At 65.6% G+C, this 55839-nt stretch carries 60 protein-coding genes and 1 pseudogene (1 of these 61 only partly in view); 22 read left to right on the forward strand and 39 right to left on the reverse strand.

Features of this window, described 5'->3' with window-relative positions:
* A pseudogene (locus A5745_RS24815) lies at positions 1-297 on the forward strand (resuscitation-promoting factor RpfA); the annotation flags it as partial.
* An 18-nt stretch (positions 298-315) separates the two neighbouring features.
* Here the strand turns inward: A5745_RS24815 and A5745_RS20340 are convergent.
* The 4 genes from A5745_RS20340 to A5745_RS20355 are packed head-to-tail and all read right to left on the reverse strand — an operon-like array spanning position 316 to position 1924.
* A complete protein-coding gene (locus A5745_RS20340) occupies positions 316-741 on the reverse strand; it encodes a molybdenum cofactor biosynthesis protein MoaE (protein WP_076118475.1) in 426 nt (141 codons plus the stop codon).
* A complete protein-coding gene (locus A5745_RS20345) occupies positions 738-1220 on the reverse strand; it encodes a molybdenum cofactor biosynthesis protein B (protein WP_076059123.1) in 483 nt (160 codons plus the stop codon). The genes A5745_RS20340 and A5745_RS20345 overlap by 4 nt, the downstream gene beginning before the upstream one ends.
* Positions 1220-1714 (reverse strand): cyclic pyranopterin monophosphate synthase MoaC, encoded by a 495-nt coding sequence (gene moaC / locus A5745_RS20350; RefSeq protein ID WP_076118477.1) that lies wholly within the window; start codon positions 1712-1714, stop codon positions 1220-1222. Before moaC ends, A5745_RS20345 begins: the two co-directional genes overlap by 1 nt.
* 9 nt (positions 1715-1723) lie before the next feature.
* Positions 1724-1924, reverse strand: coding sequence for a hypothetical protein (locus A5745_RS20355; protein ID WP_076122466.1), 201 nt, complete (start codon positions 1922-1924; stop codon positions 1724-1726).
* Positions 1925-2038: 114 nt separating this feature from the next.
* Between A5745_RS20355 and A5745_RS20360 the strand changes: the two genes are divergently transcribed.
* From A5745_RS20360 to A5745_RS20370, 3 genes are all read left to right on the forward strand, one after another.
* On the forward strand, positions 2039-4288 hold the full coding sequence (locus tag A5745_RS20360) for a helicase-associated domain-containing protein (RefSeq protein ID WP_076118480.1): 2250 nt from the start codon (positions 2039-2041) through the stop codon (positions 4286-4288).
* A gap of 12 nt (positions 4289-4300) precedes the next feature.
* The gene (locus A5745_RS20365) at positions 4301-5950 is read left to right on the forward strand and encodes a DNA repair helicase XPB (RefSeq protein ID WP_076059116.1); all 1650 of its coding nucleotides are present in this window, start codon (positions 4301-4303) and stop codon (positions 5948-5950) included.
* A 115-nt stretch (positions 5951-6065) separates the two neighbouring features.
* Entirely contained in the window at positions 6066-6809 is a 744-nt protein-coding gene (locus A5745_RS20370) for an SDR family NAD(P)-dependent oxidoreductase (RefSeq protein ID WP_076118482.1), read from the forward strand.
* 33 nt (positions 6810-6842) lie between these two features.
* Here A5745_RS20370 and A5745_RS20375 read toward each other — a convergent pair whose 3' ends face one another.
* Entirely contained in the window at positions 6843-7988 is a 1146-nt protein-coding gene (locus A5745_RS20375; protein ID WP_076059113.1) for a thiolase family protein, read from the reverse strand.
* 22 nt (positions 7989-8010) lie between these two features.
* Positions 8011-8424, reverse strand: coding sequence for a Zn-ribbon domain-containing OB-fold protein (locus A5745_RS20380; RefSeq protein WP_076118484.1), 414 nt, complete (start codon positions 8422-8424; stop codon positions 8011-8013).
* 314 nt (positions 8425-8738) lie between these two features.
* Between A5745_RS20380 and A5745_RS20385 the strand changes: the two genes are divergently transcribed.
* Complete coding sequence (locus A5745_RS20385) at positions 8739-9032, forward strand: putative quinol monooxygenase (RefSeq protein WP_076118487.1); 294 nt, start codon at positions 8739-8741, stop codon at positions 9030-9032.
* On the opposite strand, the gene A5745_RS20390 is transcribed toward A5745_RS20385, so the two are convergent.
* Positions 9029-10018, reverse strand: coding sequence for an LLM class F420-dependent oxidoreductase (locus tag A5745_RS20390; protein WP_076118489.1), 990 nt, complete (start codon positions 10016-10018; stop codon positions 9029-9031). The two genes, A5745_RS20385 and A5745_RS20390, sit on opposite strands and share 4 nt — an antisense overlap.
* Before the next feature lie 77 nt (positions 10019-10095).
* On the opposite strand from A5745_RS20390, the gene A5745_RS20395 reads away from it, so the two are divergent.
* The 4 genes from A5745_RS20395 to A5745_RS20410 all read left to right on the forward strand — a co-directional run bounded on the left by A5745_RS20395 (position 10096) and on the right by A5745_RS20410 (position 13521).
* Positions 10096-11349, forward strand: a complete 1254-nt coding sequence (locus A5745_RS20395) for an FAD-dependent monooxygenase (protein ID WP_076118491.1) — start codon at positions 10096-10098, stop codon at positions 11347-11349.
* Positions 11318-12184: an LLM class F420-dependent oxidoreductase gene (locus tag A5745_RS20400; RefSeq protein WP_076059105.1), complete on the forward strand. Its 867-nt coding sequence runs from the start codon at positions 11318-11320 to the stop codon at positions 12182-12184. Before A5745_RS20395 ends, A5745_RS20400 begins: the two co-directional genes overlap by 32 nt.
* Before the next feature lie 15 nt (positions 12185-12199).
* Positions 12200-12844, forward strand: a complete 645-nt coding sequence (locus tag A5745_RS20405; protein WP_076118493.1) for a class I SAM-dependent methyltransferase — start codon at positions 12200-12202, stop codon at positions 12842-12844.
* A gap of 77 nt (positions 12845-12921) precedes the next feature.
* Positions 12922-13521: a class I SAM-dependent methyltransferase gene (locus A5745_RS20410; RefSeq protein ID WP_076118495.1), complete on the forward strand. Its 600-nt coding sequence runs from the start codon at positions 12922-12924 to the stop codon at positions 13519-13521.
* A 78-nt stretch (positions 13522-13599) separates the two neighbouring features.
* Here the strand turns inward: A5745_RS20410 and A5745_RS20415 are convergent, their stop codons facing one another.
* The gene (locus A5745_RS20415) at positions 13600-15744 is read right to left on the reverse strand and encodes a 3-hydroxyacyl-CoA dehydrogenase NAD-binding domain-containing protein (RefSeq protein ID WP_076118497.1); all 2145 of its coding nucleotides are present in this window, start codon (positions 15742-15744) and stop codon (positions 13600-13602) included.
* Between the two features lie 4 nt (positions 15745-15748).
* On the reverse strand, positions 15749-16960 hold the full coding sequence (locus A5745_RS20420; protein WP_076118499.1) for an acetyl-CoA C-acetyltransferase: 1212 nt from the start codon (positions 16958-16960) through the stop codon (positions 15749-15751).
* Positions 16961-17139: 179 nt separating this feature from the next.
* Between A5745_RS20420 and A5745_RS20425 the strand changes: the two genes are divergently transcribed.
* Positions 17140-18312, forward strand: coding sequence for a pyridoxal phosphate-dependent aminotransferase (locus tag A5745_RS20425; protein ID WP_076118501.1), 1173 nt, complete (start codon positions 17140-17142; stop codon positions 18310-18312).
* Here the strand turns inward: A5745_RS20425 and A5745_RS20430 are convergent.
* Genes A5745_RS20430 through A5745_RS20445 form a run of 4 tightly spaced genes read right to left on the reverse strand, consistent with a single transcriptional unit; the run spans position 18299 to position 20772 of the window.
* The gene (locus A5745_RS20430) at positions 18299-18733 is read right to left on the reverse strand and encodes an SRPBCC family protein (protein WP_076059097.1); all 435 of its coding nucleotides are present in this window, start codon (positions 18731-18733) and stop codon (positions 18299-18301) included. The genes A5745_RS20425 and A5745_RS20430 overlap by 14 nt on opposite strands.
* A 2-nt stretch (positions 18734-18735) precedes the next feature.
* On the reverse strand, positions 18736-19185 hold the full coding sequence (locus tag A5745_RS20435; RefSeq protein WP_076118503.1) for an SRPBCC family protein: 450 nt from the start codon (positions 19183-19185) through the stop codon (positions 18736-18738).
* A gap of 58 nt (positions 19186-19243) precedes the next feature.
* Positions 19244-20323: a CaiB/BaiF CoA-transferase family protein gene (locus A5745_RS20440; RefSeq protein WP_076118505.1), complete on the reverse strand. Its 1080-nt coding sequence runs from the start codon at positions 20321-20323 to the stop codon at positions 19244-19246.
* 5 nt (positions 20324-20328) lie between these two features.
* Positions 20329-20772: an SRPBCC family protein gene (locus A5745_RS20445; RefSeq protein ID WP_076118507.1), complete on the reverse strand. Its 444-nt coding sequence runs from the start codon at positions 20770-20772 to the stop codon at positions 20329-20331.
* 65 nt (positions 20773-20837) lie between these two features.
* Here A5745_RS20445 and A5745_RS20450 point away from each other — a divergent pair, with 65 nt between their 5' ends.
* Positions 20838-22502, forward strand: coding sequence for an alpha-keto acid decarboxylase family protein (locus tag A5745_RS20450; protein WP_076118509.1), 1665 nt, complete (start codon positions 20838-20840; stop codon positions 22500-22502).
* 5 nt (positions 22503-22507) lie between these two features.
* Here the strand turns inward: A5745_RS20450 and A5745_RS20455 are convergent, their stop codons facing one another.
* The 5 genes from A5745_RS20455 to A5745_RS20475 form a co-directional block, all read right to left on the reverse strand.
* Positions 22508-22693 (reverse strand): bacterioferritin-associated ferredoxin, encoded by a 186-nt coding sequence (locus tag A5745_RS20455; protein WP_076059088.1) that lies wholly within the window; start codon positions 22691-22693, stop codon positions 22508-22510.
* A gap of 10 nt (positions 22694-22703) precedes the next feature.
* A complete protein-coding gene (locus tag A5745_RS20460; RefSeq protein WP_139329712.1) occupies positions 22704-23330 on the reverse strand; it encodes a fatty-acid--CoA ligase in 627 nt (208 codons plus the stop codon).
* A complete protein-coding gene (locus tag A5745_RS20465; protein WP_076118513.1) occupies positions 23327-24769 on the reverse strand; it encodes a FadD3 family acyl-CoA ligase in 1443 nt (480 codons plus the stop codon). The genes A5745_RS20460 and A5745_RS20465 overlap by 4 nt, the downstream gene beginning before the upstream one ends.
* Positions 24766-25956: an amidohydrolase family protein gene (locus A5745_RS20470; protein ID WP_076059083.1), complete on the reverse strand. Its 1191-nt coding sequence runs from the start codon at positions 25954-25956 to the stop codon at positions 24766-24768. Before A5745_RS20470 ends, A5745_RS20465 begins: the two co-directional genes overlap by 4 nt.
* A gap of 82 nt (positions 25957-26038) precedes the next feature.
* Positions 26039-26458: a lipoprotein LpqH gene (locus A5745_RS20475; RefSeq protein WP_076059081.1), complete on the reverse strand. Its 420-nt coding sequence runs from the start codon at positions 26456-26458 to the stop codon at positions 26039-26041.
* A 109-nt stretch (positions 26459-26567) separates the two neighbouring features.
* Here A5745_RS20475 and A5745_RS20480 point away from each other — a divergent pair, with 109 nt between their 5' ends.
* Entirely contained in the window at positions 26568-27314 is a 747-nt protein-coding gene (locus A5745_RS20480) for an enoyl-CoA hydratase/isomerase family protein (protein ID WP_076118515.1), read from the forward strand.
* Between the two features lie 14 nt (positions 27315-27328).
* Entirely contained in the window at positions 27329-27727 is a 399-nt protein-coding gene (locus A5745_RS20485; protein WP_083663003.1) for a hypothetical protein, read from the forward strand.
* On the opposite strand, the gene A5745_RS20490 is transcribed toward A5745_RS20485, so the two are convergent.
* Positions 27643-28344, reverse strand: coding sequence for a TetR/AcrR family transcriptional regulator (locus A5745_RS20490; protein WP_076118517.1), 702 nt, complete (start codon positions 28342-28344; stop codon positions 27643-27645). The two genes, A5745_RS20485 and A5745_RS20490, sit on opposite strands and share 85 nt — an antisense overlap.
* Positions 28345-28526: 182 nt before the next feature.
* Here A5745_RS20490 and A5745_RS20495 point away from each other — a divergent pair, with 182 nt between their 5' ends.
* A complete protein-coding gene (locus A5745_RS20495) occupies positions 28527-29819 on the forward strand; it encodes a cytochrome P450 (protein WP_076059073.1) in 1293 nt (430 codons plus the stop codon).
* Between the two features lie 3 nt (positions 29820-29822).
* On the opposite strand, the gene A5745_RS20500 is transcribed toward A5745_RS20495, so the two are convergent.
* Genes A5745_RS20500 through A5745_RS20515 form a run of 4 tightly spaced genes read right to left on the reverse strand, consistent with a single transcriptional unit; the run spans position 29823 to position 32274 of the window.
* Complete coding sequence (locus tag A5745_RS20500; protein WP_076059162.1) at positions 29823-30101, reverse strand: cytochrome C oxidase subunit IV family protein; 279 nt, start codon at positions 30099-30101, stop codon at positions 29823-29825.
* A gap of 6 nt (positions 30102-30107) precedes the next feature.
* Complete coding sequence (locus tag A5745_RS20505) at positions 30108-30686, reverse strand: cytochrome c oxidase subunit 3 family protein (protein ID WP_076118519.1); 579 nt, start codon at positions 30684-30686, stop codon at positions 30108-30110.
* On the reverse strand, positions 30683-31498 hold the full coding sequence (locus tag A5745_RS20510; protein ID WP_076059070.1) for a hypothetical protein: 816 nt from the start codon (positions 31496-31498) through the stop codon (positions 30683-30685). The genes A5745_RS20505 and A5745_RS20510 overlap by 4 nt, the downstream gene beginning before the upstream one ends.
* Entirely contained in the window at positions 31495-32274 is a 780-nt protein-coding gene (locus A5745_RS20515) for a hypothetical protein (protein ID WP_076118521.1), read from the reverse strand. Before A5745_RS20515 ends, A5745_RS20510 begins: the two co-directional genes overlap by 4 nt.
* Before the next feature lie 98 nt (positions 32275-32372).
* On the opposite strand from A5745_RS20515, the gene A5745_RS20520 reads away from it, so the two are divergent.
* On the forward strand, positions 32373-32951 hold the full coding sequence (locus A5745_RS20520; RefSeq protein ID WP_076059066.1) for a TetR/AcrR family transcriptional regulator: 579 nt from the start codon (positions 32373-32375) through the stop codon (positions 32949-32951).
* Between the two features lie 26 nt (positions 32952-32977).
* Here A5745_RS20520 and A5745_RS20525 read toward each other — a convergent pair whose 3' ends face one another.
* Positions 32978-33379: a hypothetical protein gene (locus tag A5745_RS20525; RefSeq protein WP_240562971.1), complete on the reverse strand. Its 402-nt coding sequence runs from the start codon at positions 33377-33379 to the stop codon at positions 32978-32980.
* Positions 33380-33612: 233 nt separating this feature from the next.
* Here A5745_RS20525 and A5745_RS20530 point away from each other — a divergent pair, with 233 nt between their 5' ends.
* The 3 genes from A5745_RS20530 (at position 33613) to A5745_RS20540 (ending at position 35625) form a co-directional block, all read left to right on the forward strand.
* Positions 33613-34362 carry a hypothetical protein gene (locus A5745_RS20530; protein ID WP_076118648.1) on the forward strand — a complete coding sequence of 250 codons (750 nt, stop codon included), beginning with the start codon at positions 33613-33615 and terminating at the stop codon, positions 34360-34362.
* On the forward strand, positions 34359-34979 hold the full coding sequence (locus A5745_RS20535; RefSeq protein ID WP_076059065.1) for a hypothetical protein: 621 nt from the start codon (positions 34359-34361) through the stop codon (positions 34977-34979). The genes A5745_RS20530 and A5745_RS20535 overlap by 4 nt, the downstream gene beginning before the upstream one ends.
* A 124-nt stretch (positions 34980-35103) precedes the next feature.
* Entirely contained in the window at positions 35104-35625 is a 522-nt protein-coding gene (locus A5745_RS20540) for a hypothetical protein (protein ID WP_076059156.1), read from the forward strand.
* A gap of 16 nt (positions 35626-35641) precedes the next feature.
* Here the strand turns inward: A5745_RS20540 and A5745_RS20545 are convergent, their stop codons facing one another.
* From A5745_RS20545 to A5745_RS20590, 10 genes are all read right to left on the reverse strand, one after another.
* Complete coding sequence (locus A5745_RS20545) at positions 35642-37387, reverse strand: MCE family protein (protein WP_076059063.1); 1746 nt, start codon at positions 37385-37387, stop codon at positions 35642-35644.
* Positions 37388-38584 (reverse strand): MCE family protein, encoded by a 1197-nt coding sequence (locus A5745_RS20550; protein ID WP_076118523.1) that lies wholly within the window; start codon positions 38582-38584, stop codon positions 37388-37390. It lies immediately after the preceding gene.
* A 77-nt stretch (positions 38585-38661) separates the two neighbouring features.
* Positions 38662-40089, reverse strand: coding sequence for an MCE family protein (locus A5745_RS20555; RefSeq protein WP_076059060.1), 1428 nt, complete (start codon positions 40087-40089; stop codon positions 38662-38664).
* Entirely contained in the window at positions 40086-41204 is a 1119-nt protein-coding gene (locus A5745_RS20560; RefSeq protein ID WP_076059155.1) for an MCE family protein, read from the reverse strand. The genes A5745_RS20555 and A5745_RS20560 overlap by 4 nt, the downstream gene beginning before the upstream one ends.
* Positions 41204-42226 carry an MCE family protein gene (locus tag A5745_RS20565; RefSeq protein WP_076059058.1) on the reverse strand — a complete coding sequence of 341 codons (1023 nt, stop codon included), beginning with the start codon at positions 42224-42226 and terminating at the stop codon, positions 41204-41206. Before A5745_RS20565 ends, A5745_RS20560 begins: the two co-directional genes overlap by 1 nt.
* Entirely contained in the window at positions 42223-43494 is a 1272-nt protein-coding gene (locus tag A5745_RS20570) for an MCE family protein (RefSeq protein ID WP_076118525.1), read from the reverse strand. Before A5745_RS20570 ends, A5745_RS20565 begins: the two co-directional genes overlap by 4 nt.
* A gap of 19 nt (positions 43495-43513) precedes the next feature.
* Positions 43514-44359: an ABC transporter permease gene (locus A5745_RS20575; RefSeq protein WP_076059055.1), complete on the reverse strand. Its 846-nt coding sequence runs from the start codon at positions 44357-44359 to the stop codon at positions 43514-43516.
* 10 nt (positions 44360-44369) lie between these two features.
* A complete protein-coding gene (locus tag A5745_RS20580) occupies positions 44370-45188 on the reverse strand; it encodes an ABC transporter permease (RefSeq protein ID WP_076059053.1) in 819 nt (272 codons plus the stop codon).
* 394 nt (positions 45189-45582) lie between these two features.
* The gene (locus tag A5745_RS20585; RefSeq protein WP_076059051.1) at positions 45583-46788 is read right to left on the reverse strand and encodes a CaiB/BaiF CoA-transferase family protein; all 1206 of its coding nucleotides are present in this window, start codon (positions 46786-46788) and stop codon (positions 45583-45585) included.
* On the reverse strand, positions 46785-48287 hold the full coding sequence (locus A5745_RS20590; protein WP_076118527.1) for an aldehyde dehydrogenase family protein: 1503 nt from the start codon (positions 48285-48287) through the stop codon (positions 46785-46787). The genes A5745_RS20585 and A5745_RS20590 overlap by 4 nt, the downstream gene beginning before the upstream one ends.
* Before the next feature lie 266 nt (positions 48288-48553).
* Between A5745_RS20590 and A5745_RS20595 the strand changes: the two genes are divergently transcribed.
* The 4 genes from A5745_RS20595 to A5745_RS20610 are packed head-to-tail and all read left to right on the forward strand — an operon-like array spanning position 48554 to position 51360.
* Positions 48554-49255: an SDR family NAD(P)-dependent oxidoreductase gene (locus A5745_RS20595; protein WP_076059048.1), complete on the forward strand. Its 702-nt coding sequence runs from the start codon at positions 48554-48556 to the stop codon at positions 49253-49255.
* 30 nt (positions 49256-49285) lie between these two features.
* Complete coding sequence (locus A5745_RS20600; RefSeq protein ID WP_076059046.1) at positions 49286-49483, forward strand: ferredoxin; 198 nt, start codon at positions 49286-49288, stop codon at positions 49481-49483.
* A gap of 12 nt (positions 49484-49495) precedes the next feature.
* A complete protein-coding gene (locus A5745_RS20605; RefSeq protein ID WP_076059044.1) occupies positions 49496-50860 on the forward strand; it encodes a cytochrome P450 in 1365 nt (454 codons plus the stop codon).
* 56 nt (positions 50861-50916) lie between these two features.
* The gene (locus A5745_RS20610; RefSeq protein ID WP_076059043.1) at positions 50917-51360 is read left to right on the forward strand and encodes a hypothetical protein; all 444 of its coding nucleotides are present in this window, start codon (positions 50917-50919) and stop codon (positions 51358-51360) included.
* A 19-nt stretch (positions 51361-51379) separates the two neighbouring features.
* Here the strand turns inward: A5745_RS20610 and A5745_RS20615 are convergent, their stop codons facing one another.
* The 5 genes from A5745_RS20615 to A5745_RS20635 all read right to left on the reverse strand — a co-directional run.
* Positions 51380-52555, reverse strand: coding sequence for an acyl-CoA dehydrogenase family protein (locus tag A5745_RS20615; protein WP_076118529.1), 1176 nt, complete (start codon positions 52553-52555; stop codon positions 51380-51382).
* The gene (locus A5745_RS20620; RefSeq protein WP_076118531.1) at positions 52539-53537 is read right to left on the reverse strand and encodes an acyl-CoA dehydrogenase family protein; all 999 of its coding nucleotides are present in this window, start codon (positions 53535-53537) and stop codon (positions 52539-52541) included. The genes A5745_RS20615 and A5745_RS20620 overlap by 17 nt, the downstream gene beginning before the upstream one ends.
* Positions 53538-53706: 169 nt before the next feature.
* Positions 53707-54360: a nitroreductase family protein gene (locus tag A5745_RS20625; RefSeq protein WP_076059040.1), complete on the reverse strand. Its 654-nt coding sequence runs from the start codon at positions 54358-54360 to the stop codon at positions 53707-53709.
* A gap of 10 nt (positions 54361-54370) precedes the next feature.
* On the reverse strand, positions 54371-55753 hold the full coding sequence (locus tag A5745_RS20630) for an acyl-CoA reductase (protein ID WP_076118533.1): 1383 nt from the start codon (positions 55751-55753) through the stop codon (positions 54371-54373).
* Positions 55750-55839: the end of a hypothetical protein gene (locus A5745_RS20635; protein ID WP_076059036.1), read on the reverse strand. The gene runs 1257 nt beyond the window's last position; the window shows 90 of its 1347 coding nt (coding positions 1258-1347); the start codon falls outside the window, past its right edge — the gene reads right to left on this strand; the stop codon is at positions 55750-55752. The genes A5745_RS20630 and A5745_RS20635 overlap by 4 nt, the downstream gene beginning before the upstream one ends.

Below are 55839 nucleotides of genomic sequence, written 5' to 3' on the forward strand. Positions count from 1 at the left end.
CCGGCGCCTCCCGCGGACCTGGCGCCGCCCGCGCCTCCCGCCGACGCGCTACCGCCGGCACCCCCGGCCGACGCGCTACCGCCGGCACCCCCGGCCGACGCGCTACCGCCCGCGCCTCCGGCCGATGCGGTGCCACCCGCGCCGCCGGCGCCAGGTGACCTCAACACCGCTTCCGTTGACCCGCAACACGTCTCGCAAGTCGGCTACACCAGGCAGCTGTGGCAAGCGATCCAGGGCCACGACATCCACGGCAACGACGCGCTGGACGCGATCGCGCAGCCGCCCGGGACTCGCTGAGGGTCTAGGCCCTTCGATCTAGGCGGAGCCGACCCATTCGTCGGTTCCGTCGTCGAAGAACTGGTGCTTCCACACCGGTAGCCGCGCCTTGATGGTGTCCACCAGTTGGGCGCAGGTCGCAAACGCCGCCTGCCGGTGGTCGGCGGCGACCGCGGCCACCAACGCCGCCTCGCCGATGTGCAGCGCGCCGATCCGGTGGCTGGCCGCGACGGCGCGCACACCGCTGGACTGCTCGGCGACCTCCGCCACCACCTCGGCGATGACCTCCGCGGCCGACGGGTGCGCGGAATACTCCAGCCGCACCACCCTGCGTCCACCGTCGTGGTCGCGAATCATCCCGACGAACCCGACGATGGCCCCCGCCGACTGGTGGCCCACCAGCTCTTCATGCTCGACCAGACAGATGGGTTGCTCGGTCATGGCGGCGCGCACGACGAGCGTCATCGCTCGTGATCTTTGCCTGCGAGCTGGTCGAGGGCGTGGTCGAGAACATCGGCGAGCACGCCGAGGCCGTCTTTCACCCCGCCGGGCGAGCCGGGCAGGTTGACGATCAGCGTGCGGCCCGCCACGCCGCACACTCCGCGCGACAGCATCGACGTCGGCACTTTCGGCAGCCCGGAGCGGCGGATGGCGTCAGCCAATCCGGGGATCATGTAGTCCAGCACGGCCACGGTCTGGTCCGGGGTGGAATCGCTGGGTGAGATGCCGGTGCCACCCGAGGTGATGATGACGTCGACGCCATCATCCACCGCGGCGCGCAGCGCATCACCGACCGGGTTGCCGTCGGCGACGACCTCCGGTTCCGCAGACGAAAACCCGTGTTCCCCAAGCCATTCGGCAATGATCGGCCCGCACCGATCGTCGTACGCACCGGCCGAGGCTCGGGTCGAAGCAATGATCACTCGTGCGGATCGCGCGCCCATCATCGTGTCCAATTTCCGCTTTTGCCGCCCTCTTTGCGGAGGACCCGAATGTCGTCGATGCGAGCGGACGGGTCAACCGCTTTGATCATGTCGTAGAGCGTAAGCCCGGCCACACTCACCGCGGTCAGCGCCTCCATCTCGACACCGGTACGGTCGGTGCTGCGCACCGTCGCCGTGATCTCGATGTCGGACTCACCGACGGTGAAATCCACGTCGACGCCCGTTAGCGCGAGCTGGTGGCACAGCGGAATCAGGTCGCTGGTTCGCTTTGCTGCCAGAATGCCCGCCACCCGCGCGGTGGCCAGCGCATCACCCTTGGGAAGGCCGCCGGTCGAGATCAGCGACACGACTTGCGCCGAGGTCCGCAACACACCCGCGGCCACGGCGGTGCGCTTGGTCGCGCCCTTCTCGGTGACATCGACCATGTGCGCCGCCCCCCGCTCATCCAGGTGCGAGAGCGAGCCCGGTCGGGATGCCCCGGATGCCGCAGCCATGCTGGCGGGCTACCGGTTGACGACGGTGACCGGGTGAACGTACGGCAGGTCGTCGGAGGGCAGCGGGAACGTCAGGTCACCGAAAGGGGACAACGCGCCCGTCCGATCGGTTGCCAGTTCGCTCACCGCGTGGTCATCCGGGTCCGTCGTCGGCCAGCCGTTGTCGACGTACCGGGTCTTGCCCGCGTTGTCCTCAGCAATGTCAGCCACGCGGTCCATTCTGACAGGTCGCACCGGCGGGCGTGACGCAAGCCCGCGGGCACCCGATTCCGGCGTCCTCGCCGTCGCCGCGGGGGTCCGGCCGCTGCTTTACGCTGGTCAGCAATGACCGACAACACCCCGGACATCCCGCTGGGGTCCTGGCTGGCCGACTTGTCCGACGAGCGGCTCATCCGACTGCTGGAACTACGGCCGGACCTCGCCCAGCCGCCACCCGGCAGCATCGCCGCGCTGGCGGCGCGCGCCGTGGCCCGGCAGTCGGTCAAGGCTGCCACCGACGAGCTCGACTTCCTGCGGCTGGCCGTGCTCGACGCCCTGCTGGTGCTGCAGGCCGAGACGGCACCCGTGCCGATTGCAAAGCTGCTGGCGCTGATCGGCGACCGCGCTCCGGAAGCCGACGTGATGGGCGCACTCGACGATCTCCGGCAGCGCGCCCTGGTGTGGGGCGACGCCGCCGTCCGGGTGGCCCCCGACGCGGGCACGGCATTGCCGTGGCACGCGGGCCAGGTGACGCTCGAGGACACCGCGCGCACCGGCGACGAGATTGCCGGCCTCATCGCCGGGCTCGACAAAGCACAGCTGGAGGTGCTGGAGAAACTGCTGCAGGGGTCTCCGATGGGGCGCACCCGCGACGCCGCGCCCGGCGCTCCAGCGGATCGCCCGGTGCCGCAGCTGTTGGCGAAGGGACTGCTGCGCCGAATCGATGCCGAGACGGTGATCCTGCCCCGCCACGTCGGACAGGTGCTCCGCGGCGAGCAGCCCGGCCCGATGCATCTGACCGCCCCGGACCCGGTGGTGTCGACGACCACGCCCGAGGACGCCGATGCGGCGGCGGCCGGGGCCCTCATCGACCTGCTGCGCGAGCTCGACGTGCTGCTCGAAAACCTCGGTAGCACACCGGTTCCCGAGCTGCGCAGCGGCGGAATGGGAGTCCGCGACGTCAAACGCCTGGCCAAGACGACCGGCATCGACGAGACGCGATTGGGCCTGATCTTGGAAGTCGCGGCCGCGGCCGGATTGATCGCGAGCGGAATGCCCGATCCGGAGCCCGCCCAGGGCGACGGCCCCTATTGGGCGCCGACGGTGGCCACCAACCGGTTCAGCGCGATGTCCACCGCTGAGCGCTGGCACCTGCTGGCCAGCACATGGCTCGACCTGCCGGGGCGGCCGGCGTTGATCGGCACCCGCGGCCCGGACGCGAAACCGTATGGCGCCCTGACGGATTCGCTGTACTCGACGGCTGCCCCATTGGATCGCCGGCTGTTGCTGGGAATGCTCTCCGAGCTGCCCCACGGTGCCGGCGTCGACGCCGCGGCGGCGTCGGGGGCGCTGATCTGGCGGCGCCCGCGCTGGGCGAGACGCCTGCAGCCCGGACCGGTCGCCGACCTGCTGAACGAAGGCCATGCGCTGGGCCTGATCGGTCGTGGGGCGATCAGCACCCCCGCCCGCGCGCTGCTCGACGAAGCCGTCGATCCGGCCGTCGCGATCGATGCGATGACGCTGGCGCTGCCCAAGCCGATCGACCACTTTTTCGTACAGGCCGACCTGACCGTCGTGGTGCCCGGACCGCTGCAACGCGATCTCGCCGAGGAACTGGCGGCCGTTGCCACCGTCGAATCGGCCGGCGCGGCGATGGTGTACCGGATCAGCGAGCAATCGATCCGGCACGCGCTCGACATCGGCAAAACCCGCGACCAGATGCACGCGTTCTTCGCCAGGCACTCCAAAACGGCAGTGCCACAAGGACTCACATACCTCATCGACGATGTTGCGCGCAGACACGGGCAGCTTCGAATCGGCATGGCCGCGTCGTTCGTGCGCTGTGAAGACCCAGCCCTGCTGGCCCAGGCCGTAGCGGCCGTCGACGATCTACAGCTGCGTGCCCTCGCCCCGACGGTGGCCGTGTCGCCCGCACCGATCGCCGACGTGCTCGGTGCCCTCCGGTCCGCGGGTTTCGCCCCGGCGGCCGAAGATTCCTCCGGCGCCATCGTCGACGTGCGACCCCGCGGGGCCCGGGTGCCCACGCCGCAGCACCGTCGCCCCTATCGCCCACCGCCGCGCCCCAGCGGCGAGACGCTGAACGCGGTCGTCTCGGTGCTGCGCAAGGTGACCGCCGCGCCGTTCGGCAACATCCGCGTCGATCCCGCGGTCACGATGTCGCTGTTGCAGCGCGCGGCGAGGGATCAGGACACGCTGGTGATCGGCTACCTCGACGCCGCGGGCGTCGCCACCCAGCGAGTGGTGTCGCCGATCACCGTCCGCGGCGGGCAGCTGGTGGCCTTCGACTCGGCCTCCGGGCGGCTGCGGGACTTCGCCGTTCACCGCATCACGTCGGTGGTGTCGGCAGGCGACTGAATAATGGGTTCTATGACTGACGGGCCGTTGATCGTGCAGTCCGACAAGACGGTGCTGCTCGAGGTGGACCACGAGCTGGCCGGGGCCGCGCGTGCCGCTATCGCGCCGTTCGCCGAGCTGGAGCGGGCGCCCGAGCACGTGCACACTTACCGCATCACGCCACTGGCGCTGTGGAACGCCCGCGCGGCCGGCCACGACGCCGAGCAGGTCGTCGACGCGCTGGTCAGCTACTCGCGCTACGCGGTGCCCCAGCCACTGCTGGTCGACATCGTCGACACCATGGCCCGCTACGGCCGGCTGCAATTGGTCAAGAACCCCGCCCACGGCCTGACCCTGGTCAGCCTTGACCGCGCGGTGCTCGAGGAAGTGCTCCGCAACAAGAAGATCGCACCTATGCTCGGCGCGCGCATCGATGACGACACCGTCGTCGTCCACGGCAGCGAGCGCGGCCGGGTCAAGCAGATGCTGCTCAAGATCGGTTGGCCCGCGGAAGATCTCGCCGGCTACGTCGACGGCGAGGCGCATCCGATCAGCCTCCACCAGGACGACTGGCACCTGCGCGACTACCAGCAGATGGCCGCGGACTCGTTCTGGTCCGGCGGTTCCGGCGTAGTCGTACTACCCTGCGGTGCCGGCAAGACGCTGGTCGGCGCGGCCGCGATGGCGAAAGCCAGTGCGACGACGCTCATCCTGGTCACCAACATCGTCGCCGCCCGGCAATGGAAACGGGAACTGGTGGCGCGCACCTCGCTCACCGAGGACGAGATCGGCGAATACTCCGGGGAACGCAAGGAAATCCGGCCCGTCACCATCTCGACGTATCAGATGATCACCCGCCGCACCAAGGGCGAATACCGCCATCTCGAGCTCTTCGACAGCCGTGACTGGGGACTGATCATCTACGACGAGGTGCATCTGTTGCCGGCACCGGTGTTCCGGATGACCGCCGATCTGCAGTCCAAGCGGCGGCTGGGCCTGACCGCCACGTTGATCCGCGAGGACGGCCGCGAGGGCGACGTCTTCTCCCTGATCGGCCCGAAACGCTATGACGCGCCGTGGAAGGACATCGAGGCGCAGGGCTGGATCGCGCCGGCGGAGTGTGTCGAAGTGCGCGTCACCATGACCGACAACGAGCGAATGATGTACGCCACCGCCGAACCCGAGGAACGCTACCGGTTGTGCTCGACGGTGCACACCAAAATCGCTGTGGTCAAATCGATTCTGGAAAAGCACCCCGACGAGCAGACCCTGGTGATCGGCGCCTACCTCGATCAACTGGACGAGCTTGGGGCCGAGCTGAACGCTCCGGTCATCCAGGGGTCGACGAGGACCCGCGAGCGCGAGGAGCTGTTCGATGCGTTCCGCCGTGGCGAGGTGCCCACGCTGGTGGTGTCCAAGGTCGCCAACTTTTCCATCGACTTGCCCGAAGCCTCTGTGGCGGTACAGGTTTCGGGAACCTTCGGCTCCCGCCAAGAGGAAGCCCAGCGGCTGGGCCGATTGCTGCGACCCAAGCACGATGGCGGTGGCGCCATGTTCTATTCCGTGGTCGCGCGCGACAGCCTGGACGCCGAGTACGCCGCACACCGGCAGCGCTTCTTGGCAGAGCAGGGCTACGGCTACATCATCCGCGACGCGGACGACCTACTGGGCCCGGCGATTTAGGGTTGTGAACCGGTAGCATTCGCTGCGCTGAACGTGTACGCACTGCGAAAACACCGACGGCGGATACGCCGGGACGCCTGGCCGACCGCGCACTGCAAGGCTTACCTTCGGTGTCATGGACGAACGTATCGCGCTCAGCAACCGTGTCGCTTTGGTCACCGGCGGATCCCGGGGAATCGGTCGGGGCATCGCGCAGGCACTGGCCCGGGCTGGGGCGGCGGTTGCCGTCAACTACCGCAATCGGCAGGACGAGGCAGCCGCAACGGTTGCCGAGATCGAACGGGCCGGAGGCAGGGCGATCTCGGTGCGGGCGGACGTGGCCATGCGGTCGGAAGTGGAGGCGATGGCCGGGCAGGTCGGATCGGAGCTCGGTCCCATCGACGTGCTGGTGAACAACGCCGGTATCGCCACCATCCGCGGTGTGGACGACATCACCGAAGAGGACTTCGACCAGACGCTGACGGTCAATTTGAAGTCGGCGTTCCTGTGCATCCAGGCGGTAGTCCAGGGGATGCGGCAGCGAGGCTGGGGACGGATCGTGAACGTCTCGTCCGTCGCCGCTCGCGGCGCGGGAAACATCGGTGTGCATTACAACGCGTCCAAGGCGGGTCTGGAGGGCCTCACCCGCGGCTATGCGGCGCGCCTTGCCGCCGATGGGATCACCGTCAATGCCATAGCGCCCGGACTAATCGACACAGAAATGGCTGTGCCGCTGAAGGAATCGGGTGTCGCGGACCGTCTGCCGGTCGGCCGCATCGGCACACCCGACGAGATCGGTCAGGCGGTCCTCATGATGATCGGCAACGGTTTCCTCACCGGGCAGACACTAGCGGTGAACGGCGGCGGAAGTTTCCTCTGACGCTCGACATTCACCAGTTTCAGGCCCGGCGATTTAGAGCGACAGGATGGTCGCCGACGCGGTGCCCGGCGCGCCGTACACCTGGGCCAGGCCGACGCGCGGATTGCCGGGCACCTGGCGCTCGCCCGCCTCGCCGCGCAGCTGACGCACCAGCTCGTGCATCTGCCGCAGCCCCGACGCGCCGATCGGCTCACCGTTGGCGATCAGCCCGCCGTCGGTGTTGACCGGGATCGAGCCGTGGATCTCGGTGGCGCCGTCGGCCACCAGCTTCTCCTGCTCACCGTCGGCGCATAGCCCCGTCTCGGCCATGTGGATCACCTCGGCACCGGCGTCGGTGTCCTGCAGCTGGGCGATGTCGACATCCTCAGGCCCGATGCCGGCGGCGTCGTAGGCGGCCTTGGCCGCATACACCGTCGGCGACGCATCCTCGTCCAACGGCGCCGACGTGGCGTGCACCTCATACGCGCCGTACCGGCGGGTGCGGATCTCGCAGGCTCGCACGTACACCGGCTTGTCGGTGAACTTGTGGGCCATGTCGGCGCGGCACATGATCACCGCGGCGGCGCCCTCGTCGGGCGCGCAGAACATGTACTGCGTCAACGGGTAGTTCAGCACCGTCGAATTGAGAATCTCGTCCTCGGGAATCGCCTTGCGGCGGAAGGCATTCGGGTTCAACGCGCCGTTGCGGAAATTCTTGGCGGCCACCTTGGCCAGCGTGGCCTGGGAGATGTTGTGGTCGTGGATGTACTTGTTGGCCTTCATGCCGAAGAACTTGGTGGTGACGAACTGCCCGTTCTGGGCGTACCACTGCGGCAGCGCCAGCTTGGCGGGGTCGTCGGTGAAGGCGCCGCGCGGATGCTTGTCCAGACCGATGGCGATGCCCAGGTCGTACTTGCCCAGGCGAATGGTGTCGGCAGTCTGCTGAATGGCGCTGGCCGCGGTGGCGCAGGCGTTGAAGACGTTGGTGAACGTGATGCCGGTGAGCCCGACCAGCCGCGTCACCGCGTCGGGGTTGGACACCTCGTGGCTGCCGCCGAAGCCGAACTGGATGTCCTTCCAGTCCACGCCGGCATCGCTCAGCGCCGACTGGATGGCCTCGGCGCCCATCTGCATCGCGGTCTTGTCATGCCTGCCGAATGGATGCAGGCCCACGCCGATGATGGCCACGTCGTTAGTCATCTCAGGCTCCTCCTGTTTCCCACTAGACCGGCTGGAACGCGAACGTGACGATCTCGTCGCCGTCGGCATCGGTGGTGAACGGCACCATGGTGAGCTCGACCTCCTGGCCGAACTGCAACTTGGCCGGGTCGTTCTCGGTTAGCCGGCCCTCCACGCGGATCACGTCGCCGAGCTGGACCAGGCCCACACCGAACGGCACGAAATCGTCACCGGTCGGGCCGGCGTAGGGCGCCCCGGGCGGGAAGCCCTGGGTCGTCCACGCCACCAGCGTTCCGCGGCGCGGCAACAACAGCTCGCTCATCTCACCGCCGCTGCAGCGCGGACACCACTGCTGCACGGGAAACGTGGTGGCACCGCAGCTGCCGCAGCGGCTGCCGATCAGCTGCGGGCTCTCGTCGGGCCAGGTGGAGATGTCAGGGGCGAGTGCCTTCTGCATCGAGGAATCCTCCAGTGATCATCCGCAGTCCGCCACACAATAATGCGCTCCCTGAAAGGTACAACAGCATTCGATAAAAGTGGAAATCTCGTTCTCATCCGCTGGGCCCGTCGCGGGCCGGCGACGCGGGTCGACCAACACGCGTCTCCCCAAAGCGATATCGCCCGCGCTATCGCTTCCGTAGATTGGGTCGTGGTCTCCTCCTGATACCCATGTGGCCGGTGAGGCCGATAGGACAATCGCCACGCCGCGTGGCTCGCCGCGCTACGGCGCCAGTTATCGTGGGCTCCCCGGTCGCAAACAAAGGAGACGACATGCCGGTCACGGTGCTGCTCGAACTCAGGTTCAATCCGGAAGCGGTGCCCGCGGCGCGCGACGTGATGGGCCGGGCGCTGCGCGACACCCGGGCGTTCGAGGGGAATCTCCGCACCGATGTGCTCGTCGACGAGGACGACGAAGCCCACTGGATCGTCTACGAACTCTGGGACACCGTCGAGCACGACGAGGCCTATCGCAGCTTTCGTGCCGGCGAGGGAAAACTGACCGAGCTGCCTCCCCTGCTGGCCTCGCCTCCGGTCAAAACGCGGTACGTCACTTCCGACGTCTAGCTCAGCGCGGGAATGACTTCGCGCTCGAAAAGCTCGATGCCGGAGCGGTCATACGCCGCCTCCGGGAAATAGCAGATCGCATACTCACAGCCGAGGTCGCGGACCTTCGCGATCCGCTCGATCACCTGCTCCGGTGTGCCGGTCGCCGAATCCGGTCCGCTGCCACCGGCAAGCATCGCGTCGGCCGCCGATTCGGGCACATAGTCGACCATGCGGTCGCGCACTCGCCGCAGCCGGTCTTTGACGTCGGCGTCGGACGTTCCGAGCAGCGCGGTGAAGTTCGCCGAGCGCACGATGGCGTCGAACTCCGTGCCCTGCGTGCGGCAATGCTGCGCCAGCACCTCCGACTTGTGGGCGAAGGCCGCGGGTTCCGGCGAGAAGTTGGTGTACTGCGCGTATTTCGCGGCTATGCGTAGAGTCACCTTCTCGCCAGCGCCGGCGATCCAGAGCGGAATGCCGTTGGGCTGCAATGGTTTCGGGGCCAGGATGGCACCGTCGACTTGATAATGCCGCCCGTCGAAGCTGACCTTGCCGTCGCGCCAGGCGTCGCGCATGATCTGCACGCCTTCGTCCAGCCGACCCAACCGCACCCCGGCCGACGGAAAGCCGTAACCGTAAGCGCGCCATTCGTGTTCGTACCAGCCGCCGCCGATTCCCATCTGGATCCGGCCTCCGGAGACGATGTCGACCGTCGCGGCCACCTTGGCCAAATAGACGGGGTTGCGGTAGCTCATCGCCGTGCACATCTGGCCGAGCTTGATCCGCGACGTGCTCGCCGCGTATGCCGCCATCAGCGACCACGCCTCGTGGGTGGCTTCACCCGTCGGCATCGGCACGGTGTGGAAGTGGTCGTAGACCCACAGCGAATCCCATGCGCTGTCGTCGGCGTAGGTGGCCAGGTCCCGCATCACCGCCCAGTGTTTTTCGGGTTCGATGCCGACCAAATCCATTCGCCAGCCCTGTGGAATGAAGAGACCGAAACGCATAGCAAGGCACTCTAGCCCCGCCGCGCTGTGCAACGATGAGCGATTACTTAACCTGGAGAGGCTCCAGGGAGGTCGCCATGCAAATTCTGATCTCCGGCGCCAGCATCTCGGGCCCCGTGCTCGCGTACTGGCTCACTCAATACGGGTTCGACGTCACCGTCGTCGAGCGCGCGCCCGCATTGCGCAAGACCGGCGGCCACGCCGTCGATCTGTTCCGCCCGGCCATGGAGATCTCGGAGAAGATGGGTGTGCTGCCGAGAATCGAGGCGCTGGCCACCGGCACCGACACCGGGACGATTTATCGGGAGGGCGCGAGGCGGGCCGTCCGCGTGGACATCACCAAGGCTGTCGGCGCCGCATCCGATCGTCACGTCGAGATCATGCGAGATGACCTGAGCGAGGCGTACTACGACGCCGGCCGCGACCGGGTCGAGTACCTGTTCGGCGACTCGATCACGGCCATCTCCCCCGACGGCGGGGTAATTTTCGAGCACGCGCCACCCCGCAGGTATGACGTCGTGATCGGCGCCGACGGGCTGCACTCGAACGTGCGGCGCCTGGTCTTCGGCGAGGACGCGGGGCGGACGCAATTCCTCGGCGGGTACCTGGCAGTGCTCTCGGCGCCGAAAACCCTTGCGCGCGAGAAAGAGATGGTCGTCCACGTCGGCGTCGGCCGTCTCGCCGGAATCTACACCGCGCAACCATTGGACGACGCGCGAGTGTTGTTCATGTTTCGCAGCAAGGAAGAACTCGAATATGACTACCGAGATGCCTTGCGGCAGAAGGAGTTACTCCGCGCTGGATTTGCCGGGATGCATGCGACGGTGAACGGGTGGCTCGAGGAGCTCGACCGCGCACCGACGTTCTACTTCGACTCGATCACCCAGTTGACGCTGGACAGCTGGTCGCGCGGGCGGGTCACGCTGGTGGGCGACGCCGGGTACTGCCCGGGGCCCGCGGTCGGCGGCAGCACCAGCATCGCGGTGCTGGGCGCCTACGTGCTCGCCGGTGAACTCGCGCAAGCCAACGGGGACTACGCGCGGGCGTTCGCGGCCTACGAACGGCAGATGATCGATCCGGTGCGTCGCAGCCGTGCGTTTGCGCGCACCGTGGCCAAGAGCCTGGTCCCCGGCTCCGCCGCCGGGGTGAGGGCGCTCACCCGGGGAGCCCAGCTGATCTCGATAATGCCCGCGGGGCTCACCAAGGCGCTCGCAAGGTTGAATGCCAAGGGCGTGCGGCTCTACGACTCGATGCAGTACGAAGACTACGCGGGAAGTGCTACGAGAGGGATGACGACCGATGGAACTCACCGGTGTCGGGGTATGGAGTAGTCAGCTTCGCTACGGCGACCAAGCCGAATCCGCCGATGCGGCAGCCGAATTGGATGAGCTGGGCTTTACGGCGCTGTGGATTCCGGACGTGGGCGGCCCGGTGTTCGACGCGGTGGGTCACCTGCTCGCCTCGACCAAACGCACGGTGATCGCCACCGGGATCCTCAATCTCTGGATGCACTCGGCCGGTGATGTCGCCGATTCCTATGCGGCGTTGACAGGCGAGCATGGGGAGCGGTTCCTGCTGGGGATCGGGGTCAGCCACGCGCCGCTCGTCGACGCCGGCCAGCCCGGGCGCTACCGCAAACCGCTGGCGGCGACGGCGTCGTTCCTGGACGGGCTGGATGCCGCGCCGTCACCGGTGCCCGCCGAATCGCGGGTCCTGGCCGCGCTGGGCCCCAAAATGCTGGCGTTGTCCGCGAGCCGCGCCCGCGGCGCCCACCCCTACCTCGTCACCCCGGAGCACACCGCCGCCGCCCGTGCGGCATTGGGCGAAGGACCGTTGCTGTTGCCGGAGCAGACCGCGATCTTGTGCGATACGGCCGAGGAGGCGCGCGCCATCGGAACCGATTGGCTGCGTGCATATTTGGCGTTGCCGAACTACGCCAATAACCTGCTGCGCAGTGGGTTCTCGGACGACGACTTGGCACAGGTCAGCGATCGGCTCTTCGATTCGATCATCGCCTGGGGCGACGAGGACGCGATCATGCGCCGGGTCGCCGAGCATCGTTCGGCCGGCGCCGACCACGTCTGCGTCCAGGTCCTAACCGCTGACCCGACGGCGTTCCCGCGCGAGCAATGGCGTCGAATTGCCGCGGCCTGCAAGGAGGATTAGGCATACCGTGGCGGTATGGCCTCCAAACAAACCCTTTTTCGCATCTTCTACCGGATCGGCTTCACCCCGTGGGACGGGCACGCGATCGCGCAGAGCCTGCGGGATCTGATCGAAGGAAGCCACGACAACCCCGCGCTGGCAGCGGGATCGGCCCTTGATGTCGGGTGCGGCACCGGAGATTCCTCGATCTACCTTGCTCAGCACGGCTGGAACGTCACGGGCGTTGACTTCGTGGCAAAGGCCCTCGACAAGGCCCGCGCCAAGTCTCGCACTGCTGGCGTACCGGTCAAATTCGTCGAGGCCGATGTCACGCATTTGAGCCAAGCCGGCATCGATGCGAAGTTTGACTTAATCGTCGACAACGGCTGTCTCCACGGCATGAGCGACGAAGACCGTAATCTCTACGTCAAAGAGATCACGGCGGCCGCCGCCCCCGGCGCACGACTAGTGATCGTCGCCGCGCCACCCGGTGGCCCCATCAGACTTCTGGGACTCGATGAGTCCGAGGTCAAACGCAGATTTACACCTGGATGGACACTGCTGTCGTCAGCGGGTGAAAAGATGGTGTTTGCCAACGACGCCGGCTATCGCCACACTCCAGTTGCGTTTATTCGCAACCGATTCGCGGTTCGCTGCTACCTGCTGCAGCTCACCGGCTAATCGTTGCTGGATGGTCAACCGCCGCGGACTGCAAGGACGACGGGGCTCTAGCCGGCGCCAATGCGTACCGTGGCGGTATGGCCTCCAAACAAACCCTGTTTCGTATCTTCTACCGGATCGGCTTCACCCCCTGGGACGGGCATCCGCTCGCGCAGAGCCTGCAGGGGCTGATTGAGGGAACTCCCGACACGCCCGCGCTGCCCGCGGGACGGGCGCTGGAACTGGGATGCGGCACCGGAGACACGTCGATCTACCTCGCTCAACGCGGCTGGAACGTCACCGCGGTGGACTTTGTCACGAAGGCGCTCGACAAGGCTCGCGCCAAGGCCGGCGCCGCCAACGCTTCGGTCGACTTTGTCCGCGCCGACGTCACGCACCTGAGTCAGGAAGGCGTCGGGGCGAACTTCGAGCTGATCGTCGACAACGGCTGCCTGCACAACATGAGCGACGCGGATCGCGACGCGTACGTCCGGGAGGTCAGCGCCGTGGCGGCGCCCGACGCGCGGCTACTGATCGTGGCATTCCGTCCCGGCGGCAGGTTCGGCGTCCGCGGCATCGAGCCCGCCGAGATGGAACGGCGATTCACCCCGGCCTGGACGCTGTTGTCCACCGGCGACGAGCGGGAGCTCGACCGCGAAACCCCGACGCGGTACTACCTGTTTCAGCGCCGCGCCTGAACCTCCGAGTGCGAGCAGACGCAAAATCGCACGCGGAGGTCCCGCGCAATGCGATTCTGCGTCTGCTCGCGGCAGAAACTACGTCAACGAGTCCGGCGGCAGGAAGCGGTCGCCATACTTCGCCGCCAACTCACGGGCGCGGGCTACGAAGGCATCCTTGCCAGTGCCGGCCGGACCGGAGTAGCCGTTGATGAACTGCGCGCTACCGCCCGTCCACGGCGGGAAGCCGATGCCCATGATCGAACCGATGTTGGCGTCGGCCGTCGACGTCAGCACGCCCTCGTCGAGGCACTTCTGCGTTTCCAGCGCCTCGGCGAACAGCATCCGATCGATCATGTCCTGCAGTGGAGGCTGCGACGAGCCGGACTTGAACGTCTCCCGCAGGCCCGGCCACAGGCCGGTGCGCTTGCCGTCGACGTATTCGTAGAAGCCGGCACCCTTCAACCGCGACGGGCGGCCGATCTCGATCATCTTCTCGACGACGGCCTCGGCCGGGTGCGGCTGGTAGGTGCCGCCGGCGTCCTCGACACCCTTGCGGGTGGCGACGGCGATCTTGTGCATCAGCTCCAGGTTGAGCTCGTCGGACAACTGCAGCGGCGGCGCCGGGTAACCGGCTTGCGAGCCGGCCTGCTCGACGCTGGCCGGCTCGACACCCTCGCCCAGCATCGCCAGCGCCTCGTTGACGAAGGTGCCGATGACGCGTGAGGTGAAGAAGCCGCGGCTGTCGTTGACGACGATCGGTGTCTTGCCGATGGCCAGCGTGTAGTCGAACACCCGGGCCAGCGCCTCGTCGGATGTCTTCTCGCCCTTGATGATTTCGACCAGCGGCATCTTGTCCACCGGCGAGAAGAAGTGGATCCCGATGAAGTCCTCCTGCCGCTTGACGCCGGTCGCGAGGCCGGTGATCGGCAGGGTGGAGGTGTTGGATCCCAGCAGCGCGTTGGGCTCGACGATGTCCTCGATCTCCTGGAACACCTTGTGCTTGAGTTCCTGGTTCTCGAACACCGCCTCGACCACGAAGTCGACGCCCGCGAGGTCGGCCGCGTCGCCCGTCGGGGTGATGCGGTCCAGGAGCGCCTTGGACTTCTCCTCGGTGGTGCGGCCCCGCTCCAGCGCCTTGGCTTCCAGCTTCTCGGAGTAGCCCTTGCCCTTCTGGGCCGCCTCGAAGCTGACATCCTTGAGCACCACGTCGAAACCGGCCTTGGCCGACACGTAGGCGATGCCGGCGCCCATCATCCCGGCGCCCAGCACACCGATCTTCTTGATCGGTGTCTTGCCGATGCCGTCGGGCCGCGACCCGCCGGAGTTGATGTGCTGCAGGTCGAAGAAGAACGCCTGAATCATGTTCTTGGCGACCTGGCCGGTGACGAGCGACGCGAAGTAGCGGCTCTCGATGCGGCTTGCGGTGTCGAAGTCGACCTGCGCGCCCTCGACCGCGGCGGCCAGGATGGCCCGCGGCGCGGGCATCGGGGCGCCCTTGAGCTGCTTGCGCAAGTTCGACGGGAACGACGGCAGAATGGCTGCCAGCGACGGCGACGACGGAGAGCCGCCGGGCATCTTGTAGCCCTTCTTGTCCCACGGCTGCTCGTGCGCGTCGGGGTTGGCCTTGATCCACGCCTTAGCAGCGGGCACCAGCTCCTCGACCGTCGGCAACAACTCGTCGACCAGACCTATCTCCTTGGCCTTGGCCGGCTTGAACCGCGTGCCCTGCGCGAGGATGCTCACGAACGCGGTCTGGATGCCGAACATCCGCACGGTGCGGGTCACCCCGCCGCCGCCGGGGAGCAGGCCCAATGTCGCTTCGGGCAGGCCGATTTGGCTGCCCTTGACGTCGGCGGCGATGCGGTGATGACACGCCAGCGCGATCTCCAGCCCACCGCCGAGGGCGGCCCCGTTGATGGCCGCCACGACCGGCTTGCCCAGCGTCTCCAGGGTGCGCAGCTGCTTCTTGACGGTCTCGACGGTGTTGAAGACGTCACCGGCGTCCTCGGGCGTCGCCTGGATCATGGTCTTGACGTCCCCGCCGGCGAAGAAGGTCTTCTTGCCGCTGGTGATCACGACGCCGGTGATCGAATCCTTCTCGGCGACAAGGCGATCCACGGCCTTGCCCATCGACTCGATGTAGGCCTCGTTCATGACGTTGGCGGACCCGGACGGGTCGTCCATGGTCAGCGTGACGATGCCGTCGGCGTCCTTATCCCACTGGATTGTGTTGTCGGCCATGTACTTAAACCCTCTCGATGATCGTCGCGACACCCATGCCGCCACCGATGCACAGCGTGACCAATGCGCGCCGGGCGTTGCGGCGCTCGAGCTCGTCGACCATCGTGCCCAGAATCATCGCGCCGGTGGCGCCCAGCGGGTGGCCCATGGCGATGGCGCCGCCGTTGACGTTGAGCTTTTCGTCGGGGATGTTGAGGTCCTTCTGGAACTTCAGCACCACGGAGGCGAACGCCTCGTTGAGCTCGAACAGGTCGATGTCGTCGATGGTCAGGCCCGCCCGGTCGAGCACCTTGCGGGTGGCCGGCGTCGGTCCGGTCAGCATGATCGTGGGCTCGGCCCCGGTGGTGGCGGTGGCCACGATGCGGGCCCGCGGGGTCAGGCCCTGCGACTTGCCGGCCGCTTCGGAGCCGATGAGCACCAGCGCGGCGCCGTCGACGATGCCCGAGCTGTTGCCGCCCGTGTGCACGTGATCGATCTTCTCGATCCAGTGGTACTTCTGCAGCGCCACGTCGTCGAACCCGCCGAGTGCGGCGAGGCCCTCGAAGGCGGGCTTCAGCTTGCCCAGGCCCTCCTTGGTGGTGTCGGGTCGCATGTGCTCGTCGTGGTCGAGGATCAGCAGGCCGTTCTGGTCGCGCACCGGCACCACGGACTTGGCGAAGTAGCCGCCCGACCACGCCACGGCGGCCTTCTCCTGGCTGCGCAGCGCATAGGCGTCGACGTCATCACGGGAGAAGCCCTCGATGGTGGCGATCAGGTCGGCGCCGATGCCCTGCGGGACGAAGCCGACGTCGTAGTTGGTGGCCGGGTCCAGCGCCATCGCGCCGCCGTCGGAGCCCATCGGCACCCGGCTCATCGACTCAACGCCGCCGGCCAGCACCAGGTCGTCCCAGCCGGACCGCACCTTCTGCGCGGCGGTGTTCACCGCCTCGAGACCCGAGGCGCAGAACCGGTTGAGCTGCACGCCACCGACGGTGTCGGGCATGCCGGCGGCCAGCACCGCGGCCCGGGCGATGTCACCGCCCTGGTCACCGACCGGCGAAACCACGCCGAGGATGACGTCGCTGATCAGGTTCTCGTCCAGGTCGGGAAAGCGCCTGCGCAGTTCGTCGATCAGCCCAACCACCAGGCTCAGCGGCTTGACCTCGTTCAGCGACCCGTTTTTCTGCTTACCGCGCGGGGTGCGGATGGCCTCGTAGACGAAGGCTTCTTCGGACATGTCGGCTTCCTCTTCACAAATGGGGGTTCGGATCCGTACCCAGCACCCTAACAGGGTGCCCGGCCAACCTGTTGGTTGGGCAAGAGTCGCTGGTCAGGCGGCGAACGTGACGCTGCAGTCACGATGGGCGCAGTGTGACGCTGCAGTCACGCTCGGGGCTGAAGCTAGGCTCGACCACCATGACGGTGTCGCGGCTGCGGCCCTACGCCACCACGGTGTTCGCCGAAATGTCGGCGCTGGCCGCGCGGATCGGCGCGGTGAACCTCGGTCAGGGCTTTCCCGACGAGGACGGACCCCCCGCGTTGCTCAAGGCCGCGCAAGACGCGATCGCCGAGGGCGCCAACCAATACCCGCCCGGGATAGGCATCGCGCCGCTGCGTCATGCGATCGCCGCCCACCGCAAGCGACACTTCGGCGTCGAATACGACCCCGACACCGAGGTGCTGGTGACCGTCGGCGCCACCGAGGCCATCGCGGCGGCGGTGCTCGGGCTGGTCGAGCCGGGCTCGGACGTACTGCTGATCGAACCGTTCTACGACTCCTACTCGCCGGTGGTCGCGATGGCCGGCGCGCACCGGGTGGCCGTGCCGCTGGTCCCCGACGGCCGCGGCTTCGCGCTGGACACCGACGCGCTGCGGCGCGAACTGACGCCCCAGACCCGCGCGCTGATCGTCAACTCGCCGCACAACCCAACCGGGGCGGTGCTCACCAACGACGAGCTGGCCGCGATCGCCGAGATCGCGGTGGCGGCAGATCTTTTGGTGATCACCGACGAGGTCTACGAGCACCTGGTCTTCGACAACCGCCGCCACCTGCCACTGGCCGGGTTCGGCGGCATGGCCGAGCGCACCATCACCATCTCCAGCGCCGCCAAGATGTTCAACTGCACCGGCTGGAAGATCGGATGGGCATGCGGCCCAGCCGAACTCATCGCCGGGGTTCGCGCGGCCAAACAATATCTGAGCTACGTCGGCGGGGCGCCGTTACAGCCCGCCGTGGCCCTCGCGCTGGATACCGAAGACGCGTGGGTGGCCGAGCTTCGAAGCTCGCTGCAGGCCCGACGAGACCGGCTGGCATCCGGTCTGAGCGAGATCGGCTTCGAAGTGCACGACAGCGGCGGCACCTATTTCCTGTGCGCCGATCCGCGCCCGCTCGGTTACGACGACAGCACGGCCTTCTGCGCGGCACTACCGGAGAAGGTAGGCGTGGCCGCCATCCCGATGTCGGCATTCTGCGATCCGGCCGCCCCGCACCTTGACGTGTGGAATCACCTGGTGCGCTTCACCTTCTGCAAACGCGCCGACACCCTCGACGAAGCGATCCGGCGCCTGGCCGCGCTCAACCACCCATAACTCGCCAGCGCAGTCCTTCCAGCGCGGCGTGCAGGATCTTCTTGCGGGCCCGGTTGATCAGGAACTCGGGCAACGGTGCCGACGGCTCGACGGTGATGCCGAATCGCACGCGGGTCCTGTCGTCGCCCTCACGGGTCAGGTTGTACTCACCGTGCTGACCATGTTGATGGATGGTCTTTTTGGCGTCCCACACCATCCAGTCCCGCCCCCAGTGGTACTCGAGAAACTGCGTGTCGACGATGCCCATCACCCGGATCGTGACCTTCACGTGGTGCGGACGGCCGTCGGGATAGGTGTCGACCACTTCGGCCTTCTTGTGCACCGCGGACCACGACGGCACCGTGTCCATGTCGGCGAGCGCGTCGATGATGACCTCCGGGGGCGCGTTGATGACGATTTCCGCCGACGCTTGTACGGCCATCGCTAATCACCCGGATCGCGGCCGCCCCTGACCAGATCGGTCAGCCCCTTCACCGAGGCGTTGAGGACGTTTTCGGCCGCCCGCTTGACGACGAAACCGGGGATCGGCCCCGCCGGTTCGACCGTGAGGTCGAAACGCACCCGCGTCTTGTCGACACCCTCGGGTTTGAGGTTGTACTCGACGTGCTGGCCATGCTGCTGGGCGGTCCCCTTAGCGTCGTAGACGACCCAGTCGGGGCCCCAGTGGTATTCCAGTATCTCTCTATCGACGAGCCCCAAGATCTTGATCGTGGCCTTGACATGATGCGGCCGACCGTCGGGATAACGGTCGATCACTTCGATTTGTTTGTGGAGTGGCGACCACGATGAAAGGACGCCGACATCTGTCAGCGCCTCCATGACCACTTCTGGCGGCGCATCAACGACGAATTCCCGTGATGCTTTTACTGCCACTGATAACAACCTAACCCCGGCGACCTATCCGCGGCTGATGTTCGGCGTGATTATTTAGCTACCAGCCGATTTCGGCAATCGGTGTCGTGGTCGCCGGCGGCGGCCCCACCGGCCCGGCCGGCGTGCGGGAAAAGCGCGGCGCGGGCGCGGCCTGTTCGACTCCGTGGGCCGTGATCACCGTCGAGCGTGCGTTCAAATGCTCGTTGGTCGCGGCTTCGCTCCACGTCAGTACCGGGGTGACGCACGCATCGGTGCCGGCGAAAACCTCGGTCCACTCGTCGCGGGTCCGGCTGGCGAACCGTTGCGCGAAGACGTCGTACATCCGTGGGTATGACCCGATGTCGAGCTGGCCGGGCACCTCGTCTTCGGTCAGGCCCAGCCCGGTCAGCAGCGCCGCGAAGAATTGCGGCTCGATGGCACCGACGGCCATGTACTTGCCGTCGGCTGTCTCGTAGCAGCGGTAGAACGGGGCGCCGCCGTCGAGCAGGAACGACTCGCGCCGGTCGCGCAGCGCGCCGGTGGACTTCATCGTCCACATCATCTGCGCGAGCACGCTAACCCCGTCGACCATCGCGGCGTCGACGACCTGTCCCTTGCCCGACCGTTGCCGCTCGTACAGCGCCACCGCGATGCCGAGCAGCACCAGCATCGAGCCGCCGCCGAAGTCGGCGACCAGATTCAGCGGCGGCATCGGCGGCCGGTCGGCATAACCGAGCGCCGACAGCGCACCGGTCTGCGACAGATAGTTGATGTCGTGGCCGGCCGTCGCGGCCAGCGGCCCGTCCTGTCCCCAGCCGGTGATCCGCGCGTAGATCAGTCGCGGATTGACCGCCGCGCAGTCGTCGGGTCCGATGCCCAATCGTTCGCAAGTGCCGGGCCGGAAACAGTCCAGCAGTACGTCGGCCTTCGCGGCCAGCTCCAGCAGCGTGCCGGGGTGCGTCTTGACGTCCAGGTCGACGATCCGCTTCCCGCGGTGCAGCAGGTCGCGGTCCTCGGGCGGCATCGTGAGTCCGCCGGGTCGGCGGACCCGCACCACGTCGGCGCCCAGATCCGCGAGCACCATCCCCGCGTGCGGCCCCGGTCCGATGCCGCCGAGTTCGATGACTCTCACCCCGGCCAACGGTCCCCCGCCGGTCACGGTGGCTACTTGCCCTTCTTGACCTTGAGCACGCGGTCGCGCAGGCCCTTGGTGCCGGTGTCGATCGTCCCTTTGACGGCACGCTTCAACACGAAGCCGGGCAGCGGTACCACCGGGTCGACGCTGATCTCGAATTTGACTTTCGTCTTGCCGCCCTCGGGTATCAATGTGTAGGACGCGTCCTGCGAGCGCTGTTGGCCGGAGCTGACCAGCGTCCAGCTCACCTTGTTCTCGCTCCACGTGTAGGCCACCACTTGCTCGTCGGTGATGCCGGCGGCTTTGACTTTCATCTTGACCTTGCTGGGCCGGCCGTCCTCGCCCCTCTCGAGCACTTCGGAGCTCTGGTGGGGCTCCGACCACTCGGGCAGCGATTCGAAATCGGCGATGACGTCGAGAATCTCCTCGGGGCTGGCTTCGATGACAATGTCGCGGGTTTCGTTGATCGCCATGGCCCGCACGATAGGCCAATAGGCGTCCGGCCGGGAGGGTTTCGACCGGGCGTACCGTCGTCCTCGTGACCTACACCGTCGGCGACTATCTCCTGGACCGCCTCGCCGAGCTCGGCGTCTCCGAGATCTTCGGCGTTCCCGGCGACTACAACCTGGAATTCCTCGACCACATCGTCGCCCATCCGGCCATTCGATGGGTCGGCAGCGCCAACGAGCTGAACGCCGGCTACGCCGCCGACGGATACGGCCGGTTGCGTGGAATGTCAGCCCTGGTAACGACATTCGGCGTGGGTGAACTCTCGGCGGCCAACGCGATCGCGGGCAGCTACGCCGAGCATGTGCCCGTCGTTCATATCGTCGGCGGTCCCTCAAAAGACGCCCAGGGCGCCCGGCGGGCGCTGCATCATTCGCTGGGCGATGGGGATTTCGAGCACTTCTTCCGGATCAGCCGGGAAATCACTTGCGCCCAAGCCAATCTCATGCCGGCTACCGCGTGCAGGGAGATCGACCGGGTGCTGTCCGAGGTGCGTGAACAGAAGCGGCCCGGGTACATCCTGCTCTCCACCGACGTGGCCCGCTTCCCCACCGAGCCTCCCGAGGCGCCGTTGCCCCGCTACTCCGGAGGCACCAGCCCGCGCGCGCTGGCCATGTTCGTCGAGGCCGCGACCGGCCTCATCGGCGACCATCGGCTCACCGTGCTCGCCGACCTGCTGGTGCACCGGCTGCAGGCGGTCAAGGAGCTCGAGGCACTGCTGGCCGCGGACGTGGTGCCGCACGCGACGTTGATGTGGGGAAAGAGCCTGCTCGACGAGAGCTCGCCCAACTTCCTGGGCATCTACGCGGGTGCGGCCAGCGCCGAATGGGTGCGCGCGGCGATCGAAGAGGCGCCGGTGCTGGTGACGGCCGGCGTGGTGTTCACCGACATGGTCAGCGGCTTCTTCAGCCAGCGCATCGACCCGGCCCGCACCATCGACGTCGGGCAGTACCAAAGCAGTGTGGCAGGCGAGGTTTTCGCACCGCTGGAGATGGGCGCCGCGCTGGAGGCCCTGGCTACGATCCTCGCCCGGCGCGGAACCACCTCACCGCCGGTGGCATCGCCGCCGGCCGAGCCGCTACCGCCACCGCCACCGCGCAATCAACCGTTGACCCAGAAGATGGTGTGGGATCGCCTGTGCGTGGCGCTCACACCGGGAAACGTGGTCCTCGCCGATCAGGGCACGTCGTTCTACGGCATGGCGGATCACCGGCTCCCGCAGGGCGTCACCTTCATCGGTCAACCGCTTTGGGGCTCAATCGGTTACACGCTGCCCGCCGCGGTAGGGGCGGCGGTGGCGCATCCAGACCGTCGGACCGTATTGCTGATCGGCGACGGGGCCGCGCAACTGACCATCCAGGAACTTGGCACCTTCTCCCGCGAGGGGTTGTCGCCGGTCATCGTGGTGGTCAACAACGACGGTTACACCGTCGAACGGGCGATTCACGGCGAGACCGCACCCTACAACGACATCGTCAGCTGGAAGTGGACCGACGTCCCCAACGCGCTGGGCGCGGTCGACCACCTGGCGTTCCGGGCGCAGACCTACGGTGAGCTCGACGACGCGTTCAACGTCGCCGCTCAGCAGCGCGACCGCATGGTGTTCGTCGAGGTGGTGTTGCCGCGGCTCGAAATCCCGCCGCTGCTCGCTCAACTCGTCGGGCCCATGTTACCGGACGGCACCCGGCGCCGCTGAAATGACTAAACCGACGGCGCCTTTCGGTCCGGCGCCGACGATCGCAGCATCGCCTGGACCGTCCGCCGGCAGCGCCCGCAGTCGGCACCCGCTCCGCACGCCTGGGCGACGTCCTTGGTCGTCGACGCCCCGGCCGCGACGGCGTCGCCCACCGTCTGGCTGGTGACTCCGTTACACAGGCACACGAACATACCGGCGAGCTCAGTCCGCCTCGATGCGCATCGTGTCAAAAAGCCGGCCGACGAACAGCGGCGGATGGGCGCCGACGCCCACGCCCGACATCCATTGCGCCGGGGCGTCGGGATGGTCGATCCAACGCCGCGCGCTGTCCTCGTCGGGAAACTCCGACAGGATCAGGACCTCGTGTTCGTCGTCGAAAGCCTGGAAGACCCAGGCCTTTCGGACGCCGGCCACGGTGAGCCCGTCCATCGCCGAACGGAACCCCGCGGTCAGGGTCGACACGTCGTCGACGGACGCGATGGCGGCCACCACGACGCCGGGCGCCCCGGTTGCCGGCGGGTCCGCCGGCACAAACCTGTCGACGATCTCGCCGGCGAAGACGGCGGGGATGTCTTCGACGCCGGCGGCATCGAACCAATCGAAGAAGACGCGCGAGCGCAGCAATTCCACGATGGGCTCACGGCTGTGCACTCCGATCATGACCAGCACGCGGCCGTGGTCGTGCGTGGACGTGTACACCAGGACGTGGTGTGCTCCGATATCGGAGAGTGCCGCCTTGTTCCGCTCGAGCAGCGGCCAAACCTTGGTCGGGTCCGGGATCCGGTAGTCCGATGCGATCACCATCGAGTGAATATCGCCGGTAGTCAATGGAGTTGGTCCTTCATCACTTTCCCCGTGGCGTTGAGCGGCAGCGCGTCGAGGAACTTGATGGATCTCGGCGCTTTGAATCCCGCCATCCGCTCCCGGCACCACGCGATCAGGTCGTCTTCGGACACTGTAGTTTTTGCCACCACGAAAGCCCTACCCACCTGTCCGAGGCGATCGTCGGGGACGCCGATCACGGCGGCCTGCGCCACCGCCGGGTGCTCGAGCAGGAATCCCTCGATCTCCGCCGGATAGGCGTTGAACCCACCCACGATGAACATGTCCTTCTTGCGACCCACCACGCGAAGGCGGCCCGTGTCGCCGAAGTTGCCCAGGTCCCCGGTGTGCAGCCAGCCCTCGTCGTCGATCGCCTGCGCAGTGGCCTCGGGCTCCCCGAGGTAACCCTGCATGACGCCGTAGCCGCGAACCAACACCTCGCCGTCGTCGGCGATGCGCACCTCGACTCCCTCGCAGGGCAGGCCCGCGGTGGTCGCGACATCCTCGAACGAGTCGCCGGGCCGCGACAGGGTGACGTTGCCGGCCTCGGTCAGCCCATAGCCGGTCATCAACGTCTGGAAGGGCAATTCGCCATGGATGCGACGAACCAGCTCGACGGGGATGTCGGCGGCGCCCGTGACGCCCGCCCGCAACGACGCCAGCTTGCCCTTGTCGTCGACCGTCAGCAACGAGTGGTAGAGCGTCGGCGGGCCGGGCAGCATCGTGATGCGTTCGCGTTCAATGAGGTTCACTACGGCCCCGACGGCGAACACTGCGACCGGCACCATCGTTGCGCCGCGCAGGAATGACGCGATGAGTCCCGCTTTCAAGCCGAATGTGTGGAAGTACGGGTTGATCTGCAGATACCGATCGCCTTCGCGCAGATCCGCGAGCGTCGCCCATTCCTCGTACATGCGCAGTGTCTGCTGATGGTTCATCATTGCGCCCTTGGGGCGGCCGGTGGTGCCGGACGTGAAGATGACGTCGGCGATGTCGGTCCCGCTCACCGCGCGCTCGAACGGCCTACCGCCGGAGAGGAAGTCGGACTTCAAGTCGATTACCGGTATACCCGCCGGTGCGGTGTAGTCCTGGTCCAGAAATCCCTTCTGCACGAGGACGGCGTTCGCCCCACTGCGGCCGATGATGTCGCCCGCTTCTTCGGCCTTGAACCGGGTGTTGACCGGCACCAGCACGCCGCCCGCGGTGAGCAGCCCAAAGGCGGCGATTATCCACTCGGCCGAGTTGGGTGCCCAGATGGCGACCCGGTCACCCTTGCCTACCCCAAGCTCGGCGAACACGCCTGCGGCACAACGGATTCGCTCGACTACCTCGGTGAAGGTCAAGCGCAGCGGACCGTCGACAATCGCTTCCGCGTCGCCGAAACGGTCCGCCGCGCTCAAGACCATCTCGGGGATGGTCCGCCAAGCGGGGTCGGCCGGCGTCACACCGTGACGAGCCGACCGAGGTTGCCGCCCATGATCTTTGCCTGATCCTCGACGGGAAGGTGTGACAACGCGTTGACGTAGAAGGTCGGCTCAGCCAGCCCTTCGGGGTGCGGCCAGTCCGAGCCGTACAGCACCCGGTCCACGCCGACGAGGTTGACCAGATCATCGATGCCGTCCTCGAAGAACGGGCTGACATGGATGCGGTTCTTGACCATCTCGACTGGGTCGCTCGGGAAGACTTCCGGGGCCTTCCGGAAGACCTCGGCCAGGCCGTCCAATAGCGGGGTCATCCACTTCGAACCGGCCTCGACGATCGCGACTTTCAGCTTCGGGTGGCGGTAGAGCGCGCCGTGAATGACCCAGGAGCCGACCGCGTCCTGGATCGGCCGCCACTCGTTGAGGATGCCCATCGCATTGGTTTGGAACGGCAGCATCTCCTGTTCGGCGCCGTCCCACTCGGAGGTGTAGCGGGAGTAACCGCTGTCGCTGGAGTGCATGCCGACCAGCACGTCGTGCTCGACGACCCGCTCCCAGAACGGGTCGAACTCGGGCACCGCGAATGACCGCGGGCCACGGAAGCCGGGGACGGGAGCCGGGCGGATCAGGATGCAGCGGGCCCCGCGCTTGACCGCCCATTCCAGCTCCTCGATCGCCTTCTCGACGATCGGCAGTGTGATGACCGGGGTGGTGAAGATCCGGTTCTGGTAATTGAAGCCCCAGACCTCGTCGAGCCATTCATTCAGCGCATGGATCAGGACGTGGATGGCGACCGGGTCGTCGCGCAGGCGTTCCTCGAGCAGGCTGGCCAGCGTCGGAAACATCAACGTGCGGTCCAGCCCCAGCTCGTTCATTTTCTCCAGCCGCGGGCCGGGTTCGAAGAAGGCCGGGATCGCGCGCATCGGCTCGCCGAACAGCTCGCGCTTGGTCTTGCCGTCCGGGTTGCCGAACTTGAAATACTCCTCCCAGGCACCCGGCCGGGCGACGACCTCGAATGTCGGGTTGGGAATGTAGTTGCTGATGTGGCCGCGGATCGCGATCTTGGTCCGCCCATTGACCTGCACGTACTGCACGAAGTCCTTGTACTGCTTCGGCAGGAACTTAGTCAGCGCCTCGGGCGGCTCGTAGAGATGGTTGTCCGCGTCGAAGATCGGAAACGGGACGTCCTCCCGGTGCGACAACTGGCCCATGGAATCCTCCTTCTTGATTTGAGAGAATAGTATTCTCTACCCAGCCCCGACCGCAACGTGCACCCCGTCCAAGCGCATGCGATCAGCAGGTGACAGTGATTTTGAACGTGGCGGTTGCCGGTTCGTTCGGGTTGTCGGCCTTGGAGCCGTGGGCCGTACCGGAGACCGTGAGCTTGCCGTTGCTCAGGCTGGTCTGGGCGTCCTCCCCGTCGCCGTGGGAGTACCTTCCGGTGAAGCCGCCCAAATTGCGGATCTGGACGGACTCGGTAGTCGCTGATGCCGCACGCTCGTCGACGGCGACGGTGGCCCCGGCGAAATTGCCGCCGATGTCGATCGTCCGATACCACTGCATCTGGGTGCACTTCACGATCTGGAATTTTGCATCGTTTCCGTTGACGGTCACCGATGCGGTGCCGCCGAGCGGGGTTTGCGGCCGTGGGGTGCAGCCACCCAGGACGGCGACAGCGAGCGCCATACCGGCCGCCGCGATTCGGTTGACCATTGCGCCACCTCACAGCCTCGTCGCGGAAAGTTCTCGGCCCTTGCGATGATGTTATTCTCCCGATAAGAGAACGCCAATATCGGCCGTCTTGGCCAAGGAGCGACGACGCATGGTGGACCTGGAGGTCGACGATGGGCTGGCCGTGCTCACCGTCGATCGCCCGCACGCGCGCAATGCGATCGCGTTGGACACCATGGACCAACTGGAAAAGGCGCTCGACGCGGCCGCCGGCGCCAGAGCCCTCGTCATCACGGGCGCCGGCGATCGGGCCTTCGTCTCCGGCGGCGACCTCAAGGAACTCAGCGCGTTGCGCACCGAGGAAGACGCCTCGGCGATGGCGAAGCGGATGCGGTCGATCTGCGATCAACTGGCCAGCTTCCCGGCTCCGGTGATCGCCGCCCTCAACGGGCACGCCTTTGGCGGTGGCGCCGAAGTCGCTGTCGCCGCCGACATTCGGGTGGCCGCCGACGACATCAAGATCGGCTTCAATCAGGTGGAGCTGGAAATCATGCCGGCCTGGGGCGGCGCCGAGCGACTGGCCGCGCTCGTCGGGAAGGGCAGGGCGCTACTTCTGGCCGGCACCGGCACCCCCCTCACCGCGATCGAGGCCGAACGGATCGGGCTGGTGGATCTGGTGTTGCCCCGCCCGTCGTTCGACGAGGGTTGGCGATCGGTCGCGAGGTCGCTCGCTCGTCACCCCGCGACCGAGATAAAGCGGGTAATCAGCGGAGTTTCGCCGGACGAGGCGATAGCATCCTTTGCACGGCTGTGGGTTGCCGACGCACACTGGCGGGCCGCGGAGCGGGTAATGAAGCGCAGCGGCAACCCACCCTCGGGCACCGGAGGAACGACATGACCACCGCATGCAGAATGTTGGTCGCAGTGCTATTGGCAGGGGCCGGTTTACTCACGGGCGCCGGACCCGCACACGCGGACGACCCGGTCATGCATCACGTGAAGTACACCATCAGCGTCCAGAACCCGATCTACGCCAACATCTATTACATCGATCAAGAGCCGGCGATCTTCTCCGACTACAGCCACGACCCCTACCGGTTCACGCCCAACGTCAAAACCGACATCGCACCGGACCATCCGTGGAGCTTCGAACTGAACGAGGCGAAACCCGAATACTGGGCCATGGTGGTGGTCAACACCGGCCCCGAGCCGGGCACGCCGCAGTTTCATTGCGAGCTGTCGGTGGACGGGGCCGTCGTCGTGTCCAAGGACGGGCCCCGGGGCGTGCTCTGTTCGATCCGGAACTGGTGAACCACCCAGTTCGCCGGCACACCCTCGATCGGCTGCGGCTCGCCCTCCAGGCGGCGCAGGTAACTTTCGACGAGCTCCAAGGTTTCGGCGTGACCGCCGGTAATTCCCACCGCCTGCTCGAGCACCAGAAACCGCGACAGGCTCGTCATCAGCACCGTCCACACCACCGGCGGCATATCCTCCCGGGACACCCCGTAGCGCTGCAACGCCGACGTCACCGCCTGGCATTGTTCATCCCGGAAACGCTCCGCGTAGTAAGCGATTTCGGCCCGCATCTCCTTACGGTGATTCGCCAGCGCCATGAATTCCATGGAAATCCGGGTGAACGCTGGATCGGTGCCGAACCTCCACAGCGCCCACAGCGGCTGGGGCGATTGCAGCGCTTTCGCCTGCACTTGAAGGCCTTCCTCGGCGCGGCGCCGGAAGACTTCGAGGAACAACTCCTCCATGGTGCGGAAGTAATAGTGGACCAGCTGCGGTTTGAGCCCGGCCTTGCTCGCCAGCCGGCGCGACGTGACCGCCGCGTACCCCTCCTCCACCATCAGCTGCTCGGCCGCGTCGAGCAGCAGGCCGCGGTTCTTCGCGTCCGGCGCCCCGATCCTGCGGGCCGATGTCATGCCCCTGCTCCCCACTCTTCGCGCTGCCGCGCCGACCCCACGGATCGTAGCGTGGCGCGGCGTCGTCACCTTGACCCTGACATTACCGCCATGCTAAGCAGGTGCTCAGCACATTTTCGATTCCGAAATCGGGCGGCGCCACCGCTTGCCGCCGAACACCCAGCCCAGGGGGACGCAATCCGATGACCGACTACGAGTCGATTGACTTTTTCACCGATCAGTCACTGGTCCCCGATCCGCACCCGTACTTCGACTACTTGCGCAGCCAAAATCCGGTGCTGCGGTTGCCCCACCACGGGGTCGTCGCCGTCACGGGATACGAAGAAGCCTGCGAGGTCTACAAGGATCCCGAGACGTTCTCGAACATCGTCGCGCTCGGCGGCCCGTTTCCCCCGCTGCCCTTCGAGCCCGAGGGTGAGGACATCAGCCCGCAGATCGACCAGCACCGCAGTTATTTTCCGATGTTCGAGCACATGGTCACCATGGATCCGCCGGATCACACCCGGGCCCGATCGGTGCTGAGCAAGCTGCTGACCCCGAGCCGGTTGAAGCACAACGAGGAGTTCATGTGGCGCCTCGCCGACCGTCAGCTCGACGAGTTCCTGGACAACGGTGAGTGCGAATTCATCGGCGAATATTCCAAGCCGTTCGCCACGCTGGTGATCGCGGATCTGCTCGGCGTTCCCGAGGAGGATCACAAGGAGTTCCGCTCTGTGCTGGGTGCCGATAAACCCGGCCGGGTCGGGGCCCTGGATCACGAGTCGGTCGGCATCAACCCGCTGGAGTGGCTCGACGACAAGTTCTGTTCCTACATCGAGGACCGCCGTAGCAATCCACGCAAGGACGTGCTGACCTCGCTCGCGACGGCGAAGTATCCGGACGGATCCACGCCGGAGGTCATCGAGGTGGTTCGTTCGGCAACCTTCCTCTTTGCCGCGGGCCAGGAAACCACCGCCAAGCTACTCAGTGCGGCGCTGCACGTGCTCGGCGAGCGGCCGGACATACAGCAAGAGCTGCGCGACGACCGCAGCCTGATTCCCGGGTTCATCGAAGAATCGCTGCGCATGGAGAGCCCGGTGAAGAGCGACTCGCGGCTGGCCCGCAGGGCCACCCGCATTGGTGGTGTCGATATACCCGCCGGCACCGTCGTGATGGTGCTGCCGGGCGCCGCCAATCGCGACCCACGCCGGTTCGAAAACCCGCACGAGTTCGACCTCCGCCGCAAGAACGTCCGCGAGCACATGGCCTTTGCGCGCGGCGTGCACTCCTGCCCCGGCGGACCGCTGGCCCGAGTGGAAGGCCGTGTCTCGATCGAGCGCCTCCTGGATCGCATGTCCCACATCGAGATTGACGAAAACCACCACGGGCCGAGCGCCGATCGCCGCTACACCTACGAGCCGACGTATATCCTGCGCGGCCTGAGCGCATTGCACCTGACGTTCACGACGGCCGATTCGGTGGCGCCCGTCGGCTGAGAATTACCCGACCTGCATGCCGATGAAGTAGCAGGCGAGCATGCTTGCCGCGATGAGCACGACCCAGGCGTCGGTCAGGCGGCATAGCAAAACCGGAGCCTGACGAACCTCCATGAATTCTCGAAAGATGATGCGCACCTTGACGACTGCGATCACGATCACGCTTGACGTGACGACGGCGCTGGCGGCGTTCGATCGATCGGCGTGGTCTATCCAGAGATAGCCCAAGGTGAGCGACGCCAGCACCAGCCAAACGATCAGAAGCCGCTTGTTGAATTTGATCACCGATCACCTCACCACGTACAGCATCGCGAATATGAGCACCCAGAGGAAGTCGACAGTGTGCCAATAGGTCGCGCACGTTTCGACCAGCTCCTGGGACCGCCGCGCGGGACCTCGAAGTTGGTAGACGATGACGCCCAGAACGACAAAGCCGATCAGCAGGTGCACGAAGTGGATCCCGGTGAGGAAGAAGTAGTAGGTGAAGAAGTCGTTGCTCGCAAAGCCATTTCCCATGTGGACCAACCGGGCCCACTCGAACACCTTGAAAAACAGGAAGATTCCGGCGAATGCGGCCGTGATGTACACGTCGCGCAGCGCCGCTCGGTAGGCGCCGGCACGAGCCGACTGCACGCAGCGCGCCACCGACCAGGAGCTCAGCAGCAACACCAGGGTGTTGAAGACCCCGATACGCAGATCCAGGTGCGCCTGGGAATGCAAGAAGAGCTCCGGGCTGCGGGCACGATAGAACAGGTAAAAGCCAAAATACCCTGTGAAGACTAGGGTCTCGAACAATACGAAGGCCCACATGTCGGGCTGTCCCGGCACGAACCTGGCGCTCTTGGTCTTATCGGCAAGCTCGGTCATGACGCGGCCACCCCTTTGCGCGCAGGGTCGGGCAGCGGCCCGTCGCCGAAGTCCTCGCGCTGGATCATCCGAAACAGCATGACAATGAAGGTGACCTGGTAGACGCCGAACACGACCATGTCCAGCCACCAAGCGATCTGCCCATTCCATGCCAGCACGCCACGCCGGAAGATCCAGCACGGTGCCACGACGACCTCAGTTAGCGCATTGCACAGGTTCAGATAGCCGAACCACTTGGGGAACACCCGATTTCGGTCGAGCAGGATCGCGAGCATCCAGATCAGCGAGCCGATCAGGAAAACTCCCATGGTCCCGTCGAAAGAGAGGAAGGCGAAATCGTAGAGCCAGCCGAGCGCTTCGGGGTCTCGCTCGGGCCGCATCGTCGCGACGATCAGCGCGATGCAAAGCAGCAGCATGCCGGGAATCGCGCTGAGCGAGTAGATAACCAGATACGAGTACCCGAACGCGCGGCTGACCGACATGCGTCGCATCGAATACGCGATGAGCGCATTGCTCACCGCGGTCATGCCCGTGACGGCGAAGATGATGCCAAAGCCGATCGGTATCCCGAGGTGCCGTTCGTGAAACCAGTGGACCTGCGTCGCGAGATCCCAGGTCGGCTGCGGCGGGGGCTGGACTTGCGCCACGATGAAGAACATCGGGAAAAACAAGTTGTAAAAGACGACGACCGTCGTCCAGGCCAGCCACAGCTCGCGCTTGGGGCCGCGGAACAGGTGCCAGGCGATCCGGCGATGCAGGGGGCCCGCGGGCGGGATGGCCTCGGATGCCTGCGGTGTCAGCACCACGCTCATGCGGTGACCAGTTCTTCGTCGCGCTGCCGGTACTCAGCGCGCTCGCGATAGACGGCCCGCCCCAACACGACGCCCATCACGACGATCCAGACCGCAATGGCAACGTTTTTCACCCAGAACGACAGGAGCCCGTCCCATGCGAGCGGGCCGGTCAATGACACGCCCACGAAGGCCGCGGGGATCAGCGCGGCGGCTACCAAAAGGTTGAAGTGGGCCACCCACCGCGGGAATATCGGGCGCGGCTGATCGTCGAAATAGATTGCCACCGCGAGGATCACGCTTTGCCCTATCAGAAAGGGGACCACGATGGTGAACGTGATCCAGCCGAAATCGTTGAGCAGCTGAGTCAACTCGGGACTGCGCTCCGGGCGAAAGGCGGCCAGCAGCCAGCAGACGTTGGCGACGAGGAACAGGGTGGGCCCGCCGGCAACACAGCCCAGCATCGCGTAGGAGAAGATCGACGTGCGATGCGCCATCCTGCGGATCTGCATCACGATGAGGGTCAGAATCGGGACGAGACACACCCCGAACCAGTTGAACACGATCATGCTGTAGCGGATCTGCGGCAGGCGGGCCGGATCGCGATAGAACGCGGCCACCTGATCGGCCGACATGCTGGGTGACATCGGCGGATTGAAGCCCGGAAACAGGAAAAAGCAGCCGACGAAGATGATCACGGTCGCGGGCAACGTCCAGAGCAGGATCAGCTCGCCGTCGATGCGCCGCAACGCAACTCGGGGCGTTCTCCAAACTTCGTTCTCGTCGACGTTGGACATCAACGACTCCTTCCACCGGCCGTTTCGCGGGATCGGCTAGTCGCGAAACTAGCCGATCGGCTATTCCCGGTCAATAGCCGATCGGCTAGGCTCTCGTTGTGGTTACGGCTCAGACCAGGAGCGGGTTTCGTTTCATCACGCGCAGCGCCGCGCAAACGCGCATCCTGGATGCCGCGCTGCAGTTGATCGCGGAGCACGGTGCCGGCGGAACCTCGCTGCAGATGATCGCCGACAAGATCGGAGTCACCAAGGCGGCGGTGTATCACCAATTCAAAACGAAGGAACAGATCGTCATCGCGCTCACCGAGCGCGAACTCGGGGGTCTCGAGGAGGCCCTGGAAGCAGCTGAGGCGCACGACCACCCGATCAAGGCACGAGAGCTGCTGCTCGACCGGGTCATCGACGTCGCCATCGAACGTCGCGGCGCGGCGAGCACCCTGCAGTTCGACCCCGTCATCGTGAGATTGCTGGCCGAGCACGAACCCTTCCAGCAATTCATTCAGCGGCTCTACGGTGTGCTGGTCAACGACTCCGCCGAGGACGCGCGGGTGTCGGCGGCGGCGCTGTCGGGTGCCATCGCGGTCGGGGTGGTGTCACCCCTGGTGGCCGACATCGACGACGACACGCTGCGGGCCCAATTGCTCCGCATAATTCATCGTCTCTTCGACGCGGTGTAGGGCGTGGTTCGCGGAATCCGTTGCGGCTAAGTGTCAGCGCGAACCCACGTCGTCACACCGTCATGCGCTATGCAGATCAGGAACAGACCATCCGGCGCCTGCGCGACGTAGTTCAGGTACTGGTGGCACTCGGCGCCTTCCTCCTTGATTCCCGCCATCGGAGGTGACCGGAACCATCGCGGCTGGTACCTTCTCGGCGAGCCGCAGAACATCAGCCGTCCAGGCTCGGACGCGAAAGATACGTAATAGTCCGCGGTCCCGAAGGCGTAGTAGGTGGTGTTGTCACACGGCGCGCCGAGGACCTGATGCGGCATGATGCCAGGAGTGCAGTCGGGATAATCGCACACCGTCGGCCCCGCGGAGGCGGGCGGCGCCGCCAGCAGACCGGCGCCGAGTAACGCAGCAAACAACGCCACGATCGATCGCACCCCATTACTTTGCCACACCCGAAAAGGACTGGAAAGAAAATTCTCCTAGTTGGAGAAGATCCTCTGAGACAACGAGCCATCGGCGCCCGGATCGCCTCGGGACCGCGCACCCGCAGTTCCCTGACGGACCCGCATCTGCGCATGTTAAGAGACACTGAGGCACCCTTCCAACGACGGCGGTGTCCGCCCGGTCCAGGGTGATAAGCTCATTCTCCGTGCATGACCCGGGGGATATGACCGATCCCGACGAACCACAATCTCGCCCAGGGGTCGACTCGGGCGCCGAAGCGCCCCCCTCGCAAGCGGACATAGAGGACGAAGTCGCCCAAGCGGAAGCGCGCGCGGAGGCGGCGCGGGCACGCCTCGAACGGCTGCGCCGGGCGGCCGAGACTACGGACGATGACGCCTACCCCGACGATGTCGAGCGGCGCCCCGGGAAGTTGTTGCGGTGGAGACGACGGTTGCTGCGCCGTCCCGCTAGGCCACGGTGGCTCCGCCGCCCAGGGCGGAAAACAGTAGCCGTTGGCGTCGGCGTCGTCCTCGCCTCCGCTTCCCTTGGCGCGAGCGGCTACATGGTGTGGCAGCACCACGCCATCACGCACAAACGGCAGGTCGCCGCGGACTTCACTGCGGCAGCCCGGCAAGCGGTCACGGCCCTGATGTCGATTGACCCCAACCACGCCAGGGACGACGTCCAGCGCATGATCGACGCCTCTACGGGCGACCTCAAGACCCAACTGTCCGCGATGTCAGCCCTCATGGTCAAGAAGGCGGAAGATTCGAAAGTCGGCAGCAAGGTGACCGTGGAAGCCGTTGCGGTGGAGTCGATGAGCGACAATTCGGGAGTCGTGCTTGTGGTGGCGAAATCCGATGCCACTGGCCCGGATAACGTCAAACCGCCACCGGCCTTGTGGCGGATGAGCGTCAACCTCAACCGCGATGGCGGTCAGTTCAAGATGTCGAAAGTCGACTACCTGCAATGACTGTCGAGCACGGCTCGTCGCTGGAAAGCAGCGAAACAGCGGTTGACAGCACGGAGGCTCCGCCCCGCGCCGAAGACGGAGGATCGGCCAGCGTCAGCAGGCTGACCGCGATCCGGCGCTGGACCCGCCGGTGCCTGGCGCGTTGGCGTTCAATAGTCGCGACAGCGTTGGTCGTTGCCGCGGTGGGAGCCGCCGCTAGTTTGTTCTTCATTCTGTACCGTCCGGATCGGCAGATCGACGATGCCGCGGCGCACCGAGCCATCCAGGCGGCTTCGGACGGCGCCGTGGCGCTGCTTTCGTACTCCTACGAGAGTCTCGATCGTGATTTCGCCAAGGCGAGATCGCATTTGACCGGCGGCTTTTTGGGCTACTACAAAAAATTCAGCGAAGAGATCGCGGCGGGGGCGCAGCAGGGGCAACTGACGGCGACCGCCAAGGTGATTCGGGCCGCCATTTCGGACTTGCATCCGGATTCGGCTGTGGTTCTGGTGTTCGTCGACCAGACCACCGCAAGCAAGAAGAAGTCAGAACCCGTAAAGACCACCAGCAGCATCCTGGTCACGCTGACGAAGGTCAACGGTTCCTGGCTGATCGCGAACTTCGACCCCATCGGATGAGCGCTGCGATGTTCGCTTCGAATCAGCATTTTGTCGGGGCCGAAGCGGTGTTAATCTCATTTCACGAAAAGCCGAAATCGGCCTAAACAATGTCGGCCAAATATTGCGCGTCGAGGAGCACCTGATGCGTTCAGTTGAAACACTCACCGCCGCAACGCTGGTGGCTGCCACCGTATTCGGCGGTTTGGCGACGGCATCCACTGCGCAGGCAACGACGAAGGAAGAAGTGGCCATCAACGGGACGTACCGCGCCACGTCCATCGGCGACTATGCCCAGCTCAATGATCAGTACTTCGGCGAGGCGACGGTCATCCAGACATGGACCATCAGCTCGTCGTGCGTGACGTTTCAGGAATGCCACGGCACGGTGACAAGCGACCAGGGATGGAGCGCGCCCCTTTATATGAATGATGGACAGATGTGGAAGATCAAACGCGATGTGCCGGACTGGGAACGGTGCGAGGACGGTAGGGCGTACACCGGGCAGCAGACCTTCTATTTCTATCCGGTGGACGTCAACGGTGAATACCAACTCGGGTCGCCGACCATGGCCGGCAAGGACAAGACGGTCGGCCCGAGTGGTGCCTGCGGGCAAAACAAGTGGCTCGACATCATGATGCCGTTACGCCTGGACAAGTTAGCCTGATCGAAGGTTTTTAGCTTCAGGTGGGAAGCAAGTCCTGCCACGTCTTGGGCGCTTTCGACGTCGCGAGATCCGACTGCTGGTACAGCTTCCCATCCGGACCAACATAACGACCCGTACGCGGATCGTATTTTGCCACCACGACCGAGGGCGCCGGCTTAGATACGTTGCCTCCGAACGAGCTTGGCGCGGCCTGGGCGCCTCCGTCGCCGGTCGAGTCCGCCGGCGCGGGATCGGGAGCCGCAGGTGGTGCCGGCGCGGCGGGTGGTGCTGGAAGTTCACCTGCCGCGGGGACGTCGAGTGGCGCTATGGCCGCGAGGTCAGCCGACATTCTCGACATGGGTGCCAGCGGGGGCGGCCCCGACGACGGCACCGGCGGAACAGCTGCGCCAATCGTGCCCGGTGGCGGATTTTCTCCGCGCGGGCCCGCGGGCGTGCCGCGCGGCACCGCCCCCGGCGGCAGTGGCGTTCCCTCGACCGGGCCGAAGGTTCTTTCGTTGGGGTTAACCCGATCATCGATCGGAATGCCCTGGGCGATCAGATTCGGATCGATCGGCGAGGGACCGAGGACGTGCTGACGCATCGCCAGCGGCATGAACGGCTTGTCGCTGTTGCAGATTTCGACGGTAGGCGCGCGCTTGCCGGGGTGACCCATGCACGGATAGTTGCGGGCGCCGCGAACCGAGAGCGGCGAATCCTGCGGGAGTTTGCAATACAACCCATCCGGTGTGTCGATGTCGGAGAGGTCGTCCGGGGATCGCCATTGGCTTTGCGGGATGAAGCCAACCGTGCAAATCGGCGGATCGTCGATCGTGAGTGCGAAGTCGCCTTGGGCCGTCCCCTCGGGATGGTTTCCGGGGGCGGCGGCTTGCTCAACGGCAACCGCGTTCGGCAGCAACACCAGCAGCTGCTCCAGCGAGGGATGGTAGGTGACGCCGATCTGGCCGATGGTGGTCAGGTTGGCAAGCAACACCGGCAGCGTCGGCTTGATTTGTTCGAGAAGCCGGGATGCTTCGTTCGCGGCTTCGGGGCCGTTTCGCAGTATGGTGCGAACGTTTGAATCATCGTTTGCGAAGACGTCCGTAATCCCGGCGAGGCTACGTGCCCACGTCCGGATCGAATCGGTGGTGCGTGCTTGCGAATCCAGCAGCGGCCCAGTGTCTTCGGTGAGGGTCTGGGTGCGATCGACGACGCCGTTGGCGTCGCGGGATATCGTGGCCCCCGAGTCGAACAATGATCCCAGGTCGTATCCGGTTCCGTTGAATCCCTGGAAGGACTCGTCGAGCAATTGGCCGAGTTTGGTCTTCGGAATGCTGCCGACCAAGGCGTTGACCTGATCGAGCATCGGCCCGACCGGCTGCGGAATCGTCGTATCGCGCGCGGCGATTACCGAGCCGTCGTGCAAGTAGGGCGGCGAATCGGTTTTGGGCTGCAGGTCCACGTACTGTTCACCCACCGCGGACACACTGAGCACCTTCGCTGTCAGGTCCGCGGGGATCTTGGGTGAAGTGTTGAGCGACAGCGTCGCTTTCGCGCCGGTCGGTGTCAAACCCACCGAGGTGACCTTACCGATTTGCACTCCACGGTAGGTCACGTTGGAAAACCGGTACAGACCGCCGGTAGCCGGCAGCTCCAGCGTCACCGTCATCCGGCCGAGGCCCAGGAGCGTCGGCACTTGGATGTAGAAGAGGACCATCGCGATCACACCAATGGCCCCGACGATCGCAAAAATCGCCAGCTGGATCCGAACGAAGCGCGACAGCATCTATCCACCCGCTCCCGTCGACGCCGAACCAGGCTGAGGGCCGGGCAGCGGGGGCGCACTCGGCGGAGGACCCGGTAGCGGGGGCAGCGGGTGCGCATTGGGATCGACCCACGGTGGCCGCACGGGGTCATTCAGCGGATCGTGGGTGTAATTCAAGTACCACGGCTCCCCGGGCGCCGGTACCAACGGCTGGTCCAGCTGGCCCCAGTGGGTCCCCAACATCAGGCCGCGCTTGAGCCGCGGAATCGACAGGTCCAGCTGCACATGCAGATTGAAGTAGTCGCCCCGAACCGCTCGGTCGACGAAGTTCTGGGTGAACGGGAACACGAAACTCCCCGCGATCGCGGCGCCCAGCTCCGGCCCGACGTCGGCGAGCGCGCGGATGGTCGGCTCCAAGTTTTTGAGATTCGTGACCAGGTCGGCCTGGGTGTCGTTGATCAGTCCGGTGGCGGTGTTGCTGAAGACGCGAAGCTTGTCCAGGGCGGTCGTCAGGCGCGGCCGCTCCTTGATCAGCACATCGAGCGCGGGCGGTACCTTGCGCAGCGCCTGGGTTATGACGTCGCGTTGTCCGGCGAAGGTGCCGGCAAGCCGGTTCAGCGCCTGGATGGAGTCGACGATGTTGTCCCGCTGTTGGTCGAGGGTCCCCACGAACGTGTCGAGGCGAGTAAGCAGATCACGCACGGCGCCCTCACGCCCGGACAGGGCGGCGGAGAAATTGTGGACGATTTCCCCGATCTGCCCCAGTCCCCCGCCGTTGACCACCGCCCCCAGCGACGACAGCGTCTGCTCTGTCGACGGATAGACCGATGACCGGCTCAGCGGGATGGTTGCGCCCGGCTGCAGCCTTCCGCTACCCGTTTGGCCGAGCGGCGTATTGAGCTCCAGATGCATCGAGCCCAGCAGGCTGGTTTGACCGACGCTGGCCACCACGTTGGCCGGAACGACGACATCGCGCTTCACCGAGATCTCGACGTCGGCGTGCCAGCCTTGCACCCTCATCGTGCCGACACTGCCGACCACGACATCGTCGATCATCACCGGCGAATTCGATTCCATCGTACCGACATTCGGGATCTCGACGTGGTAGATGGTGGCACCCGGCCCGCGTCCGACCGCGCCGGGCAGTGGCAGTGAATTCAGGCCGTGGAATGCGCATCCCGTCGCGGACAACACCACGCAACAGCCGATAGCGAACACCCGCCGAGCCAAGCCTGATGGCCCGGCTCCTCCTCGGGCCGATGGCCCGCATCGTCGCAGGGCCGATACCCGGGCGATCATTGCTGCGGCCCTTCACCCGGCAGCAGCATGCCCGACACGCTCGCCGGCGCCGGCGGCGGTGGCGGCGGTTCCATCGGTGTCGACGGCGGGGGCGGCAGCGGCATCGCGGCGCCCGGTATCGGCGCCGGCGGCACCGCCCCAGGCGGTCCGACGGGATCACCCGGCAGGCCGGTGTAGGCCGACACCGCGGGCGGGATCTCGGGTGGTCCGGGTTTCGGGCCCTCGCCGCCGGGGGCCAGGCGCTGTTCGGTGTAGATGATCTTGGAAGGGTCGATCGACTTCTGCAGGAATATGTTGACGGGAATCGGCAGATTGTTGAAGTTGAGCAGCCGCAGCCCGGGACCGAGGAACAGTGAGCACAGCTTGCCGGTTTCGACGGAGGTGACGCTCTCGATGGCGCCGATTTGCGTGCAACCCGGAATCCCCGGCACTACAGGCAAAATACCCGCCCACGTGGGGTTCGCGAAATCCATGATCCCGAACCCGCCCACGATGGTTCCGGTGTCGGCGTTGTAGTCGTTGAAGAAGTTGCCGAGCGCGTTCGGCGAGGTGTGCAGAATGTTTTCCAGGGCCATGCGCTTATCGACCAGAATCTGGGTGACATCGGCCAACCGGGCGATCTGCTCGCTGGTCTGATTGCGAGTCCCGGCGATGAATCGCTGCACCTCGCCGACCGCCGTCGACAGATCGGTCAGCGCCGCGTCCAACTCGGATTTGCTGTCGTCGACCACGCTGGTGAGGGTGGCCAGACGGTCGTTGAACTGCACGAGCTGGATGTTGCTGTCGCGCAGCGCCGTTACGAAAGTCTGCAGACCTTTGATGATGTCAACGATGTTGCCGCTGCCGTTGGCGAGGATCCGGCCGACCCCGGACAATTGACCGAGTGTTTGCCGCAGCTTGTCGCCGTTGCCCTCGAGTGCATTGGCGGCGCTGTCGATGAACCGGCCCACCGACGTGCCCGATACCCCACTCTTGGGTCCCAAATCCGTTGCCAGCCGCATCAATTGGGTTTTGACCTCGTCCCACTCGACAGGCACCGCGGTGCGTTCGACCGGTATCACCGCGCCGTCCCGCATGACCGGGCCGCTGTTCCGGTAGGCCGGTGAGAGCTGGACGTAGCGGGCGGCCACCAGGTTCGAGGCGACGACGATCGCTTTCGCGTCCGCCGGGATGGGCACGTCGCGGTCCACCTTGAGGACCATCTTGGCCTGTGTCCCCTGCGGCTGAATGGATTTGATGTTGCCGACTTTGACACCCGAGACCCGCACCTCGTCATTGGGGTAGATCGCGGTGGCGGTGGTGAAATATGCGGTGATCGTCTTTGGGCCAAAGAACGTATTACGAATGAGCACGGCCGCGCCGGCGACGATGAGCCCGACCAGGACGACCGCCGTGATGGCCGCCAGCCTGTTGCGCCGGATCATTGCGATCCCCCGATCCGCCCGCCCAACGTGCAGCCAGGGCACACGGGAATACCGTTGTACGGCCAGGGAATCAGCGTCCGAGGTACCGGCGAGGGGTAGCCGGGACCGCGAGCCGTGTCGAAGGTGCGGAATCCCCAGAGGTATTCCATGAATACCCCGAAGATTTGCGGGGTCGTAACGTTCGGGACGAACGCTGAGTAGGCGTACATGCTCGAGATCGCCTCACCGACCGTGATCTCGAATTTAGCAAGACCCGGCAGCGCTTTGCTGATGTTGTCGCGGTTCTTTTCCAGCATCGCCAGCACCGAATTCAGCCTCTCCAGCGTCGGCGCCAGCTTGCTTTCGTTGTCGTGCACCAATCCCGTCAGCTGCTTGGCGACGGCCGACGTGTTGGCCAGCAAGTCCACGATCTCCTGTCGGCGCGCCACCAGGACTTGGAGCAGATCGTCGGAGTTCAGGATGAGCTTGTTGACCTGCTGGCTGCGGTCGGACAATATTCGGCTGACGTCGGCGGCACTCTTGAATAGCTCGCCCAGGGACTTGTTGCGGCCGTTGAGGGTGCGGGATAACCGGGTGAGTCCGTCGAAGGCCGGCCCCAATTGGGGTGCGATCTGGTCGAGCGTCGCCGACAGCGTGTCCAACGACTGATTCAGCGTCGCGGTGTTGGTTTCGGCGGTGTTCGATGTGAAGTCGCTAACCGCTTCCGTCAGCGAGTACGGCGAGGACGTGCGCGAGACCGGAATGACCGCCATCGGATGCATCGTGCTGCTGCCGGCAGACTCCAGTGTCAGCATCCGGGCGCCCAGCAGCGTGTCGGTGCGGATGTGCGCGGTGGTTTCCGATCCGAGCAGGATGTTGCCCTTCATCGCGAACGTCACCAGCGCATCGCCGTTGCGCAGCGAAATATTCGACACCGAGCCGACTTTCACCCCCGACACCGTCACGGCGTTGCCCACCGCGAGGCCGCCCGCTTCAGAAAACAGCGCCTGGTAGCGAACCATCGTCGCCCATGAGATGAACCGGTCGGGCGACAGGCCCACCAGGATCACCAGCACGATCAAGATCGCGCCGATGAATCCGGCCTTGATGAGCCCAGCTCCGCGATACTTAAGCATCAGGGTTCCGTGCACCTTCCAGCGTCTGACCTGAACAAGGGAGCTACCACCGTCTTGCCGTTAAGATCGGTGCCGCGCAGCTCTAACATGCAGATGTAGTACGGGATGGTGGCGCCGGCTACGCCGAGTCGGACCAGTTTGCGGTAGTTCTTTGGGGCCTTAGCGATCGCGGTGTCGAGGCGGTCCCTGTCGTTATCGAGTATCGGCGCCAGCCGACTCAGTTGGTCGATGGTGCCGGACAGCGGAGGCCGCGCGTTCGTCAGCAGATCCGCCAGCGAGGCCGTTCCGTTGTCCAACGCGTCGATCGCGGACCCAATGGTGTTGCGGTCGTCCGAGAGCCCACTGACAAGCCGCTGCAGGCGATCGATTGCGGCCGAAAAGTTGCCGCCCTCCTTGTCGATGTACGACACCACGGTGTTGAGGTTGTCGATCAGTTGCTGCACGGTTTGATCGTTGTCGGCCAAGGCGTTCGAAAACGACGTCGTCTTGGCGAACAGCGACTCAAGAGTCCCCCCCTCACCCTGAAAGACCTGCAACAACGCGGAGGTGAGCGCGTTGACATCTTGCGCATTCAGGCCCTGGATCACCGGTTTCAGCCCCCCGAGCAGCAGATCAAGGTCAAGCGCCGGCGCGGTGCGGTCGAGGGGAATCTGACCGCCGGCCGGCAGCCGCCTGGTCGAGCCCGGGCCATCGACGAGTTCGAGGTAGCGATCGCCGACCAGGTTGAGGTAACGCACCGCCGCCCTGGTGCCCTCGGTGAGGACGATGTTGCGGTCGGCGTCGAACTTCACCACAACTTTTTTGTCCGGCCGCAGCGAAACGCCGTTGACGGTGCCCACCCGGATCCCGGCGACCCGCACCGACTGTCCCGTTTTGAGGCGCGACACGTCGGTGAACACCGCCGAATACCCGGTCGTCGAACCCGTCCGGTACTGGCCGAAGATGAAGAACAGGAAGGCGGTCAGCATCGCCATCACGACGGCGAAGATCGCGAACTTGATCAGCGTGGCGCGCGTTCTCATCCGGGCATTCCAACCATTGCGGAGTTGCGCGGGGGGCCGGCGATCGGCCCGTACAGCAGCTGTTTGAGAAGGTCGGAGTTGATCAGCACCTGTGGGTTTCCGTACCCCACCGGGTTGGCACCGATATCGGCAATCAGTTGCTTCGGATTGGTGTTGAACGGGAGCTGCGGCAGGCCCATGCATTGCGGCCCGCCCGTCGCCGCAACCTTCGGCAGGTTCGTCGGATACCGATAACGTTCGCCGCCCCACGTGAGACTCGCCGAGATGTTGATGCTCGGTTCCGACAACGGCGGGAAGTGCGAGTCCCGTGCGAGCCCGCCGAAAGCGCAGGTGAGTGCCTCGTGGTACTCGTTGGTCAGATCGGTGGTCGGCACCAGAAGATGCAGCGCACTGGTGAGCGGTTTGCGGTTCGTCGACAAGACGTCATTTCCGATGTCGGCCAAGCCAATCGCACTGATCAGCAATGCATCCAGGTTGCGCTGCTCATCGACGATCGTCTGGCTGATCCGCGTCGCGTTGGCTGCGGTCTTCACCAGGTCCGGCGCCGCGTCGGCATATGCGTTGGACACCGCCGGTAACACTGCGAGGTCATGGCTCAACGCTGGAAGGCTCGGCTCATATTTGGCCAGAAACGAATCCAAGTCGGAGAGCGATTGGCCAAGCTGTGCGCCCCGCCCGCTGAACGCTTTTGCCAGCGCGCCCAGACTCTCGTTGAGTTTCGGCGGGTCGATCTGGGCCAGCACCGAAACCAATTGCTGGAACACGGTGTTGATTTCGACCATGACGTGCTGGCCCTGCAGCGTCTGGCCGGCGTGTAGCCGCAGCGCCGAGGGCTGGTCGGGGGGCACCAGCTCGACGGACTTCGCGCCGAAGACCGTCGATGACGTGATGTTGACGAGCACGTTGCCGGGAATGTATTTCAAGTCCGACGGATTCATCGCCAAGTGAATAGCCGCTTTGCCGTCCGGCAGCGACTCGATCGATGCGACCTTGCCCACCTGCACGCCGCGCATCTTGACCTTGGCGTCCGGGTTCATGACGAGGCCGGCGCGTTGCGAAATCACAGTCACCGGAACGGTTTCGGTGAAGCCGCCCTGAAACAGCGTTATCGCCACGGCGAAAATCGCGCAGATGATCGCGACGGTCAGCAGTCCGAGCAGGGGTGGCATGTAGCTGCGCGGCCCCACCCGACGGGTTGGCCCGAGATGGGCGGTGCGCGGGGGCCGGCCGCCGATTGAACCGCGACCCGCTGGCACGTTCTGCGTCACTGCCGTCCCACCTCCTTCACTACCCGGACAGGTTGAAGTTGCCGTTGCTACCGTAAATAGACAGCGAGACCAGCAGCGTTACCGACACCACGACGATGAGCGAGGTGCGCACCGCGTTACCGGTCGCTTGGCCGACGCCGGCAGGTCCACCGGCGGCGAAATAGCCGTAGTACGTATGTATCAGCAAGATCGTGATCGCCATCAGCGCGGCCTGTAGGAACGACCACAACAGGTCGATCGGGTTCAAGAAGGTCGAGAAGTAGTGCTGGTACAAGCCCTCCGACTGGCCGAACAAGTACGTGGTGGTGAACTGGCTGGCTAGGAACGACAGGATGACGGCGATGCAATACAGCGGCGTGATCGCGATCATGCCGGCCAGGATCCGAGTGCTCACCAAATACGAAATCGGGCGAATGGCCATGGCTTCCAGTGCATCGATCTCTTCGTTGATCCGCATCGCACCCAGCTGAGCGGTGACCCCGGCACCAAAGGTTGCGGCCAGGCCGATCCCCGCGACGACAGGAGCCGCGATGCGCACATTGATGAAGGCGGCCAAAAAACCGGTCAGCGCCTCGATGCCGATGTTGCCCAGCGAGCTGAAACCCTGAACGGCCAGCGTGCCACCGGCGGCCAGCGTCAAAAAGCCGACAATCACGACGGTTCCGCCGATCATCGCCAAAGTGCCTGCGCCCATGCTGATCTCGGCGATCAGGCGGATCACTTCGCGCCGGTAGTGCACAGCGGCAAACGGCATCCCGCCCAGCGCCTTGCCGTAGAACTGGGTGTGGTCGCCGACCCGCCCCAACGAGGCGACCGGCCTCTCGAGTTGGCGGGTTAATCGCGGATATGCAGCCCTCAGCGCCACCGGCAGCCCCCTACTTCGCCGTCATCTTGATGCCGATCGCGGTGACGACCACGTTGACGACGAACAGGGACATGAAGGCATACACCACGGTTTCGTTCACCGCGTTGCCGACCGCCTTGGCGCCCCCGCCGGAGATGATCAGGCCGCGGTAGCAGGCGACCAACCCGGCGATGAGGCCGAAAAGCGCTGCCTTGACACAGGAAATGATCACCTCGGGCACCCCGGTGAGCAAGGTGATGCCCGCGGCGAAAGCGCCGGGATTGACGTCTTGGACAAATACCGAGAAGACGTAGCCGCCGACAATACCGATGATGACGACCAGGCTGTTCAGCAACAGGGCGACCAACCCCGAGGCCAGCATGCGCGGAGTCACCAGGCGCTGAACGGGATTGATGCCCAAGACCTCCATCGCGTCGATCTCCTCGCGGATGGTTCGCGAACCGAGGTCCGCGCACATGGCCGTGGAGCCGGCGCCGGCGACGATCAACACGGTCACCAACGGGCCGACCTGGGTGACAGCGCCGAAAGCGGCGCCCGCACCGGACAGGTCCGCGGCGCCAAGTTCACGCAACAGGATGTTGAGGGTGAAGCTGACCAGGACGGTAAACGGAATGGCGACCAACAACGTCGGCATCAGCGCGACCCGCGCGACGAACCAAGACTGTTCCAAGAACTCGCGTGCCTGGAACGGTCGCCGGAAGGCAAACTTGATCGCTTCCGCAGACATCGCGAAAAGACCACCGACCGACTGCATCGGCCCAGAAAGGTTCCTTGTCAGCCTCAGCTGGGGAAGCCCCGGTGACCAGCGGTCGTCGCTCCTATCTGCCATCGGGCTCAGTTCCTTTCAGAATTACGAGACCGATAGTCTTGTTCTTGCGCGCCGCCTCCGGTAAGTTCGGCTGAACCAAGGATTTCGGAGGGGGCCCAGCGGAGACGAAATGCTCAGCGGGCAGCCACATTCCGGCATTTTGCTCCTGCGCGACGGCCGCTACCATCCTCACGCCACTCCTCCGTTCTGTCGCGTGAGTTGGCGCTCCAAAACGGAACCGCCCGGCCACGGCCACTCGTCTTGTAGCGTCCGGCGATTATGCCTCATGCCGCGTCCAGGCGGAATGGAAAATGCATAACCGTTATCGGGCAGGCTTTAGGCACGGCCCGCGCGTAACGTGGCTGCGCCTCAACAAAAACGACGTTCGGCTCATGCATTCCAGTCAGCTCCGGTGTTAGGTGACGGCGCCGGCCGTCTTGAGTTCGATGATGCGGTCCCAGTCGAGCCCGGTTTCCATCAAGATCTCGTCGGTCTGCTCGGCGAATCCGGGCGCCGGCCCCGTCTGCGGCGGAGCGACATCGAACTGAACCGGATTGGCGACGAGTTCGAGTTCGCCTGCGCGCACTAGATACTCGTTCGCGCGGATCTGCGCGTCCTCGGCGGCCTGCAGGGTGTCCTGCACCGGCGCCCACGGTCCCGCGAGTGTGGCAAAGCGTTCGCTCCACTCGGCAAGCGTGCGGGTGGCGATGACCTTGGTCAAGATCTCGACCGCATCTGGCGTATTAGCGGCGATTTTCTCGACGGTGGCGAAGCGCGGATCGTCGGCCAGTTCGGGCCTCTCGATATGCCGGCAGACGTCGCCCCAGAACTTGGTCGGTTGCATCATCACGAAGGATATGTAGCGGCCGTCGGACGTCGCGTACAGCCCGACTAATGGATTATTGGGCGCACCGTGCACGCCGGGCGGTGGCGCCTCCAGTCGCTGGCCGAGGTGCTTTGTCAACGCCACCGTGTGGCCCATCGACCACAGGCCGCTGCCCAGCAGGGAGACGTCGACGACGGATGGCTCCCCGGTGCGCTCGCGCTTGAGCAGCGCCGCGGCAATGCCACCGGCGAGGTTGGTGCCGGAGATGGTGTCGCCGTAGGCCGGGCCGGGCGGCGCGATCATGCCGGGCATCCCCGCGGGCGTGATCGTGGCGGCGGTTCCGGCGCGACACCAAAAGGCGGTCATGTCGTAGCCGCCCTTGGTCGCCTCCCCGCCGCGCGGGCCGAGCGCGCTGCCCCGCGCGTAGATGATCGCCGGGTTCACCGCCCGGATGTCGTCGACGTCGATGCCGAACTTCTGCCGTGCGCCGGGCAGGAAACTGGTCAGGAAGACATCGGATCGGCGCGCCAGTTCGTACAGCACTTCCTTGCCCTCGGGCACCGACATATCCAACCCGATGCTGCGCTTCCCACGATTGGCGTGCTCGATGTTGGGATTCGGGTCGCCCTCCACGCGCAACATGCCGGTCTGCCGAAGCCCACGCTGCGGATCGCCGGTGACGGCGTGCTCGACCTTGATCACCTCGGCGCCCCACTCCGCCAGCACGGCGCCCGCCGATGGAACGAACCCGTACATGGCGACTTCCAGGACACGGATGCCCTCCAGCGGCCTCATGCGGGAGCCCCCGAGGGAACGGCAAAAGTCTTGCGCTCCAAGAACTCTTCGAGCCCGGCGACACCCATCTCGCGCCCGACGCCGGACTGCTTGAACCCCCCGAACGGGCTGTCCGCACCGAAGTAGTTGCCCCCGTTGACGGAAAACGATCCGGCGCGGATGCGGCGTGCCACCGCGAGTGCCCGGTCTTGGTCGCGACTGAAGACGGCGCCGGCCAGACCGTAGATCGAGTTGTTCGCGATGCGCACCGCGTCGTCGTCGTCATCGAATGCGATGACGACGAGCACCGGCCCGAAGACCTCGTCCTGAGCGATCTCGCTGTCGGGGTCGACGTTGGTGAGCAACGTGGGCGCGTAGAAATAGCCGGGATCCAGCCGCTTGCCGCCGGTGACCAGGGTCGCCCCTGCGGCGACGGCGCGCTGGACCATGCCGTCGACCTTGTCGCGCTGGCGCTCGTTGATCAGCGGTCCCATCAACGTCTTCGGATGGGCCGGGTCACCGTGGCGCACCTTGGCGAAGTTGGCCGCGATCAGGTCGACGATCTCGTCATGGTGCGACTTGGGGACTAGCAGCCGGGACGTGAGCGCGCAGCCCTGCCCGGCGTGAGTGACCATGCTGAACGCCGCGAACATGCTGGCGCTGGCGAAGTCGGCGTCGTCGAGCATGATCACCGCCGACTTGCCACCCAACTCCAAAAAGACGCGTTTGACGGTCTCGCTCGCGGCGGCCATGATCTTGCGGCCAACTGCGGTCGACCCGGTGAAGGTCACTACGTCGACGTCCGGGCTGGTGGTCAGCGCGGGTCCGACAGCGGGATCCGACGAGCTGAGCACGTTCACCACACCGGCCGGGATGTCGGTGTGATTGACGATCAATTCACCCAGCGCCAGGGTCACCAGCGGGGTGTCCGGCGCGCCCTTGAGTACCACCGTGCATCCGGCGGCAAGCGCCGGCGCCAGCTTGGCCAGCGCGAGCTGGTTCGGATAGTTGTAGGCGATGATGGCGGCGACGACTCCCGCGGCTTCCTTCTCCACCCAGCGGTGATGCAGCATGCCCCGCGATTCCTTCTCGCCGAGGTCTTCGCAGAACTGATAGTTGCGCAGCAAGTCCGCATAGAAGCGCACGAGGCCGATCGGCTCGTCGAGCTGAGCGCCGTGAGTCAGTGCGCGGGTGGCGCCGACCTCGGCAATGGTCAGCTCGCGCAACTCGTCGGCGTGGTCGGTCAGTGCCTGATGCAGCTGGTCGAGGCAGCGGATGCGCAGCTCGACGTCGGTCGACCAGCTCGTGGTGTCGAACGCCCTGCGGGCCGCCGCGATCGCCGCTTCGGCCTCCCCTATGCCGGCGTCCGGCGCATTCCCGAGGACCTCACCGGTCGCGGGATTGATCGACGGGAATGTCTTGTCCGCAGCGACGAGCCGGCCGTCGATCAACAGCCGCCGGTCGGCCTGTGACTCGGGCGCGACGTCCGCACTGGTCGACACCGTGTCCTGCGCTGGCATTCGGCTCCCTGTGGTTACGGTCGCGAAAATTTCATTCTCTTCCCGGGCGAATCTTACATTCGAGTCTCGAGAATTCAAGAAAGTCTCAGGATTCAGGTGCACCTGCTGACCAGCGGCGCAATTCGACAGGCGTCGAGCTTCGGCGCAGGCCGACGGGGGTTTCCGCGACATCTTGCACCCCGCTCTCGCGCGAGAGTAAGGTTCTCATAATCGTAAGGGAGATTCTTTGTGGATGAGACGGCGCAGGCCGCAGTGACGGCGTCGGCATGAAGACCGCGGTGGTCACCGGTGGTGGATCCGGCATTGGCCTGGCCGTCGCGCATCGGCTCCGCGCCGACGGTCTCGACGTCGCGACCATCGACCTCAGGCCGTCCGACACCGATCTCTCCTTCACCGCCGACGTGACGGACCGCGGCCAGGTGGACGCCGCGCTGTCGGCGATCCGCGCCCGGCTTGGGCCGGTGACGGTTCTGGTCAACGCCGCGGGCCTAGACGGGTTCAAGCGGTTCAACAACATCACGTTCGAAGACTGGCGCCGCGTGATCGACGTCAACCTCAACGGGGTTTTCCACACCATTCAGGCGGTGCTGCCGGACATGGTGGAGGCCGGGTGGGGGCGGATCGTCAACATCTCGTCGTCGAGTACGCATTCGGGCGCGCCCTACATGAGTCACTACGTGGCGGCCAAATCCGCGGTCAACGGGCTCACCAAGTCGCTAGCACTCGAGTACGGGCCCAGCGGCATCACGGTCAACGCCGTGCCGCCCGGTTTCATCGACACCCCGATGCTGCGCAGCGCCGAAAAGCACGGGTACCTGGGCAACATCGAGGAGACCATCGCCCGCACCCCCGTGCGCCGGATGGGCAAGCCGGAAGACATCGCGGCGGCGTGCGCCTTCCTGGTATCCGAGGAAGCCGGCTACATCACCGGCCAGATATTGGGCGTCAACGGCGGCCGAAACACCTGACCGCACCACCCAATCCGTGGAGGAGACACCGTGAAGGTCTGGGTTGATTCCGAACGATGCCAGGGCCACACCCTGTGCTCGATGATTGCCCCGGATTCGTTCGAGCTCAGCGACATCGACGGAAGTTCGTCGGCGATCGACGAAATCGTGCCGGCCGAACATCAGGGCCGGGTCCGCGAAGCCGCGCAATCCTGTCCCGAGCAGGCCATCATCGTCACGGATGAATAAGGGAGACAGCGCTTGAGTGTCGACGACGTCGTCAGCGACAGCGATCGCAAGAAAAAGAGCTATCACTTCGATCGGCATTCCGCGGAGTACCGCTCACGGTTCAAGACGATCACCGAGGAGATGCACGCCAAGTGCCCGATGGCGTGGAGCGACACCTACGGCGGGCATTGGGTCGCCGCGGGCAGCCACGAGGTTTTCGAGCTCGCCCGCTGCCCCGCGGTGTCGAACGACCACGACGTCAACGGCGAACGCCGTGGCTACAAAGGCATTTCGATCCCGACGGCCAGCCGCATCAACGGGGTGCGCGGCGGCATCCTGGAGATGGACGACCCAGAGCATCGCACCTACCGCACCGTCCTCAACCCCTACCTGTCGCCGGCCGCGGTCAAGCGCTGGGCGCCCTTCGTCGACGACGTGACGCGGGCCTGCCTCGACGAGAAGATCGAACAAGGCCGCATCGACTTCGTCGACGACCTGGCCAACATCGTGCCCGCCGTGCTGACGCTGGCGATGCTGGGCATTCCGCTGAAGCGATGGAAGATGTACAGCGAGCCCGTTCACGCCGCGGTGTACACACCCGAACACTCCCCGGATATCCAGCGTGTCACCGAGATGCACCGGCAGATGGGGCTTGACCTGGTCAACAGCATGATCGAGATCCGCGACAACCCGCGGCCCGGCCTCGTCAATGCCCTCGTCGAGATGCGGATCGACGGCGAGCCCGCTCCCGATCTGGAAATCCTGGGCAACCTCGGACTGGTCATCGGCGGCGGCTTCGACACCACGACGGCCCTCACCGCGCACTCGCTTGAATGGCTGTCCGAAAACCCGGACGAGCGGGAACGGCTGCGGCACAACCGCGATACCCTGCTCGACCCCGCGACCGAGGAGTTCTTGCGCTACTTCACCCCGGCACCCGGTGACGGCCGGACCTTCTCCGACGACGTCGAGCTCGACGGCAATCGCTTCAAAGAAGGTGAGCGGCTGTGGATTTCGTGGGCGATGGCCAACCGCGACCCGTCGGTATTCGCCGAACCGGACAAGATCATCCTCGACCGCAAAGGCAACCGGCACTTCAGCTTCGGCATCGGCGTGCACCGCTGCATCGGATCCAACGTGGCGCGGACCGTCTTCAAATCCATGTTGACCGCCGTCCTGGACCGCATGCCCGACTACCGCTGCGACCCCGACGGCGCCGTCCACTACGAGACCATCGGGGTAATCCAGGGCATGCGCAAGCTGCCGGCCAGCTTCACACCCGGCCCCAGGGTCGGCGCCGGGCTCGACGAGACCCTCGACAAGCTGCAACGCATCTGTGACGAGCAAGAGCTCGCTAGGCCGGTAACCGAACGGAAGGAAGCCGCGGTAATCGACTGAGCCTTCCAGGGCAGCGTGTCCTGGCGTTATATTCAGTGCCCAGCGTGTGCGCAGAGATGGGAGACGCATCCGTGAAGAGGTTTGCAGTAGCCATTGCGCTTGCCACGGCCGGGCTCACTCTTGCGCCCACCGCCCACGCAGACATGCTGGTCGGCAACTACCGGGTGCTCACCAACCGCGATCCTGGCCACGTCTGGATTTGGGCGATTCGACCGTGCAGAGATCGCTCACCGGGATGCGTGTCGATGCAAGCCGTACCCCAGCCCAACGGGCAAGCGGCGCCGTGGAAGGCAGACGCTCACCTGTCCAACGGCCAATACACCATGACCGTCGACGTGCCCGATGGCGTGCGCTGCGTGGTCCAGTTCTTCCCGTCCCACGATGTCTATACGTGGGATGCGGCCTCGCTGGCCGGTCAGGTGGTCTCCACCTATGACACGGGATGCGGCGGCGGACCCGGGGGCACAGACACGTATCCCTTCTCGCTCGTGCGGTGGTAGCCGCCTCTGACCGCCGTGGTCAGCCGCGCGGCAGACCGAGCACGCGTTGGGCAATGATGTTCCGCTGGATCTCGGAAGTGCCACCCGCGATCGTGCCGGAAAAGCTTCGGGCATAACGCTCGAACCAGCTGGCGAAGTAGTGGTCGAGATTCATCGGCGCGTACGGACCCGTCTGGCCGGGGTGGATGAGCCCGTCGGATCCGGCGCTGTGCAGGGCAAGCTCCATCCCGCGCAACTCAGCCTCGGACCCAAGCAGTTTGAGCACCGAAATCGCGGCAACGTCGTCTTCGCCGCGCGAAGCGCGGGCCAAGGCCACCGACCCCAACAGCCTCAGCGCCTGCTTGTCCATGATCGTGGTGGCGTATTGGTCGCGTTCGACGGCGGTGGTGGGATGGAAATCGGCGATCGCATTGTCCAGTCGGTCTGCGAAACCCAACCACATCATGGTGCGCTCGTGCCCCAGCGAGCCGTTGGCAACCCGCCATCCCTGATCGAGCTCGCCGACCAGATTTTCGGCCGGCACCCGCACGTCGGTGAAGAACACCTCGTTGAAATCCAGGTCGTCGGCCGCGCAGATCGACGGGAATGGCCGCCGCACCAGGCCCGGGGTGTCGGTCGGGATCAGTAGTGCGCTGATGCCCTTGTGTTTTGGCGCGTCCGGATTGGTTCGCACAAAAGTCAACAGCACGTCGGCGTCGTGGGCACCGGAGGTCCACACCTTCTGGCCGTTGACTACGAAGTGATCGCCGTCAAGTACCGCGCGGGTTCGTAGCGACGCCAGATCGGAGCCGGCGCTGGGCTCGCTCATGCCGAGCGAGGCGGTGATCTCGGCGCGCAGGATCGGCACCGCCCATCGCCGCTTTTGTTCGTCGCTGCCGAACGTCAACAGCGATGCCGCAATGATATTCACGCCCTGCGGGTTGAAGCTGTGGTAGATCCGCCGCCTGCACAGTTCCTCGAGGTGGACGAATTGCTGAATGACCGTCGCGTTGCGCCCGCCGAATTCGGGGGGCTGACCGGGCAGCAGCCAGCCGTTGTCGAACAGCAACCGCTGCCAGCGACGTGCCCATTGCGGCATATGCGAAACGGAACGGGGACGCTCCATGGTTTCGCTTGCGGGAGGGAGGTTCTCGTCGAGGAATGCCGCGAACTCCGCCCGAAACGCTTCGACGTCGGGATCAAAAGTCAGCTGCACGATATTCCTCTGCGATCCGCGCCCGATGTTCCGCCGCGCCGCCGAGCATGAGCTCGCCCGCTTTGGCCCGCTTGAGCGCGAACTGCAAGTCGTTCTCCCAGGTGAATCCCATCGCGCCGTGCAGTTGCAGGCCGTGCCGAAATACCAGCGACTGGCACTCCCCCGCCGACGCTTTCGCCATTGCGGCGGCCAGCCGGCGACGGGGATCGTCGGCCGAGATCGTCAGTGCGGCAAAGTAAGCGAGCGCGCGGGCGCGTTCCACGGCGACATGCATGTCGGCGCACTTGTGCTGGACAGCCTGGAACGAACCGATCGGCACGCCGAATTGCTGCCGGCTGCGGACGTGCTCGAGGACCAGATCCAGGATGCGCTGGCAGGCCCCGACGATGTGAATTGCCATGCCCGCCAACGCAACATGGTGGGCACGCTCGGAGTCAACGGTCAACCGGTCGTCTTCGGACACCCGGATCCCGGCGAAGGACAGGTCGGCGACGTGCAGCACCGGGTCGAAAACCGAAGAGCGCCGGACGGATAACTGATTACCCGCCACCAGGAACACCCCGGCGTCGGTGACCACCGCCAGCCGATCGACGCGATCGCCATCGAGGACGTGTCGTGCCGTGCCGTCCAACACCCAGCCGTCGGAGTCCCGATGCGCCGACACCCCGTTGTGCACGGCGGTCCCCGACTCGTGCGGGTCGAACCGGTCCGCGGCCAGCGGCGCGAACTGGCTCATCGTCGCCAGGAACGGGGTGGGATCGGTCGCACGGCCCAACTCTTCGAGCACGATCGCCAGCTCCACCGTGCCGGCCGGATCATTCAGCTCCGTCCAGCCCTGGTCGACATACGACTTCCACAGCGGGCTCGGATCCACGCCGTCCTCGGCGACGCTGCGCACCAGCGACGGCGGGCACTGCTTGGCGACGACATCGCGCACCGTGCTTTGCCACAGCCGCTGATCGGCATCGAGTTCCAAGAGCATCCGGGCCGCCTCCTGTCGTCAACCGCAATCGCGAGAATACCATTCTCTCTTGCGAAAGTAGTAATCTCGAAAATGGCGTATGACGTGCTGCGCCGAACGTGCACGTAGTGCGAAATCCGCCCCAAAATTTCGCCGTGAGCGCACGTTGGGTACCGGTGCCATGGCGACCCTAGGTCACCGCGGCGACCAAGCCTCCTGCCGACTCACCCCAGCGATCCAGGTTCACGAACTCGGCGAGTGGGCGGCGGCGAAGCGGCCCGTGCTTGCCCTTCGGCCAGCCCACCACGATGTGGCCGGCAACCATCCAGTCATCGGGTATGCCGACGGCTTCCCGCAGCAGTTGCTCGCCGCCGTACGAGGCCCAGCTGGTGAGGCATGCCCCCAATCCTTGCGCGCGGGCCGCGAGCAGAAAGTTCTGCATGGCGGGAAAGATCGAACCGCCGAGCAGGAGTTCGGACGCCGTCGGATAGTGCTGTTGGGCGAACAAGACAGAGGCGAATTCGCCCGCTCGGTCGTGCAATTCGTAGGTCGCGCGGTAGGTGCGAGCCCGGCGACTGTTGTCGTCGGCGGCTGGCCGGGTCATCCCGTATACCGGCTCGATGACTTCCAACGCGTGAGCCGCGGCCTTGGCCACGACGGCCCGCTGCTCGGGTGATCTCAGCACGACGAAGCGCCAGCCTTGAGCGTTGGCCCCCGAGGGAGCCCACCGTGCCGCTTCGAGGCACCGGGCCAGCGTGGCGTCGTCGACCGGCTCGTCGGTGAAGCGTCGAATCGTCCTGGCGGTCGACATCACTTCCCAGATGTCGCTGCTTGCTGCCGTCATGGCTGACAACCTATTCGATGTCGTCGTCGCCCATCCAATGGACGAATCGCTGCAGCGGATACATGGCATCGTGCGGACTACCCAGAACGTGAGCGTTCGCAGTTCCCAAGCGGCACAGGCGTTGAGCCCCGGCGCTGGCCAACCGATCTCGTAGCTGTGCCTTCCGCTCGTACGGGTAAACGCCGATGGTTTGAGTGGCGACGTTGACATAGCGCACCGCTTCGTCGAGCGAATCGACCGTCACGACATTCGACGTCTTGTTGGTGGGCTGGAACTCGACCGGGCTGTCCGACAGGATCACCAGGCCGCGGCCATCGAAGCCGCCCCAGACCTTCAGATCACCCATCGCCTCCATCACCTGGAGTTCTTCGCGGCGTTCGGTCGATAGCGGCAGGCCGCCGGCGGACGCGAACTCACGGTCGACGCCGAGGCGCTCCGCAAGCCTGGCGCAGAACGATTCCACCTGGGGCCCTCGGGCTTCCACAAAGGCGTAGCGGCTCGCCAGGCAGGCCTCCTGGTTGAACACCGTGGTGTCGGCGGCCAGTCGCTCGGCCACCTCGGCGATCCGGTCCGCGGAGTCGAACGCCTCGCGACCGATCATCGAGATCGAGGATTTCGGATCAAACGAGATCAACCGGATGCCGGGTCCCAGGTACCCGATCACGTTGTTGATCGCCTCGCCGCCGCCCCAGGCGACGATGTTGTCGAAGTACTGCGGCCGGTACAGGGTGCGCTCGATCGCGGTGTCCCCGCCCTGCCAGTAAACCGCCGACATCGACCGCACCACGGGATGTTTCGGATCTATTTCGGCCATCGTGCGTAGCACCGCGACCGTGGTGAACGGGTCACTCGAGGGCATCTTGAAGAGGTTGACCGCCTTGACCAACGCACCCTGGGCGATCGACGACACACACCCCGATGGGGCGTTACCCGCCAGCATGTGCACCATCCGCGGCGGGAAGGCCCGGACCGCGCCCTTATTGCCGTACATGTCGACGCGCTCGACCCAGCCGTCGAGCGCCTCCCGGTTGGCAAAGTTCGAATCGACGATGCTTTCCAGCAGTTGCCTGTTCAGGAAATAGGGGGCCTGGCGGTAGAGGTTCTCCACGACGCGCCGCGGCAGGGGATTGGTGGCCGCGATCATTTCGAGGCACTCCTGAAGATGCGGGTTGCGATCCAGGTGCAGGCGTTCCCCCGTCTCGACCAGGAAGTCGACGATCTCGGCCAGCTTCACGTCGAGCAGTGGCGGCAGCTGCGATCGTGGCAACACCAGGGCATCGAGATCGATTGCGGGGGTGACGAAGTCAGCGCCGAGATCACGTGATCGGTGGCGGACGGCGTCACCTTCAACCAAGGTGCCCTGCACGAAATGGGGCGCCGACAACGTGGTCATGCGATTCCTCGCACGTACGCGTCGATACTGCCTGCGCAGGTGATTTTGTCGCCGCCCGGCAGGTCGGCGTAGCGGGTGATGTCGCG

The organism is Mycobacterium sp. IS-2888, from assembly GCF_001954215.1.
Classification (GTDB): Bacteria; Actinomycetota; Actinomycetes; order Mycobacteriales; family Mycobacteriaceae; genus Mycobacterium.

Coding starts and splice junctions, on each gene's coding strand:
- A5745_RS20580 (WP_076059053.1), bottom strand. CDS start 45,188: ATGGCAGATAGGAGCGACGACCGCTGGTCACCGGGGCTTCCCCAGCTG.
- A5745_RS20415 (WP_076118497.1), bottom strand. CDS start 15,744: ATGGCCGACAACACAATCCAGTGGGATAAGGACGCCGACGGCATCGTC.
- A5745_RS20625 (WP_076059040.1), bottom strand. CDS start 54,360: ATGACGGCAGCAAGCAGCGACATCTGGGAAGTGATGTCGACCGCCAGG.
- A5745_RS20400 (WP_076059105.1), top strand. CDS start 11,318: ATGGAACTCACCGGTGTCGGGGTATGGAGTAGTCAGCTTCGCTACGGC.
- A5745_RS20505 (WP_076118519.1), bottom strand. CDS start 30,686: ATGACCGAGCTTGCCGATAAGACCAAGAGCGCCAGGTTCGTGCCGGGA.
- A5745_RS20595 (WP_076059048.1), top strand. CDS start 48,554: ATGAAGACCGCGGTGGTCACCGGTGGTGGATCCGGCATTGGCCTGGCC.
- A5745_RS20390 (WP_076118489.1), bottom strand. CDS start 10,018: ATGCGTTTCGGTCTCTTCATTCCACAGGGCTGGCGAATGGATTTGGTC.
- A5745_RS20485 (WP_083663003.1), top strand. CDS start 27,329: ATGTTGGTCGCAGTGCTATTGGCAGGGGCCGGTTTACTCACGGGCGCC.
- A5745_RS20340 (WP_076118475.1), bottom strand. CDS start 741: ATGACGCTCGTCGTGCGCGCCGCCATGACCGAGCAACCCATCTGTCTG.
- A5745_RS20480 (WP_076118515.1), top strand. CDS start 26,568: ATGGTGGACCTGGAGGTCGACGATGGGCTGGCCGTGCTCACCGTCGAT.
- A5745_RS20535 (WP_076059065.1), top strand. CDS start 34,359: ATGACTGTCGAGCACGGCTCGTCGCTGGAAAGCAGCGAAACAGCGGTT.
- A5745_RS20380 (WP_076118484.1), bottom strand. CDS start 8,424: ATGCAGAAGGCACTCGCCCCTGACATCTCCACCTGGCCCGACGAGAGC.
- A5745_RS20495 (WP_076059073.1), top strand. CDS start 28,527: ATGACCGACTACGAGTCGATTGACTTTTTCACCGATCAGTCACTGGTC.
- A5745_RS20540 (WP_076059156.1), top strand. CDS start 35,104: ATGCGTTCAGTTGAAACACTCACCGCCGCAACGCTGGTGGCTGCCACC.
- A5745_RS20410 (WP_076118495.1), top strand. CDS start 12,922: ATGGCCTCCAAACAAACCCTGTTTCGTATCTTCTACCGGATCGGCTTC.
- A5745_RS20490 (WP_076118517.1), bottom strand. CDS start 28,344: ATGACATCGGCCCGCAGGATCGGGGCGCCGGACGCGAAGAACCGCGGC.
- A5745_RS20560 (WP_076059155.1), bottom strand. CDS start 41,204: ATGCTTAAGTATCGCGGAGCTGGGCTCATCAAGGCCGGATTCATCGGC.
- A5745_RS20455 (WP_076059088.1), bottom strand. CDS start 22,693: ATGTTCGTGTGCCTGTGTAACGGAGTCACCAGCCAGACGGTGGGCGAC.
- A5745_RS20395 (WP_076118491.1), top strand. CDS start 10,096: ATGCAAATTCTGATCTCCGGCGCCAGCATCTCGGGCCCCGTGCTCGCG.
- A5745_RS20430 (WP_076059097.1), bottom strand. CDS start 18,733: ATGGCCGTACAAGCGTCGGCGGAAATCGTCATCAACGCGCCCCCGGAG.
- A5745_RS20620 (WP_076118531.1), bottom strand. CDS start 53,537: ATGCTCTTGGAACTCGATGCCGATCAGCGGCTGTGGCAAAGCACGGTG.
- A5745_RS20530 (WP_076118648.1), top strand. CDS start 33,613: ATGACCGATCCCGACGAACCACAATCTCGCCCAGGGGTCGACTCGGGC.
- A5745_RS20510 (WP_076059070.1), bottom strand. CDS start 31,498: ATGAGCGTGGTGCTGACACCGCAGGCATCCGAGGCCATCCCGCCCGCG.
- A5745_RS20565 (WP_076059058.1), bottom strand. CDS start 42,226: ATGAGAACGCGCGCCACGCTGATCAAGTTCGCGATCTTCGCCGTCGTG.
- A5745_RS20405 (WP_076118493.1), top strand. CDS start 12,200: ATGGCCTCCAAACAAACCCTTTTTCGCATCTTCTACCGGATCGGCTTC.
- A5745_RS20545 (WP_076059063.1), bottom strand. CDS start 37,387: ATGCTGTCGCGCTTCGTTCGGATCCAGCTGGCGATTTTTGCGATCGTC.
- A5745_RS20630 (WP_076118533.1), bottom strand. CDS start 55,753: ATGACCACGTTGTCGGCGCCCCATTTCGTGCAGGGCACCTTGGTTGAA.
- A5745_RS20555 (WP_076059060.1), bottom strand. CDS start 40,089: ATGATCCGGCGCAACAGGCTGGCGGCCATCACGGCGGTCGTCCTGGTC.
- A5745_RS20345 (WP_076059123.1), bottom strand. CDS start 1,220: ATGGGCGCGCGATCCGCACGAGTGATCATTGCTTCGACCCGAGCCTCG.
- A5745_RS20590 (WP_076118527.1), bottom strand. CDS start 48,287: ATGCCAGCGCAGGACACGGTGTCGACCAGTGCGGACGTCGCGCCCGAG.
- A5745_RS20425 (WP_076118501.1), top strand. CDS start 17,140: ATGACGGTGTCGCGGCTGCGGCCCTACGCCACCACGGTGTTCGCCGAA.
- A5745_RS20515 (WP_076118521.1), bottom strand. CDS start 32,274: ATGTCCAACGTCGACGAGAACGAAGTTTGGAGAACGCCCCGAGTTGCG.
- A5745_RS20365 (WP_076059116.1), top strand. CDS start 4,301: ATGACTGACGGGCCGTTGATCGTGCAGTCCGACAAGACGGTGCTGCTC.
- A5745_RS20360 (WP_076118480.1), top strand. CDS start 2,039: ATGACCGACAACACCCCGGACATCCCGCTGGGGTCCTGGCTGGCCGAC.
- A5745_RS20445 (WP_076118507.1), bottom strand. CDS start 20,772: ATGGCGATCAACGAAACCCGCGACATTGTCATCGAAGCCAGCCCCGAG.
- moaC (WP_076118477.1), bottom strand. CDS start 1,714: ATGGCTGCGGCATCCGGGGCATCCCGACCGGGCTCGCTCTCGCACCTG.
- A5745_RS20420 (WP_076118499.1), bottom strand. CDS start 16,960: ATGTCCGAAGAAGCCTTCGTCTACGAGGCCATCCGCACCCCGCGCGGT.
- A5745_RS20370 (WP_076118482.1), top strand. CDS start 6,066: ATGGACGAACGTATCGCGCTCAGCAACCGTGTCGCTTTGGTCACCGGC.
- A5745_RS20610 (WP_076059043.1), top strand. CDS start 50,917: ATGGGAGACGCATCCGTGAAGAGGTTTGCAGTAGCCATTGCGCTTGCC.
- A5745_RS20385 (WP_076118487.1), top strand. CDS start 8,739: ATGCCGGTCACGGTGCTGCTCGAACTCAGGTTCAATCCGGAAGCGGTG.
- A5745_RS20475 (WP_076059081.1), bottom strand. CDS start 26,458: ATGGTCAACCGAATCGCGGCGGCCGGTATGGCGCTCGCTGTCGCCGTC.
- A5745_RS20375 (WP_076059113.1), bottom strand. CDS start 7,988: ATGACTAACGACGTGGCCATCATCGGCGTGGGCCTGCATCCATTCGGC.
- A5745_RS20585 (WP_076059051.1), bottom strand. CDS start 46,788: ATGAGGCCGCTGGAGGGCATCCGTGTCCTGGAAGTCGCCATGTACGGG.
- A5745_RS20470 (WP_076059083.1), bottom strand. CDS start 25,956: ATGGGCCAGTTGTCGCACCGGGAGGACGTCCCGTTTCCGATCTTCGAC.